The organism is Escherichia sp. MOD1-EC7011, assembly GCF_002965005.1.
In the GTDB taxonomy this organism is placed as follows: Bacteria; Pseudomonadota; Gammaproteobacteria; order Enterobacterales; family Enterobacteriaceae; genus Escherichia; species Escherichia ruysiae.
In genome coordinates, this window is record NZ_PTRD01000022.1 from 57672 (window position 1) to 115342 (window position 57671).

52 protein-coding genes (2 of these 52 cut by a window edge) are annotated in these 57671 nt (G+C 50.0%); 17 read left to right on the forward strand and 35 right to left on the reverse strand.

The features are described from left to right. From hycC to hycA, 3 genes are all read right to left on the reverse strand, one after another. Positions 1–901: the beginning of a formate hydrogenlyase subunit 3 gene (hycC, locus tag A7098_RS10825; RefSeq protein WP_105280779.1), read on the reverse strand. It extends 926 nt beyond the left edge of the window; the window shows 901 of its 1827 coding nt (coding positions 1–901); its start codon is at positions 899–901; the stop codon falls past the left edge of the window. Beyond that, positions 898–1509 carry a formate hydrogenlyase subunit HycB gene (gene hycB, locus A7098_RS10830; protein ID WP_105280780.1) on the reverse strand — a complete coding sequence of 204 codons (612 nt, stop codon included), beginning with the start codon at positions 1507–1509 and terminating at the stop codon, positions 898–900. The genes hycC and hycB overlap by 4 nt, the downstream gene beginning before the upstream one ends. Positions 1510–1633: 124 nt before the next feature. Next, positions 1634–2095, reverse strand: a complete 462-nt coding sequence (gene hycA, locus A7098_RS10835; RefSeq protein ID WP_000158052.1) for a formate hydrogenlyase regulator HycA — start codon at positions 2093–2095, stop codon at positions 1634–1636. Positions 2096–2307: 212 nt separating this feature from the next. Between hycA and hypA the strand changes: the two genes are divergently transcribed. The 6 genes from hypA to flhA all read left to right on the forward strand — a co-directional run bounded on the left by hypA (position 2308) and on the right by flhA (position 8077). Further along, the gene (gene hypA, locus A7098_RS10840) at positions 2308–2658 is read left to right on the forward strand and encodes a hydrogenase maturation nickel metallochaperone HypA (protein WP_001516945.1); all 351 of its coding nucleotides are present in this window, start codon (positions 2308–2310) and stop codon (positions 2656–2658) included. Positions 2659–2661: 3 nt separating this feature from the next. After that, positions 2662–3534, forward strand: coding sequence for a hydrogenase nickel incorporation protein HypB (gene hypB / locus A7098_RS10845; protein WP_105280781.1), 873 nt, complete (start codon positions 2662–2664; stop codon positions 3532–3534). Next, positions 3525–3797 (forward strand): hydrogenase 3 maturation protein HypC, encoded by a 273-nt coding sequence (gene hypC, locus A7098_RS10850; RefSeq protein ID WP_032226063.1) that lies wholly within the window; start codon positions 3525–3527, stop codon positions 3795–3797. The genes hypB and hypC overlap by 10 nt, the downstream gene beginning before the upstream one ends. Continuing rightward, positions 3797–4918: a hydrogenase formation protein HypD gene (gene hypD, locus A7098_RS10855; RefSeq protein ID WP_001212986.1), complete on the forward strand. Its 1122-nt coding sequence runs from the start codon at positions 3797–3799 to the stop codon at positions 4916–4918. Before hypC ends, hypD begins: the two co-directional genes overlap by 1 nt. After that, positions 4915–5925 (forward strand): hydrogenase maturation carbamoyl dehydratase HypE, encoded by a 1011-nt coding sequence (hypE, locus tag A7098_RS10860; RefSeq protein WP_001059917.1) that lies wholly within the window; start codon positions 4915–4917, stop codon positions 5923–5925. Before hypD ends, hypE begins: the two co-directional genes overlap by 4 nt. 73 nt (positions 5926–5998) lie before the next feature. After that, positions 5999–8077 carry a formate hydrogenlyase transcriptional activator FlhA gene (gene flhA, locus A7098_RS10865; RefSeq protein WP_105280782.1) on the forward strand — a complete coding sequence of 693 codons (2079 nt, stop codon included), beginning with the start codon at positions 5999–6001 and terminating at the stop codon, positions 8075–8077. A gap of 38 nt (positions 8078–8115) precedes the next feature. Here the strand turns inward: flhA and A7098_RS10870 are convergent, their stop codons facing one another. Then, entirely contained in the window at positions 8116–8469 is a 354-nt protein-coding gene (locus A7098_RS10870) for a nitrous oxide-stimulated promoter family protein (RefSeq protein WP_000015504.1), read from the reverse strand. Between the two features lie 923 nt (positions 8470–9392). On the opposite strand from A7098_RS10870, the gene A7098_RS10875 reads away from it, so the two are divergent. After that, positions 9393–10277 (forward strand): LysR family transcriptional regulator, encoded by an 885-nt coding sequence (locus tag A7098_RS10875; RefSeq protein ID WP_176251513.1) that lies wholly within the window; start codon positions 9393–9395, stop codon positions 10275–10277. 80 nt (positions 10278–10357) lie between these two features. Here the strand turns inward: A7098_RS10875 and A7098_RS10880 are convergent, their stop codons facing one another. Genes A7098_RS10880 through A7098_RS10890 form a run of 3 tightly spaced genes read right to left on the reverse strand, consistent with a single transcriptional unit; the run spans position 10358 to position 13535 of the window. Continuing rightward, positions 10358–11254, reverse strand: a complete 897-nt coding sequence (locus A7098_RS10880) for a hypothetical protein (RefSeq protein WP_105280784.1) — start codon at positions 11252–11254, stop codon at positions 10358–10360. Between the two features lie 12 nt (positions 11255–11266). Beyond that, positions 11267–12172, reverse strand: a complete 906-nt coding sequence (locus A7098_RS10885) for a DMT family transporter (RefSeq protein ID WP_105280785.1) — start codon at positions 12170–12172, stop codon at positions 11267–11269. 19 nt (positions 12173–12191) lie between these two features. Then, positions 12192–13535 (reverse strand): hypothetical protein, encoded by a 1344-nt coding sequence (locus tag A7098_RS10890; protein WP_105280786.1) that lies wholly within the window; start codon positions 13533–13535, stop codon positions 12192–12194. 831 nt (positions 13536–14366) lie between these two features. Between A7098_RS10890 and mutS the strand changes: the two genes are divergently transcribed. After that, positions 14367–16934: a DNA mismatch repair protein MutS gene (gene mutS / locus A7098_RS10895; RefSeq protein ID WP_105280809.1), complete on the forward strand. Its 2568-nt coding sequence runs from the start codon at positions 14367–14369 to the stop codon at positions 16932–16934. A 105-nt stretch (positions 16935–17039) separates the two neighbouring features. Continuing rightward, positions 17040–17696, forward strand: coding sequence for a protein-serine/threonine phosphatase (pphB, locus tag A7098_RS10900; protein ID WP_105280787.1), 657 nt, complete (start codon positions 17040–17042; stop codon positions 17694–17696). 202 nt (positions 17697–17898) lie between these two features. On the opposite strand, the gene rpoS is transcribed toward pphB, so the two are convergent. From rpoS to cysD, 12 genes are all read right to left on the reverse strand, one after another. Continuing rightward, entirely contained in the window at positions 17899–18891 is a 993-nt protein-coding gene (gene rpoS / locus A7098_RS10905; protein WP_000081550.1) for an RNA polymerase sigma factor RpoS, read from the reverse strand. A 62-nt stretch (positions 18892–18953) separates the two neighbouring features. Continuing rightward, the gene (nlpD, locus tag A7098_RS10910; RefSeq protein ID WP_309245650.1) at positions 18954–20048 is read right to left on the reverse strand and encodes a murein hydrolase activator NlpD; all 1095 of its coding nucleotides are present in this window, start codon (positions 20046–20048) and stop codon (positions 18954–18956) included. Positions 20049–20232: 184 nt separating this feature from the next. After that, positions 20233–20859: a protein-L-isoaspartate O-methyltransferase gene (gene pcm, locus A7098_RS10915; protein WP_000254703.1), complete on the reverse strand. Its 627-nt coding sequence runs from the start codon at positions 20857–20859 to the stop codon at positions 20233–20235. Beyond that, complete coding sequence (gene surE / locus A7098_RS10920; RefSeq protein WP_032226071.1) at positions 20853–21614, reverse strand: 5'/3'-nucleotidase SurE; 762 nt, start codon at positions 21612–21614, stop codon at positions 20853–20855. Before surE ends, pcm begins: the two co-directional genes overlap by 7 nt. Continuing rightward, positions 21595–22644: a tRNA pseudouridine(13) synthase TruD gene (gene truD, locus A7098_RS10925; RefSeq protein ID WP_000568937.1), complete on the reverse strand. Its 1050-nt coding sequence runs from the start codon at positions 22642–22644 to the stop codon at positions 21595–21597. Before truD ends, surE begins: the two co-directional genes overlap by 20 nt. Then, positions 22641–23120: a 2-C-methyl-D-erythritol 2,4-cyclodiphosphate synthase gene (gene ispF / locus A7098_RS10930; protein ID WP_001219242.1), complete on the reverse strand. Its 480-nt coding sequence runs from the start codon at positions 23118–23120 to the stop codon at positions 22641–22643. Before ispF ends, truD begins: the two co-directional genes overlap by 4 nt. Beyond that, positions 23120–23830, reverse strand: a complete 711-nt coding sequence (ispD, locus tag A7098_RS10935; protein ID WP_105280789.1) for a 2-C-methyl-D-erythritol 4-phosphate cytidylyltransferase — start codon at positions 23828–23830, stop codon at positions 23120–23122. The genes ispF and ispD overlap by 1 nt, the downstream gene beginning before the upstream one ends. An 18-nt stretch (positions 23831–23848) precedes the next feature. Further along, a complete protein-coding gene (ftsB, locus tag A7098_RS10940; RefSeq protein WP_000517479.1) occupies positions 23849–24160 on the reverse strand; it encodes a cell division protein FtsB in 312 nt (103 codons plus the stop codon). A gap of 193 nt (positions 24161–24353) precedes the next feature. After that, complete coding sequence (locus A7098_RS10945) at positions 24354–24677, reverse strand: DUF3561 family protein (RefSeq protein ID WP_001246115.1); 324 nt, start codon at positions 24675–24677, stop codon at positions 24354–24356. A 49-nt stretch (positions 24678–24726) separates the two neighbouring features. Then, entirely contained in the window at positions 24727–25332 is a 606-nt protein-coding gene (cysC, locus tag A7098_RS10950; protein ID WP_001173681.1) for an adenylyl-sulfate kinase, read from the reverse strand. Then, the gene (cysN, locus tag A7098_RS10955; protein WP_105280790.1) at positions 25332–26759 is read right to left on the reverse strand and encodes a sulfate adenylyltransferase subunit CysN; all 1428 of its coding nucleotides are present in this window, start codon (positions 26757–26759) and stop codon (positions 25332–25334) included. The genes cysC and cysN overlap by 1 nt, the downstream gene beginning before the upstream one ends. Position 26760: 1 nt before the next feature. Next, complete coding sequence (gene cysD / locus A7098_RS10960; protein WP_000372392.1) at positions 26761–27669, reverse strand: sulfate adenylyltransferase subunit CysD; 909 nt, start codon at positions 27667–27669, stop codon at positions 26761–26763. Positions 27670–27920: 251 nt separating this feature from the next. On the opposite strand from cysD, the gene iap reads away from it, so the two are divergent. After that, positions 27921–28958, forward strand: coding sequence for an alkaline phosphatase isozyme conversion aminopeptidase (gene iap, locus A7098_RS10965; protein ID WP_105280791.1), 1038 nt, complete (start codon positions 27921–27923; stop codon positions 28956–28958). Positions 28959–29082: 124 nt separating this feature from the next. Here iap and A7098_RS10970 read toward each other — a convergent pair whose 3' ends face one another. From A7098_RS10970 to cysJ, 4 genes are all read right to left on the reverse strand, one after another. Beyond that, a complete protein-coding gene (locus tag A7098_RS10970; RefSeq protein ID WP_000956460.1) occupies positions 29083–29235 on the reverse strand; it encodes a Hok/Gef family protein in 153 nt (50 codons plus the stop codon). A 264-nt stretch (positions 29236–29499) separates the two neighbouring features. Next, positions 29500–30234: a phosphoadenosine phosphosulfate reductase gene (gene cysH / locus A7098_RS10980; protein ID WP_105280793.1), complete on the reverse strand. Its 735-nt coding sequence runs from the start codon at positions 30232–30234 to the stop codon at positions 29500–29502. Positions 30235–30307: 73 nt separating this feature from the next. Next, a complete protein-coding gene (gene cysI, locus A7098_RS10985) occupies positions 30308–32020 on the reverse strand; it encodes an assimilatory sulfite reductase (NADPH) hemoprotein subunit (RefSeq protein ID WP_001290645.1) in 1713 nt (570 codons plus the stop codon). Continuing rightward, a complete protein-coding gene (gene cysJ, locus A7098_RS10990; RefSeq protein ID WP_000211335.1) occupies positions 32020–33819 on the reverse strand; it encodes an NADPH-dependent assimilatory sulfite reductase flavoprotein subunit in 1800 nt (599 codons plus the stop codon). Before cysJ ends, cysI begins: the two co-directional genes overlap by 1 nt. Positions 33820–34134: 315 nt before the next feature. Here cysJ and queD point away from each other — a divergent pair, with 315 nt between their 5' ends. From queD to A7098_RS11010, 4 genes are all read left to right on the forward strand, one after another. Next, positions 34135–34500, forward strand: coding sequence for a 6-carboxytetrahydropterin synthase QueD (queD, locus tag A7098_RS10995; protein ID WP_016159619.1), 366 nt, complete (start codon positions 34135–34137; stop codon positions 34498–34500). A 77-nt stretch (positions 34501–34577) separates the two neighbouring features. Next, the gene (locus tag A7098_RS11000; protein ID WP_105280794.1) at positions 34578–35849 is read left to right on the forward strand and encodes an FAD-dependent oxidoreductase; all 1272 of its coding nucleotides are present in this window, start codon (positions 34578–34580) and stop codon (positions 35847–35849) included. Next, positions 35840–36100: a ferredoxin family protein gene (locus A7098_RS11005; protein ID WP_000109515.1), complete on the forward strand. Its 261-nt coding sequence runs from the start codon at positions 35840–35842 to the stop codon at positions 36098–36100. The genes A7098_RS11000 and A7098_RS11005 overlap by 10 nt, the downstream gene beginning before the upstream one ends. Positions 36101–36116: 16 nt before the next feature. After that, a complete protein-coding gene (locus tag A7098_RS11010; protein WP_001130278.1) occupies positions 36117–36692 on the forward strand; it encodes a glycerol-3-phosphate responsive antiterminator in 576 nt (191 codons plus the stop codon). A gap of 124 nt (positions 36693–36816) precedes the next feature. Here the strand turns inward: A7098_RS11010 and A7098_RS11015 are convergent, their stop codons facing one another. The 5 genes from A7098_RS11015 to A7098_RS11035 form a co-directional block, all read right to left on the reverse strand. Beyond that, positions 36817–37677, reverse strand: coding sequence for an FAD-binding protein (locus A7098_RS11015; RefSeq protein ID WP_001017363.1), 861 nt, complete (start codon positions 37675–37677; stop codon positions 36817–36819). Next, the gene (locus A7098_RS11020; protein WP_085461095.1) at positions 37674–38453 is read right to left on the reverse strand and encodes an electron transfer flavoprotein subunit beta/FixA family protein; all 780 of its coding nucleotides are present in this window, start codon (positions 38451–38453) and stop codon (positions 37674–37676) included. Before A7098_RS11020 ends, A7098_RS11015 begins: the two co-directional genes overlap by 4 nt. Next, positions 38431–39768 carry an MFS transporter gene (locus tag A7098_RS11025; protein WP_001098115.1) on the reverse strand — a complete coding sequence of 446 codons (1338 nt, stop codon included), beginning with the start codon at positions 39766–39768 and terminating at the stop codon, positions 38431–38433. Before A7098_RS11025 ends, A7098_RS11020 begins: the two co-directional genes overlap by 23 nt. 93 nt (positions 39769–39861) lie before the next feature. Then, a complete protein-coding gene (locus A7098_RS11030; protein ID WP_105280795.1) occupies positions 39862–41316 on the reverse strand; it encodes an FAD-binding oxidoreductase in 1455 nt (484 codons plus the stop codon). A gap of 68 nt (positions 41317–41384) precedes the next feature. Beyond that, a complete protein-coding gene (locus tag A7098_RS11035) occupies positions 41385–42170 on the reverse strand; it encodes an SDR family oxidoreductase (RefSeq protein ID WP_105280796.1) in 786 nt (261 codons plus the stop codon). Between the two features lie 318 nt (positions 42171–42488). Here A7098_RS11035 and A7098_RS11040 point away from each other — a divergent pair, with 318 nt between their 5' ends. After that, the gene (locus A7098_RS11040) at positions 42489–43766 is read left to right on the forward strand and encodes an MFS transporter (protein ID WP_105280797.1); all 1278 of its coding nucleotides are present in this window, start codon (positions 42489–42491) and stop codon (positions 43764–43766) included. A 26-nt stretch (positions 43767–43792) separates the two neighbouring features. Then, positions 43793–45271 (forward strand): FGGY-family carbohydrate kinase, encoded by a 1479-nt coding sequence (locus A7098_RS11045; protein WP_105280798.1) that lies wholly within the window; start codon positions 43793–43795, stop codon positions 45269–45271. A gap of 414 nt (positions 45272–45685) precedes the next feature. Here A7098_RS11045 and queE read toward each other — a convergent pair whose 3' ends face one another. From queE to rlmD, 6 genes are all read right to left on the reverse strand, one after another. After that, positions 45686–46357, reverse strand: a complete 672-nt coding sequence (queE, locus tag A7098_RS11050) for a 7-carboxy-7-deazaguanine synthase QueE (RefSeq protein ID WP_001199980.1) — start codon at positions 46355–46357, stop codon at positions 45686–45688. Positions 46358–46490: 133 nt separating this feature from the next. Then, the gene (gene eno, locus A7098_RS11055) at positions 46491–47789 is read right to left on the reverse strand and encodes a phosphopyruvate hydratase (RefSeq protein ID WP_000036723.1); all 1299 of its coding nucleotides are present in this window, start codon (positions 47787–47789) and stop codon (positions 46491–46493) included. Positions 47790–47876: 87 nt separating this feature from the next. Further along, on the reverse strand, positions 47877–49514 hold the full coding sequence (pyrG, locus tag A7098_RS11060) for a glutamine hydrolyzing CTP synthase (RefSeq protein WP_000210857.1): 1638 nt from the start codon (positions 49512–49514) through the stop codon (positions 47877–47879). A 227-nt stretch (positions 49515–49741) separates the two neighbouring features. Further along, positions 49742–50533 (reverse strand): nucleoside triphosphate pyrophosphohydrolase, encoded by a 792-nt coding sequence (mazG, locus tag A7098_RS11065; protein ID WP_001071625.1) that lies wholly within the window; start codon positions 50531–50533, stop codon positions 49742–49744. A gap of 95 nt (positions 50534–50628) precedes the next feature. After that, positions 50629–52863: a GTP diphosphokinase gene (relA, locus tag A7098_RS11070; protein WP_105280799.1), complete on the reverse strand. Its 2235-nt coding sequence runs from the start codon at positions 52861–52863 to the stop codon at positions 50629–50631. A 47-nt stretch (positions 52864–52910) separates the two neighbouring features. After that, entirely contained in the window at positions 52911–54212 is a 1302-nt protein-coding gene (gene rlmD, locus A7098_RS11075) for a 23S rRNA (uracil(1939)-C(5))-methyltransferase RlmD (protein ID WP_105280800.1), read from the reverse strand. A gap of 56 nt (positions 54213–54268) precedes the next feature. Here rlmD and barA point away from each other — a divergent pair, with 56 nt between their 5' ends. Then, positions 54269–57025: a two-component sensor histidine kinase BarA gene (gene barA / locus A7098_RS11080; protein ID WP_000186436.1), complete on the forward strand. Its 2757-nt coding sequence runs from the start codon at positions 54269–54271 to the stop codon at positions 57023–57025. A gap of 230 nt (positions 57026–57255) precedes the next feature. Here barA and gudD read toward each other — a convergent pair whose 3' ends face one another. After that, positions 57256–57671, reverse strand: partial view of a glucarate dehydratase gene (gene gudD / locus A7098_RS11085; protein ID WP_105280801.1) — the 3' portion only. The gene runs 925 nt beyond the window's last position; 416 of the gene's 1341 nt are visible here — the last part of the coding sequence; its start codon lies beyond the right edge, outside the window; the stop codon is at positions 57256–57258.

Below are 57671 nucleotides of genomic sequence, written 5' to 3' on the forward strand. Positions count from 1 at the left end.
GCAGGATGATGCCGATATTTTCCAGTGTGTGGTAAGCCAGCAGACGCTGGATGTTGTGCTCCATCAGCGCATACAAACCACCGACGAACGCGGTGATCATGCCGAGCACCAGCAGCGCAATTCCCCACCACAGCGGCGCGTTACCGCCCAGCAGAGACAGGGTTAAAATGCCCAGCAGGCCGATTTTCATTACCACCGTGGAAAACAGCGCGGCAGCAGGCGCAGAAGCGTTAGCATGAGCCTGCGGCACCCAGCCGTGCAGCGGGATAATCCCGGCCAGCAGGCCAAAGCCAATCACGCCGAGCAGCCAGATATCGGAACCGAGCGGCAGCTGTTGCACGCGCATATCCAGCAGGCGCAGATCCAGCGTGCCGTAACGTTGCCAGACCAGCCAGCAGGCAATCGCCAGCAGCAGAGTGCCAAGACGCCCCAGCGCAAACCACAGTTTGCCCTCTTTGCTGTTGCTGGTGAGAAACACCGCGCACAGAGCCATGATTTCGGCCATTACCACGAACATGCCCAGGTTGCTGGCGATAACGGCGCACACGGCGGCAGCCATCAGCATATTGATCTGCAAGCCGTTGCATTTCACCTGCGCGTGGCGATGCCAGTCAATGTTGTAGAGGCTGACAAACAGGCCGCACAGGCCGAGGGTTATCAACCAAATCGCGTTAAGCGGAGAGATTTGCACATCGTAGCTTACCAGTGACAGCGTACCGCTCACGCCGACCGCCCCCGTCAGCACGGTGAAACCTGCTGCTGCTGTGTACACGCTACCAACCGCGCCGCCAATCCCGGCTATCCAGCCACTCAGCGCCTTATGAAAAGAAAAGAGAAATGCCAGAACAGCGGCGGCAACAAACCACGCCACGCCGCTGTTGATCAGGGAAATTGCGCTCATTTAGCCTCTCCACTTTGAGCCTGCTGAAACAAGGTGAGATCGCCAAAGTCCGTATTAAAAGTCAGCTCACGCTTACGTTTGCTGACGCGGGCGATATCGGTGTTATCCACCAGATGCAGGGCTTTGGTTGGGCACATCCGCACGCAAGCTGGACCTTGTTCATCAAAGCTACAAAGATCACATTTGACGGCGATCGCGCGAATGCCCGGCACCCAGTCAAGCAATGTGCTGACACGCACCGGAGCAGGCGGTGCCGGTGGCGCTTTCGGGGTATTGGCATTTGCCGGAATATCCAGCGGACGGCTGCCGGAAAATTCAATTGCGCCAAACGGGCAGGCGATGCCGCAAAGTTTGCAGCTTACGCACAGACTTTCATTCAACTGCACGGCACCATCAACGCGGGTGATGGCATTAACCGGGCAGACCACCGCACAGGGCGCATCTTCACAGTGGTGACAGAGCTGCGGTGCAGATTCTTTTTCATTTAGCATCACTCGCAGGCGCGGCATGGATTGCAGGCCGTGCTGGCGATGCGTCTCTGAACAGGCGGCCTCACAGGTGTGGCAGCCGATACAGAGCGTGGAGTCAGCAATTACAAAACGATTCACCAGGCATTCCTCAGGTGATTGTCATTTTTGACGAAAACATGCCGATGAAATGTCATTTTCGACACTCATCGACACGCCCATCCCCAAACAGGCATGACGCCTGCAAAACGGGCAAAGCCTCAGCTCATGCTGCCGAGCTTTGTCCCTCTACCAGTTGGCTTAAATTCACCGGGGTATTGTTTTCAATGGCGGTGTATAAGCTGTCGTAAACGCCGGCGATTTTTTCGAGATAGTGTTCCAGCACTTGTTCGCGATTACGGATGTTGACCTTGCCATCAATCATGCCGTCACTGCTCAACTGAGCCAGTGCAATCCGCTGTTTGTCTTCGCCATCTTTCGTTTCGACGTAATACTCGATGGTATGGCTGTTAAAGCCATCCGCCAGGGTGACGTAAATGCGAAAATGTTCAAAAAGAACGAAACAGAGTTCTTTATCTGGCGCGCAGCTCATCGCGTGATGCAAACGCGCTTTTGATAACGTGATCCCCTGAACCAGCGAATTGCAATAGATATGCCACTGGTCCTGTAGGCGACGATGCCGCTGTGCGATGTAATCGGCTTTCTCGCTTATTTCCCAAATAGTCATTGTCAGGTTACCCGTTTAACAGAGATGCCTGCCCTTAAGCATTTTTTGTGCCAATTTTTAATTCATTGTTATTTAGGTGATTTTTATGATTCCGCTGAATTTCGACGCCGTGTCGACGTGTCATTTCGACATCATCGACATTATTCACCGCAGGGATAGTCAACACTGGCACAATTATTGCTTATAGCTGGCAATAGTTAATGGGAGGCGATATGCACGAAATAACCCTCTGCCAACGGGCACTGGAATTGATTGAACAACAGGCCGCAAAGCACGGTGCAAAACGCGTAACTGGGGTCTGGCTCAAAATTGGCGCATTTTCTTGTGTCGAAACCAGCTCTCTTGCCTTTTGTTTTGATCTGGTTTGCCGTGGCAGCGTGGCGGAAGGTTGTAAACTGCACCTCGAAGAACAAGAGGCCGAATGCTGGTGTGAAACATGCCAACAGTATGTGACGCTACTGACCCAGCGCGTCCGCCGCTGCCCACAGTGTCATGGCGACATGCTGCGCATTGTGGCAGACGACGGTTTACAGATTCGGCGGATAGAAATAGACCAGGAGTGAGCGATGTGTACAACATGCGGTTGCGGTGAAGGCAACCTGTATATCGAGGGTGATGAACATAACCCTCATTCCGCGTTTCGTAGCGCGCCTTTTGCCCCGGCTGCACGCCCGAAGATGAAAATCACCGGCATTAAAGCGCCTGAATTTACCCCCAGCCAGACCGAAGAGGGCGACCTGCATTACGGTCATGGCGAAGCAGGCACACACGCGCCGGGCATGAGCCAGCGCCGGATGCTGGAAGTCGAAATTGACGTGCTGGACAAAAATAATCGCCTGGCTGAACGTAACCGCGCGCGTTTTGCTGCCCGTAATCAACTGGTGCTCAACCTGGTATCCAGCCCCGGTTCCGGTAAAACCACGCTGCTGACGGAAACCTTAATGCGCCTGAAAAACAGCGTTCCGTGCGCGGTGATTGAAGGCGACCAGCAAACCGTGAACGATGCCGCACGTATTCGCGCTACCGGCACGCCAGCGATTCAGGTGAACACCGGTAAAGGTTGCCATCTTGACGCACAGATGATCGCCGACGCCGCGCCGCGTCTGCCACTGGACGATAACGGTATTCTGTTTATCGAAAACGTCGGCAACCTCGTATGCCCGGCCAGCTTCGATCTGGGTGAAAAACATAAAGTTGCGGTGCTTTCCGTTACCGAAGGCGAAGACAAACCGCTGAAATATCCGCATATGTTTGCCGCCGCCTCGCTGATGCTGCTCAACAAAGTTGACCTGCTGCCGTATCTCAATTTCGACGTTGAGAAATGCATCGCCTGCGCCCGCGAAGTCAATCCAGAAATTGAAATCATCCTCATTTCCGCCACCAGCGGCGAAGGGATGGACCAGTGGCTGAACTGGCTGGAGACACAGCGATGTGCATAGGCGTTCCCGGCCAGATTCGCACCATTGACGGCAACCAGGCGAAAGTCGACGTCTGCGGCATTCAGCGCGATGTCGACTTAACGTTAGTCGGCAGCTGCGATGAAAACGGTCAGCCGCGCGTGGGTCAGTGGGTACTGGTTCACGTTGGCTTTGCCATGAGCGTAATTAATGAAGCCGAAGCGCGCGATACCCTCGACGCATTACGAAATATGTTTGACGTTGAGCCGGATGTCGGCGCGCTGTTGTATGGCGAGGAAAAATAATGCGTTTTGTTGATGAATATCGCGCGCCGGAACAGGTGATGCAGTTAATTGAGCATCTGCGCGAACGTGCTTCACATCTCTCTTACACTGCCGAACGCCCTCTGCGCATTATGGAAGTGTGTGGCGGTCATACCCACGCCATTTTTAAATTCGGCCTCGATCAGTTACTGCCAGAAAACGTTGAGTTTATCCACGGTCCGGGCTGCCCGGTGTGTGTACTGCCGATGGGCAGAATCGACACCTGCGTGGAGATTGCCAGCCATCCGGAAGTGATTTTCTGTACCTTTGGCGACGCCATGCGCGTACCTGGAAAACAGGGGTCACTGTTGCAGGCAAAAGCGCGCGGTGCCGATGTGCGCATCGTCTACTCGCCAATGGATGCATTGAAACTGGCGCAGGAGAACCCAACCCGCAAAGTGGTGTTCTTCGGCTTAGGGTTTGAAACCACCATGCCGACCACCGCCATCACTCTGCAACAGGCGAAAGCCCGCGATGTGCAGAACTTTTACTTCTTCTGCCAGCACATTACGCTTATCCCCACGCTGCGCAGTTTGCTGGAACAACCGGACAATGGCATTGATGCGTTCCTCGCGCCAGGCCACGTCAGTATGGTTATCGGCACCGATGCCTATAATTTTATCGCCAGCGATTTTAATCGTCCGCTGGTGGTCGCTGGTTTCGAACCACTTGATCTACTACAAGGCGTGGTGATGCTGGTAGAGCAGAAAATAGCGGCCCACAGCAAAGTAGAGAATCAGTACCGGCGAGTGGTGCCTGACGCAGGTAACCTGCTGGCGCAACAGGCGATAGCCGACGTGTTCTGTGTTAACGGCGATAGCGAATGGCGTGGCCTTGGGGTGATCGAATCTTCTGGCGTGCATCTAACGCCGGATTATCAGCGATTTGACGCTGAAGCGCATTTCCGCCCGGCACCGCAGCAGGTTTGCGATGATCCACGCGCGCGCTGTGGCGAAGTATTGACGGGCAAATGTAAGCCGCATCAATGCCCGCTTTTTGGTAACACCTGTAATCCTCAAACCGCATTCGGCGCGCTGATGGTCTCCTCTGAAGGAGCGTGCGCCGCGTGGTATCAGTATCGTCAGCAGGAGAGTGAAGCGTGAATAATATCCAACTCGCCCACGGCAGCGGCGGCCAGGCGATGCAGCAATTAATCAACAGCCTGTTTATGGAAGCCTTTGCGAATCCGTGGCTGGCAGAGCAGGAAGATCAGGCGCGTCTTGACCTGGCACAACTGGTGGCGGAAGGCGACCGTCTGGCCTTTTCCACCGACAGTTACGTCATTGACCCGCTGTTCTTTCCTGGTGGCAATATTGGCAAGCTGGCGATTTGCGGCACGGCGAATGACGTGGCGGTCAGCGGCGCAATTCCACGCTATCTCTCCTGTGGATTTATCCTTGAAGAAGGATTGCCGATGGAGACGCTGAAAGCCGTGGTCACCAGCATGGCTGAAACTGCCCGTGCGGCTGGCATTGCTATTGTCACCGGCGATACCAAAGTGGTGCAGCGTGGGGCGGCAGATAAACTGTTTATCAACACCGCAGGCATGGGCGCGATCCCGGCAAATATTCACTGGGGTGCACAAACCCTGACCGCCGGCGATGTATTGCTGGTTAGCGGTACGCTCGGCGACCACGGTGCGACTATCCTTAACTTGCGCGAACAACTGGGGCTGGATGGCGAACTGGTCAGCGATTGCGCGGTGCTGACGCCGCTGATTCAAACGCTGCGAGACATTCCCGGCGTGAAGGCGCTGCGCGATGCCACCCGTGGTGGGGTGAATGCGGTGGTTCATGAGTTTGCGGCAGCCTGCGGTTGCGGCATTGAACTTTCAGAAGCTGCGCTACCGGTTAAACCTGCCGTGCGCGGCGTTTGTGAGCTGCTGGGGCTGGACGCCCTCAACTTTGCCAACGAAGGTAAGCTGGTGATTGCCGTAGAGCGTAACGCGGCTGAGCAAGTGTTGGCGGCGCTGCATTCCCATCCACTAGGACAGGATGCGGCGTTAATTGGCGAAGTGGTGGAACGTAAAGGTGTTCGTCTCGCAGGGCTTTATGGCGTGAAACGAACTCTCGATCTACCTCACGCCGAACCGCTGCCTCGTATATGCTAACAAAAATCTAAAGCTCCTATAATTTGTCATTTACCTTTTGCACCGCTTAGCGGTGCTTTCCTGGAAGAACAACATGTCGTATACACCGATGAGTGATCTCGGGCAACAAGGGTTGTTCGACATCACTCGGACACTATTGCAGCAGCCCGATCTGGCCTCGCTGTGTGAGGCTCTTTCGCAACTGGTAAAGCGTTCTGCGCTCGCCGACAACGCGGCTATTGTGTTGTGGCAAGCGCAGACTCAACGTGCGACTTATTACGCGTCGCGTGACAAAGAACCCCCTATAAAATACGAAGACGAAACCGTTCTGGCACATGGGCCGGTGCGCAGCATTTTGTCACGTCCTGATACGCTGCATTGCAGCTACGAAGAATTTTGTGAAACCTGGCCACAACTGGCCACAAGCGGGCTATACCCTAAATTTGGTCACTATTGCCTGATGCCACAGGCAGCGGAAGGACATATTTTTGGCGGCTGTGAATTTATTCGTTATGACGATCGCCCGTGGAGCGAAAAAGAGTTCAATCGCCTGCAAACCTTTACGCAGATTGTTTCTGTTGTCACCGAGCAAATTCAGAGTCGCATCATCAACAATGTCGACTACGAACTGTTATGTCGGGAACGGGATAACTTCCGCATTCTGGTTGCCATCACCAATGCGGTACTCTCCCGCCTGGACATGGACGAACTGGTCAGCGAAGTGGCGAAAGAGATCCACTACTACTTCGACATTGACGATATCAGCATCGTCTTACGCAGCCACCGCAAAAACAAACTCAACGTCTACTCCACTCACTATCTCGATAAACAGCATCCCACTCACGAACAGAGTGAAGTTGATGAGGCCGGAACCCTCACCGAGCGCGTATTTAAAAGCAAAGAGATGCTGCTGATTAATCTCCACGAGCGGGATGATTTAGCCCCCTACGAACGCATGTTGTTCGATACCTGGGGCAACCAGATCCAGACGCTGTGCCTGCTGCCGTTGATGTCTGGCAATACCATGCTGGGCGTGCTGAAACTGGCACAGTGCGAAGAGAAAACATTTACCACCACCAACCTGAGTTTGCTGCGCCAGATTGCCGAACGAGTGGCAATCGCCGTCGATAATGCCCTCGCCTACCAGGAAATCCACCGTCTGAAAGAGCGGCTGGTTGATGAAAACCTTGCCCTGACGGAACAACTCAACAAAGTGGATAGTGAATTTGGCGAGATTATTGGTCGCAGCGAAGCCATGTACAGCGTGCTTAAACAAGTTGAAATGGTGGCGCAAAGCGACAGTACCGTTCTGATCCTCGGTGAAACTGGCACGGGTAAAGAGCTGATTGCCCGCGTAATCCATAATCTCAGTGGGCGTAATAATCGTCGCATGGTGAAAATGAACTGCGCCGCCATGCCTGCCGGATTACTGGAAAGCGATCTGTTTGGTCATGAACGTGGTGCCTTTACCGGTGCCAGCGCCCAGCGCATCGGTCGTTTTGAACTGGCGGATAAAAGCTCTCTGTTCCTCGATGAAGTGGGCGATATGCCACTGGAGTTACAGCCGAAGTTGCTGCGCGTATTGCAGGAGCAGGAGTTTGAACGCCTCGGCAGCAACAAAATCATTCAGACAGACGTGCGTTTAATCGCCGCAACTAACCGCGATCTGAAAAAAATGGTCGCCGACCGCGAGTTCCGTAGCGATCTCTATTACCGCCTGAACGTCTTCCCGATCCACCTGCCGCCGTTACGCGAGCGCCCGGAAGATATTCCGCTGCTGGCGAAAGCCTTTACCTTCAAAATTGCCCGCCGACTGGGGCGCAATATCGACAGCATTCCTGCCGAGACACTGCGCATATTGAGCAACATGGAATGGCCGGGTAACGTGCGCGAACTGGAAAATGTTATTGAGCGTGCGGTACTGCTGACTCGCGGTAATGTTCTACAACTCTCTTTACCCGATATCTCACTGCCAGAACCCGAAACGCCGCCTGCTGCAACGGTCGTCGCTCAGGAAGGCGAAGATGAATATCAACTGATTGTTCGCGTATTAAAAGAGACGAACGGCGTAGTCGCGGGTCCGAAAGGCGCTGCGCAACGTCTGGGGTTAAAACGCACCACCCTGCTGTCACGGATGAAGCGGCTGGGAATTGATAAAGCGGCGTTGGTTTAATCGTCTGGAGTGCCGGACAGGAAGATCTATCCGGCACGCTATTCACGTGGTTTCTTCGGGCGATATTTTTCCGGCAATTCCGGCACCGGACGCTTATCATCAATCAGATGACGCACGGTTAAGATCGGATGACGCCACAGCATTCGCGGCCCCGCCCAACGCATAATCTGTTTCATCTCCTCACGCTTTGCTGGCTGATAACAGTGAACCGGACACTGCTTACAGGCTGGTTTCTCTTCGCCGAACACACATTTATCCAGCCGCTTTTGCGCGTAAGCAAACAGCGCATCGTAATGCCCCGGCTCCGCTGACGCCTGCGGGCATTGCGCTTGATAAAGATCGATCATTCTTTTAATCGTCAGTTTTTCACGAGAGATACGCTTACCGGACATGCTGCCTCCACACTATTAAGGTGCATTTATATTACAACTTAAATGTAAAGGGGACTATGGCTCTGAAGGAGAAGGTTTCTTCAACCAGACAATGTTGCGCCCCTTCTCCACAGCCAACAAGCAAACGCTGCAAAGCAGCATTTTTCCCGGAACCGACATCAAGAACTCACCTTTCGTGTCTTCCCCTGAAATGATTAACTCCGGTATCATGTGCGCCTTATGTGATTACAACGAAAATAAAAACCATCACACTACATTTAACATCAGGGAACCGGATCTAACTCCATGAGTGTAATAGAAAATTTCGACGCCCATACTCCGATGATGCAGCGGCATGTTAATAAATAAAATTTAATTTTATATCATGTTCCTGGATGTAATGAAGCTACAAAGAATGAGAATAATTTTTGCGTTTAGAGCCTCAACTCCCCTCAAGGAGATCATTTTTTAAAATATATAAAATACCCATGCGATAATCACGATTCATTCTATCTGATATACAGATTATTAAAGAAATATCACCAGAGAACTAAATCTGCCCCCCAGCACAACAGCAGCTAGCGGTCTGCAGATCAATGGCATGTCTAAACAATTTGTGAAAAAGGCTATATCGGATTCATACCAAAGCCAAATTTAAGAGCAACATAGCTTAACCTTGCAGCAATGGATAACATTAACTGAAGCATACTAAATGCTGTCCGGCGGTGGCGGGGCAAAATCAATGGGAATACATTAAGCACCAACAGGAAGAGGATAAACCAAGGAGACAACTCTAGATTCTATTTACGGACTATAAGTAATCCATATCGACAAATATTCGATTGCGATGCATCTGTAAGAGTACTGCAGATAACAGAATCTTATAGACGCATATGAAAAACCGCCGGCAGCACTGGAAATCTATTTATATTGAGAGACTAAATGTGGAAATTTCTGAATTAAAGGCTTTTATGGCTACAGTTGATACCGGCAGTGTCACTCAAGCTGCACGATTTTTATACAGAACTCAGTCCAGTATTTCATTACGTCTGAAACAATTAGAAAGTAAGGTTGGAGTTTCACTCCTGGAACGACGGAACGACGGCGTATTCCCTACTTTACAAGGACGATTATTATATGACTATGCTCAGAAAATTTTGTCACTGATTGACGAACTTGAAGGTAAACTACATACAGATAATACTTATCGTGAAATTAAGCTAGGCAGTATTTCAAGCCTGTCGGCTGAACATTTACATGCCATTCTTGATAGGGCTAGTGATAAAAAAATAGATATTGATATAACACTAGGCAATTCTTTAGAATTAGCAGAAAGACTACAAAGCAGAGATCTGGACATTGTTATTACTGGAGCGGGCATAGTTGCAGAAAATAACTATCATGTCCATCTATTTTCTGACGATATGGTCATTATATCCTCTCGGGAAAGAAGGGATATAACACATCTATCTGAACTCAAAGATAGTGTCTTCCTGGTAAATAGTAAAAGGAGTGCATCATCCAGAAATCTTAATATCCTATTTTCTACCGCTGGATTTAAGCCTAAAAAGATTATAGAGTGTGGTTCCTATTCTGTTCTTTTTACCGGCGTGGCTAAAGACAAAGGTATTTCAATGGTCCCCAAAACTTTAGCCACATCACCTATGTATAGAGACTCTGTAAAAATTCACAACATTTCAGGAGGGTTTACACCATTTAATACCGTGTTATCTTATGCAAAAGACTCGCAACATCATTTCGTTCTATCATTGGTTAGTATTATCAAAGATTATTTCAGGGAGATAAAATACTCAAACGAGATCAAATAAAAATTTCCACAAGTGAATTAAATAATTAATTGTGGCGATATTTATTACCGCCACAAAATGCAAACCCTAATTTTGGGCATTTACGAGCAACATGAATATATAACAGCTTCTTCTTCATAAGAATTATGCAGAAGAAGCTCATCTTCTATAGTTTCAATTATGATAGTGTCTCCATGACGTAACTCAACCCCAGCTTTATCGGTACTAATTGATGCCCCCAGTAATAAATAATGAACAGAATAAACAGGAGATTTTAATAAGTCACTGCCAAATAAAATATCCATTAGTTGGCTTTGGGTATGTCTCATATTTTCGAATCCGAGTACACTTTCTTTCCGCCATATATCTGAACCTTCACGTACAACCTTACAGACCACTTTTGAATGTTCTGGTATTTTATCAGTTAATATTAACTCATGCCCGATTCCTGTGCTCATCAACTTCGATAGATTAGCTAAGTTGGGATGTATTTTCCTCATTCCAACATCAGAGAAGTCATTAGCTATTGTATATCCAACCACCTTTGGCCTTCCGTTGTTTGTTATTATAATGACTAATACATATTCGACCTCAATACCTCCTGAGAAAGACTGCATAGGAAGGATTATACGTTCACCTGTAGTTCGTAACGTAGTACCATTTCCTTTAAAAAACCAATCCAGCTCTCTATTTCCAGCAGGTAACCCATTCAACGTATTATGTGTCCGACCAAAAGAACTGACAAAAACATTTCTATCATCAGCTGGCTTCATCGGGATGTTATATATGTTAGTTTTTATGTTTTCTTGTTGTATACGTTTTATATCAGGTAATTTATCCATTAAGGAAGATATAGAAATATCTTGTTCAATACTTTTACAAAGAAGATCATAACTTGATGTATTCTTTATTAAATATACACATTCCTCACTGCAATGTTTTTTTTGGAGGATAACAGACCTATTCCCATTAATAGTGCAGTCGATAAGTGATTTCATATAAATCCCCTTTTATGAAATTTTACTCTGCGGCTTCTTTCCATGGCGAGAGCAAAGGAAAACGCCTATGCATATCGCCATAATACTTATCACATGATATTGTGCTAAATTTACTTTAAGAAATATGACACTTAGTACCCCTGCCGATAATGGGATTAAATGCGTAAAAATCTCTCCCCTGGTAGCACCAATTATTGATATACCTTTACTCCAAAATAGATATGACAGCCAGGATGGAAAAATAACCAGATATGCCATACCAATAACGTTATAAAAATCAGAATCGAACTTTATTAATGCACCATTGTGAATCAAGCTAATTAAACTAAACGGTATTAACACAATAGCACCAACCACCGCACACGCAGTTACAAATACATTTCCAGAAATTTCTTTCGGTTTCTTTCTAAGGAAAAAACAATAGATCGCCCAACTAACTGCGGAAATCATAGTCCAATAGTCACCGCGATTAATTTTTTCTAAAGATTGTAGATTTGTTATATCACCTTTTGTAACTAACCAAGCAACACCTAGCGTACTAATTATAACACCAGCAACATTTGATTTTGATATGTAATCCCTAAAAAATATCCAGTTAAATGCAAGAACCAATCCTGGAGTGGATGATAAGTATATAGCGGCATTTAATGAAGTTGTGTATTGCAATCCAATATATAATGCCACTGGGAACATTACTTGCCCTAATATAGCCAATAGTATAATGGATTTTTTATTGCGAATTATTAAATTATAATTTTTCTTAATTGCTATAAAATTAAATGCAACAAGGATTATACTGGTAAGTAGCCACCTTAATTCTGATAACAGAATAGGGTTCATATTAACCACCATAATCTTACCAACAACATAATTACCGCCCCAGAATATAGCCGCTAGAGATAACATTATATAAGGCATTATTTTTATCCTTTTTTCTCTAACATAACATATGATTTTTCACCATAAAAATTTCCCGATTAAAAACAAATTCCCCATATAAACATTCTGAAGTCAATGACTCACAAATTAATTTATATGCTTCTTGTTGCAAAATTATTTTAGCATCTGGCGCAGCCACTCGCATGATCTCATTCATTAACTTATCATTAATTTCTTTAGTAGAAAGGTGGCAAATTATAAGAGAATATCCCGTTTTTCTACGATAATGAGCACTGCCTCCAGTCAAGAAGGGTAATGAGAAGAGATTAAAATCCCCTCTAAATCGAACATTATAGCAATCATTATCCAAACACCATTGTAATACAGAAGGACAAATATTTCGTTCAGTTGAGATTATATCCAGCTTCTGTTTAGTAAAATCAGCAAGACCATTGGCATCAGGTGGATTAATAATTAAAACACCATCTTTATTATTTAGTTGTATTGTTTCATGTAACATGTGGCCTATGATATTACCTTCAACTTCATTCCGATAATAACGTAACCACTCTTCATCGACAGAAACCCAGTCATCAATCATCAATATTTCTTTGAATGATAGTTTTTTATGCTCCAGTAAATATGCTTTAAATGGCATATATTGCAAAACCTTCCCTCTGTCTCCAACAACTGAATAATCTCCTACCCATGTGTTTACAAACGTTCTCGTTGCAATAATGCTTGCTTTACCAATATAGTCTGCAGCCCATCCAACCATAGCCTCTCTACCAACCCATGCATAATCAGAGAGGGTTATAGCTGGTAGTGTTGTCATTGCAACAGTTCTGGCTCCTACAGATGGACGACCGTAGGGATCATGATTCTGCCGAAGAAGTTGGCTTCCTGGTGATAACCATACACCAATGCCAATAGTGATATCGCCGCCAGCATTAACTGATGCATTTCTACCAAAACGAACGTATTGACCTATCCTTATTTTAGGAATCTGCTCAGCCTTTAGTTCCATCTGATGGTCAGCATGTGGATGACTAAAATATGCGCCATTCTCAAAATGGGTAGTTGAAATGAGATGTTCCCCTCCATATTCTTTAACTAAAAACTGTGAACCACTGATGTCAATTGAAAAATGATCTTCTGGTAAATTATAGCGTTTTGAAAATTCTGCCAATTTTTCTTTAAAAAGCATTGCAAATTCTATTTCTTCTCGTTGAGTTGTTACCTTCTGTACTTCTTTGCGCAGATATTTCAGAACTCTAGTGTAATCGGAAATTGGTGAGGTACTGTTTTCAGAATTGATATTTTTTTCCAAGTCGCATAGGAACATTTCTGAATTGCTTATTTCGATTTCTTCTATTTCTGTGGGGGTGTTTTTACTTGTCATCAACTTACTCCGTTATCGTTAGTTGTTTCAACTTATATCCTTTTAATAAATATATTAAATGAATAGGAAGAGCGATATTAAATAATATCAATACCGATATTGACATTATCAATAGCGATTATCTTGAAAGTTCTAAAATAAAGTGTATATAGGAGTAAAATACACAGAGACTAAAACATTCATCAATAACAAATTGACTGTTTTACCTTTTCAGGCGTTTTTGGGCTTTATTTAGCATATCCAGTGTGTTGGGCTTTACCGGTTTCAATCTGCCTATAAGATGGCTTCCGTATTGCGCAAAACTTCACTGAGCGTTAGCTCAGAAGCCTCTGTTTTTCGCTTTACTGCATTCGGATTTCGTCTGATAAATTTCATAGTTTCAACAAATTTGCGAGCAGTCTCGCGCGCCCGTTCATTGCTGGCAAAATCTCAAACATTGCCAATCATAGATCTGATAACCTGTTTCGACGTCTTGCCCCCGTCGTTGATGATACAGGTCGTTTTGGGGTGACCTGATTTTGATACAAAAACCCACGGATGAATACCTGCGGTTGTCAGTGATAAGATACAGCTTTCGATCAGGATTAGGTAAGTAGACAACTCGCTCTTTCTGGTCGAGTTTTGATTTCACGTCGATAGATAACTTATTGATTATAATCGGCTGAAAAAGTGTCATTTATATAATATGTATACCAGCAAGTCAGAGTATGTGCCAACTACATACCAGTATGCTTCTGGTATACACAAATTTATCGATTTATATGGGTTTAAAGCGGTTTCACATGGGGCACATGGGTAGCCGCAAGACTTAAAAAAATGAGTAAAATCAATATGAAAGAGTCTATCGACAAGGATCTCTCAGACCATACGCCCATGATGCAGCAGTACCTCAAGCTGAAAGCCCAGCATCCTGAGATCCTGCTGTTCTACCGGATGGGTGACTTTTACGAGCTGTTTTATGACGACGCAAAACGAGCATCGCAGCTGCTGGATATTTCACTGACTAAACGCGGCGCATCTGCGGGCGAGCCGATCCCGATGGCGGGTATTCCCTACCATGCAGTGGAAAACTATCTCGCCAAACTGGTGAATCAAGGTGAGTCGGTTGCGATTTGTGAACAAATCGGCGATCCGGCTACCAGCAAAGGGCCGGTTGAGCGCAAAGTTGTCCGTATCGTCACGCCGGGCACGATCAGCGATGAAGCCCTGCTACAGGAGCGTCAGGACAATCTGCTGGCGGCTATCTGGCAGGACAGCAAAGGTTTCGGTTACGCGACGCTGGATATCAGCTCCGGTCGTTTTCGTCTGAGCGAACCGGCTGACCGCGAAACGATGGCAGCAGAGCTGCAACGCACCAATCCGGCTGAACTGTTGTATGCAGAAGATTTCGCCGAGATGTCGCTGATTGAAGGTCGTCGCGGCCTGCGCCGTCGTCCGCTGTGGGAGTTTGAAATCGACACCGCGCGCCAGCAGTTGAACCTGCAATTTGGCACCCGCGATCTGGTCGGTTTTGGCGTCGAGAACGCGCCTCGTGGGCTTTGTGCTGCCGGTTGTCTGTTACAGTATGCGAAAGATACCCAACGCACGACCCTGCCGCATATTCGCTCTATCACTATGGAACGTGAGCAGGACAGCATCATTATGGATGCTGCGACGCGTCGTAACCTGGAAATTACCCAGAATCTGGCGGGCGGCGCGGAAAATACATTGGCTTCCGTGCTCGATTGCACCGTCACGCCGATGGGTAGCCGTATGCTGAAACGCTGGCTGCATATGCCGGTGCGCGACACCCGTGTGTTGCTTGAGCGTCAGCAAACTATTGGCGCATTGCAGGATTTCACCGCCGAGTTACAGCCGGTACTCCGGCAGGTCGGCGATCTGGAGCGTATTCTGGCACGCCTGGCGTTGCGTACCGCTCGCCCGCGCGACCTTGCTCGTATGCGTCATGCCTTCCAGCAACTGCCAGAACTGCGTGCACAGCTAGAAAATGTCGATAGTGCACCAGTACAGGCGCTGCGTGAAAAAATGGGCGAATTTGCCGAACTGCGCGACCTGCTGGAGCGAGCAATCATCGACACGCCACCGGTGCTGGTGCGCGACGGTGGCGTCATCGCTCCAGGCTATAACGAAGAGCTGGATGAGTGGCGTGCGCTGGCTGACGGTGCGACCGATTATCTGGAGCGTCTGGAAATCCGCGAACGTGAACGTACCGGTCTGGACACGCTGAAAGTCGGCTTTAATGCGGTGCACGGCTACTACATTCAAATCAGCCGTGGGCAAAGTCATCTGGCGCCAATTAACTATATGCGCCGCCAGACACTGAAAAACGCCGAACGTTACATTATTCCGGAGCTGAAAGAGTACGAAGACAAGGTACTGACTTCAAAAGGTAAAGCACTGACGCTGGAAAAACAGCTTTATGAAGAGTTGTTCGACCTGCTACTGCCGCATCTGGAAGCGTTACAACAGAGTGCGAGTGCGCTGGCAGAACTGGACGTGCTGGTAAATCTGGCAGAACGCGCATATACCCTGAACTACACCTGCCCGACCTTTATCGATAAACCCGGCATTCGTATTACCGAAGGTCGCCATCCGGTGGTTGAACAGGTGCTGAATGAGCCGTTTATTGCTAACCCGCTGAACCTGTCACCGCAGCGACGGATGTTGATCATCACCGGTCCGAACATGGGCGGTAAAAGTACCTATATGCGCCAGACCGCGTTGATTGCGCTGATGGCGTATATTGGCAGTTACGTACCGGCACAAAAAGTCGAGATTGGACCGATCGATCGCATCTTCACCCGTGTTGGCGCAGCGGATGATCTGGCTTCCGGACGTTCAACCTTTATGGTGGAGATGACCGAAACCGCTAATATTCTGCATAACGCCACCGAGTATAGTCTGGTATTGATGGATGAGATTGGGCGCGGAACGTCGACTTACGATGGCCTGTCGCTGGCGTGGGCATGTGCCGAAAATCTGGCGAATAAAATTAAAGCGTTGACGCTGTTTGCTACCCATTACTTCGAGCTGACTCAACTGCCGGAGAAAATGGAAGGCGTCGCCAACGTGCATCTCGATGCGCTGGAGCACGGAGACACTATCGCCTTTATGCACAGCGTACAGGACGGCGCGGCGAGTAAGAGCTACGGTCTGGCGGTTGCTGCGCTGGCAGGTGTACCGAAAGAGGTGATCAAACGTGCGCGACAGAAACTGCGTGAGCTGGAAAGCATTTCGCCGAATGCTGCCGCTACACAGGTAGATGGTACGCAAATGTCACTACTTTCTGTGCCGGAAGAAACCTCGCCAGCGGTCGAAGCACTGGAAAATCTCGATCCAGATTCACTGACTCCGCGTCAGGCGCTGGAGTGGATTTATCGCTTGAAGAGTCTGGTGTAAAAATAATTCCCGATAGCCTTTTACTATCGGGAATATTAACGACAACTGACGAATCTAATAAAAATACCCTGTATAATAGTAGAGATTATTTTACAGGGTAAAATCATGCCATCAACACGCTATCAAAAAATTGATACTCATCACTATCGCCATATATGGGCTGTTGGTGATATTCATGGTGACTATCAATTATTACAATCCCGTTTGCATGAATTATCTTTTTGTCACGAAACAGACTTACTTATTTCCACAGGCGATAATATTGATCGTGGGTCGGAGAGTCTTAATGTGCTACACCTGTTAAATCAGCCCTGGTTTACCTCCGTGAAAGGTAACCATGAAGCGATGGCACTTGATGCATTCGCGACTGGTGATGGCAATATGTGGTTAGCCAGCGGCGGTGACTGGTTCTTTGATTTAAATGATTCAGAGAAAAAAGAAGCAATAGATCTGTTACTGAGATTTCATCATCTCCCGCATATTATCGAATTGAGTAACGATTTTATAAAATATGTCATCGCACATGCAGATTATCCGGGTAATGAATATCACTTTGGCAAAGAAATCGCGGAAAGCGAATTACTCTGGTCTGTTGATCGCGTGCAGAGGACGCTTAATGGCGAGTTACAAAAAATAAACGGTGCTGATTATTTTATATTTGGACATATGATGTTTGATAACATTCAGACATTCGCTAACCAGATTTATATTGATACCGGATCGCCGAAAAGCGGACGGTTATCGTTTTATAAAATTAAATAATTAATCCAGTCAGGATAAGGATCATCTCTGGTTCAGATCCGCTATTGCCAATATCGGTCATGAATTTCTTCATAAAGACATCGGGTTTCGCACACCAGTTTACTGTCAGGAGCTGGCGTCACCATCAACGCTATTCAGGACAAGTCATACAAAAGAAAAAGGCCAGCCTCACTTGAGACTGGCCTTTCTGACAGATGCTTGCTTATTCGCGGAACAGCGCCTCGATATTCAGCCCCTGAGTCTGCAAAATCTCACGCAGACGGCGCAGGCCTTCAACCTGAATCTGGCGAACACGTTCACGAGTGAGGCCAATTTCACGACCTACATCTTCCAGTGTTGCCGCTTCGTACCCCAGCAAACCGAATCGACGTGCCAGCACTTCACGCTGTTTGGCGTTCAGCTCGAACAGCCATTTGACGATGCTTTGTTTCATATCGTCATCTTGCGTGGTGTCTTCCGGACCGTTCTCTTTTTCATCGGCCAGAATGTCCAGCAACGCTTTTTCGGAATCACCGCCCAGAGGGGTGTCTACCGAGGTAATGCGCTCGTTAAGACGAAGCATACGGCTGACGTCATCAACTGGCTTATCCAGTTGCTCTGCGATCTCTTCCGCACTCGGTTCGTGGTCCAGTTTATGGGACAACTCACGTGCGGTTCGCAGGTAAACGTTCAGCTCCTTTACGATGTGAATCGGCAAACGAATAGTACGGGTTTGGTTCATAATCGCCCGTTCGATCGTCTGGCGAATCCACCAGGTTGCGTATGTTGAGAAGCGGAAACCACGTTCCGGGTCAAACTTCTCAACCGCGCGGATAAGCCCCAGGTTGCCCTCTTCGATAAGATCCAGCAAAGCCAGACCACGATTGCCATAACGGCGGGCAATTTTTACCACCAGACGTAAGTTACTCTCAATCATCCGGCGGCGGGAGGCAACATCTCCACGCAGTGCGCGACGCGCAAAATAAACTTCTTCTTCGGCCGTTAACAGTGGCGAATAACCAATCTCACCAAGGTAAAGCTGAGTCGCGTCCAACACACGCTGTGTGGCACCCTGCGATAACAGTTCCTCTTCGGCCAAATCGTTATCACTGGGTTCCTCTTCTACTAAGGCCTTTTCGTCAAAAACCTCAACTCCGTTCTCATCAAATTCCGCATCTTCATTTAAATCATGAACTTTCAGCGTATTCTGACTCATAAGGTGGCTCCTACCCGTGATCCCTTGACGGAACGCTCAAGCAACAGCCTGGTTCCGCCGAATTATCGCTGCGGTAAATAACGCAGCGGGTTTACGGATTTCCCCTTGTAACGAATTTCAAAATGCAAGCGTGTTGAACTGGTTCCGGTGCTACCCATGGTTGCTATTTTTTGCCCCACCTTCACTTCTTGTTGTTCCCGGACCAGCATTGTGTCGTTATGGGCGTAGGCACTCAGGTAATCATCATTATGTTTGATGATAATCAGATTACCGTAACCGCGCAGCGCATTACCGGCATAAACAACGCGGCCATCTGCGGTCGCGGTAATTGCCTGTCCTTTGCTACCGGCGATATCAATCCCCTTATTGCCCCCCTCAGAAGCGCCAAAGGTTTCAATCACTTTGCCCTCAGTTGGCCAGCGCCAGGTGGAGATAGGCGTGCTGGTTGATGTACTGCTGACAGTCGGCTCGGTTGTGCTTGCTGTTGGCACCGTTACAGGCGCTGTGACCGTGGTCGCAGTTGGCTTGTTGTTCGGCAACATTTTGTTAGCACTCTGTTCACCCGAAGACTCAGAATACGTAATTGTCGGTTGCGACGCAACAGCAACGGTGGAATTTTGTGCAGGCTTGATCACAACTCCTTGCTCTGCTGCATCCGCCTGGGTAATGGCATTTCCGCCAGTAATCGGCGTACCGGAGGCGTTGCCAACCTGCAAGGTCTGACCGACGTTCAACGCGTATGGTGCCTGAATATTATTGCGCTGAGCGAGGTCACGGAAATCGTTGCCGGTGATCCAGGCGATATAGAAAAGTGTGTCGCCTTTTTTCACGGTATAGGTACTGCCGCTATAACTGCCTTTCGGAATATTCCCGTACTGACGGTTGTAGACGATACGCCCATTTTCCATTTGCACCGGTTGCTGAGCGACAGGCTGTACCGGTTGGATTTGTGGTTGTTGCGTAGACTGAATTTGTGGCTGCTGTACCGGCTGAATTTGCGGTTGCTGCGCTGTAGATGTCGTTCCCATTTTCGGCGGTGGCGTAATCAACATACCTGAATTGGTATTTGCAGGCGCATTACCATTAACGGAACTGACCGGTGCCGGTGGATTCGATGTGTCAGAACAGCCAGCCAGCCATAGCGAAACCAGTGACAAAGCCGCAATACGGCGAACGGTGAATTTTGGGCTTCCCGCGCTCATTTATCCCCCAGGAAAAATTGATTAATAACCAGTGACATAATTACCGTGCAAGGCACCCTACTGAACACTGGAAAAGATGTTCACGATACGCTGACTTGCTGCAAAATAACCAGGAAAATTCCAGGTATTTCCTCGCAATTCAAGCCAGCTCCCCCTTCACTAAGGGGACAAAGCGCACGGCCTCTACGGTATCGATAATAAATTCGCCCCCACGACGACGCACCCGTTTCAAATACTGGTGCTCTTCCCCGACCGGCAAGACGAGAATCCCGCCTTCATCCAGTTGCGTCATTAGCGCAGTAGGAATTTCGGGCGGTGCCGCCGTTACAATGATAGCGTCAAACGGCGCACGTGCTTGCCAACCTTGCCATCCATCGCCGTGACGGGTTGAAACATTATGTAAATCAAGATTTTTCAGGCGACGACGCGCCTGCCACTGCAAGCCTTTAATCCGTTCGACCGAACATACATGCTGGACAAGATGCGCCAGGATTGCCGTTTGATATCCCGAACCAGTGCCGATTTCCAGCACCCGCGACTGCGGCGTCAGTTCAAGTAATTCGGTCATTCGCGCCACCATATATGGCTGCGAAATTGTCTGCCCCTGACCTATCGGCAACGCGATATTATCCCAGGCCTTTTGTTCAAACGCTTCATCAATGAATTTTTCACGCGGCACGGCGGCGAGTGCATTCAGCACCTGCTCATCCTGAATACCTTGCGCACGTAATTGATCCAGAAGTGCTTGTACGCGTCTGCTTACCATTGCGTGCCAACTCCCACGCTGTTTAACCAGTCTGAAACCACATCTTGCGCGCTATGCGCAGTTAAATCCACATGCAGCGGCGTGATGGAGACATAGCCCTCATCTACCGCAGCAAAATCGGTCCCCGGACCGGCATCACATTTACCGCCCGGTGGGCCAATCCAGTACAGCGTATTGCCGCGCGGATCTTGCTGCGGGATCACCTGATCTGCCGGATGTCGTGTACCGCAGCGAGTGACACGGATACCTTTAATCTGCTCCAGTGGTAAATCCGGTACGTTAATATTGAGAATACGCCCGGTACGCAGCGGCTCTTTACACAGTGCGCGCAAAATGGAACACGTTACCGCCGCAGCAGTGTCATAATGTTTATGTCCATCAAGCGAGACAGCCAGCGCCGGAAAACCTAAATGACGGCCTTCCATCGCGGCGGCTACCGTACCGGAATAGATAACATCATCCCCCAGATTGGGGCCGGCGTTAATGCCCGAAACCACAATATCCGGACGTGGACGCATTAGTGCGTTCACGCCAAGATAGACGCAGTCGGTCGGGGTTCCCATTTGCACAGCGATATCACCATTTTCAAAGGTAAACGTTCGCAGGGAGGATTCCAGCGTCAGGGAATTTGAAGCGCCGCTGCGGTTACGATCGGGGGCAACCACCTGAACATCAGCAAACTCACGCAAGGCTTTCGCCAGCGTTTGTATACCGGGTGCATGTACCCCGTCATCATTACTCAGCAATATGCGCATAATCACCTGTTGTGTTGATAAGTTCCCTGACAACGCTGGTCGCAAAACTTCCCGCCGGAAGCCAGAAACGGATTTCTACGGTGACGTCATCCCACCAGTTCCAGCTTAATTGTTGTGGATATAACAGCATCGCTCTGCGCGCGGCTTCAACTTTTTCGCGCAGCAGCAAAGCTTGTAATTCAGTTTCGTCGGCTATCGCCGCTTGTTCGAATGCCAGAGCCTCACGTTGGGTTCCCCACTCGCCGCTACCGGGCAAAGCTGCGGTAATCATCAGCTCTTTATCGTTGACGCGACGCTGTAATTCCGCCAGTTCTTCGTGAGTTGCAACAAACCAACTGCCGCGCCCGGCTAATTGTAGCGCATCGCCGTCAACAACTTGATTAACTTCTGCTTTTTTGAGGCGCTCAGCAACAATCTGATTAAACAACGCACTACGTGCTGCCGACAACCAAAAACTGCGTTTATTGCGATCGCGTACCGGAGTATTGGTTTGCGCCCAGCGCAGCGCGCCCTGCAAGTTACTACCGCCAATACCGAAACGCTGCGCGCCAAAGTAGTTCGGTACACCTTTTACGCAAATATCGATCAGACGTTGTTCAACGTCATCGCGATTGCTCACTTCGCGTAGTACCAGGGTAAAGGCGTTGCCTTTCAGTGCCCCTAAACGCAGTTTACGCTTGTGGCGCGCATACTCCAGCACCTGACAACCTTCCAGTTGAAACGCGCTCAGATCGGGCATCTCTTTGCCAGGAACGCGAGCGCATAACCACTGTTCCGTCACTGCATGTTTGTCTTTCTGCCCGGCGAAGCTGACTTCACGCGCATGAATTTTCAGGAATTTCGCCAACGCGTCAGCCACAAAACGGGTATTGCAGCCGTTTTTAAGAATGCGCACCAGAATATGCTCACCTTCACCATCAGGCTCAAAGCCTAAATCTTCCACCACCACAAAATCTTCCGGGTTGGCTTTCAGCAGCCCGGTGCCTTGCGGTTTACCGTGGAGGTAAGTGAGATTATCAAACTCAATCATTTTGTTGCCTTAATGAGTAGCGCCACCGCTTCACAGGCAATCCCTTCCCCACGGCCGGTAAATCCGAGTTTTTCCGTAGTAGTGGCTTTCACGTTAACATCATCCATATGGCAGCCGAGATCTTCGGCAATAAACACGCGCATTTGTGGGATGTGCGGCAGCATTTTCGGTGCCTGAGCGATGATAGTGACATCGACGTTGCCGAGGGTATACCCCTTCGCCTGAATGCGTCGCCAGGCTTCACGCAGTAGCTCGCGGCTGTCTGCTCCTTTAAATGCCGGATCGGTATCCGGAAACAGTTTGCCGATATCCCCCAGCGCCGCTGCACCAAGCAATGCATCGGTCAACGCATGGAGCGCCACGTCGCCATCAGAATGCGCCAGCAGCCCTTTTTCGTAAGGGATGCGCACACCACCAATGATAATTGGGCCTTCGCCGCCAAAGGCGTGTACGTCAAATCCGTGTCCAATTCGCATTATGTATTCTCCTGATGGATGGTTCGGGTGAGGTAAAATTCGGCAAGCGCCAAATCTTCCGGGCGCGTGACTTTAATGTTATCCGCACGGCCTTCGACCAGCTGCGGATGAAAACCGCAGTATTCCAGCGCCGAGGCTTCATCGGTAATGGTAGCGCCTTCATTTAATGCACGCGTCAGGCAGTCATATAACAGCTCACGAGGGAAAAATTGCGGCGTCAACGCGTGCCATAGGCCGTTGCGATCAACAGTATGAGCAATGGCATTTTTGCCCGGTTCGGCACGTTTCATGGTATCACGCACCGGCGCAGCGAGAATGCCCCCCGTGCGGCTGGTTTCGCTCAACGCCAACAGACGCGCAAGGTCATCCTGATGCAGACAAGGGCGAGCGGCGTCATGCACCAATACCCACTGCGTGTCGCCAGTGGCTTTCAGACCTGCCAGCACGGAATTAGCACGCTCTTCACCACCGTCAACAACGGTGATCTGCGGATGATTTGCCAGAGGAAGTTGTGCAAAACGACTATCGCCAGGGCTTATAGCAATGACGACACGTGTCACCCGGGGATGCGCCAGCAGCGCATGCACCGAGTGTTCAAGAATGGTTTGATTACCGATTGAGAGATATTGCTTAGGACATTCCGTTTGCATTCGGCGGCCAAATCCGGCCGCCGGAACCACGGCGCAAACATCCAAATGAGTGGTTGCCATGTTAATTCCTGGGCTGATTTATCGATTGTTTTGCCCCGCAGACTGTGCGCGTTTCGACGCGTCAGGCACCAGACGATAGAAAGTTTCGCCCGGCCTGGTCATGCTGAGTTCATTACGCGCTCGTTCTTCGAGCGCCTCCTGACCGCCATTGAGATCGTCAATTTCGGCAAAAAGCTGATCGTTTCGCGCTTTAAGTTTCGCGTTTGTAGCTTGCTGTGCCGCCACATCATTATTGACGCGGGTATAGTCATGTATACCGTTCTTACCGAACCACAGCGAATACTGTAGCCAGACCAGAATAGCCAGCAACAGCAGCGTTAGTTTACCCATCCTGCCCCCTGAAAAACGGCATCTTCATCCCATACATCCGAAGACGACTCTACATCCTCTGTTGGGGATACCGCGACAACGCGGGCAAATGTACCACATTTGTCCATTGTTACGTATACCCAGGGCGTGCGGAACATAATCTCATTATTGGTTACGGTTTGAATTATGAACAGAGTAGACGGGAAAGAACAAATTAGCCCAACAACCACATAAACAGTGCACCAAACATAATACCTACAGTCACCAGGGTAAAAACAATACTGTAGCGTAGCTTTCCGTCCATCAATGAATGCAGCGCAATACCCACCACCACCGCGACGGGCATCAGCGCCAGAAAGAAAGGCCAGGTATAGATAAAAAAGAACAGCGTGTTAGAGCCATAAATCAACATCGGTATCGCCAGCGCACACAGCCAGGAGACAAAACCGACCACGGCGCCTGGCAGCGACCATGTGGTTTCTTCATCCTCAGTAAGGCTTTCGCTATTTGTTAGTGTAATGTTATGGCTATTACGCATATCTGATCCTGTTACTTTGACGAACCGGGCATGGAAACCCGGTGGTGTCTCAGGATCTGATAATATCGTTCTGTCTCAGTAGATCTAATAATTGCTGAACCAAATTTGTTACTAATTGTTCACCATTGAGATGAATTTCTGCCGATTCAGGCGCTTCGTAAACCGAATCAATTCCGGTAAAGTTGCGCAGTTCACCGGCACGCGCTTTCTTATATAAGCCTTTTGGATCGCGAGCTTCGCAAATCGCCAGCGGCGTATCGACAAACACTTCGATAAATCGCCCTTCTCCTACACGTTCACGAACCATCTGGCGTTCGGCGCGGTGTGGTGAAATAAACGCAGTCAGCACCACCAGTCCGGCTTCAACCATTAAATTCGCCACTTCACCGACGCGGCGGATATTTTCTTTACGATCGGCATCGCTAAAACCGAGATCGCTGCATAAACCGTGGCGAACGTTGTCGCCGTCCAGCAAATACGTACTGACACCAAGTTTATGTAACGCCTCCTCCAGCGCCCCCGCGACCGTTGATTTACCGGAACCAGAGAGACCGGTGAACCACAGCACAACACCACGATGACCGTGGTGTTGCTCGCGTTGTTGCACAGTGACCGGATGGCTATGCCAGACGACGTTTTCGTCATGCAGCGCCATTATTTATCTCCCAGCAAATCGCGCGCGCCCCAGTGAGGGAAATGGCGGCGCACTAACGCATTCAGTTCCAGCTCGAACGCGCTAAATTCCGACGGCGCAACGGCGGCCTCGTTTTTCGGCTCATGCACCATACCGGCACCAACAGTCACGTTGCTCAGGCGATCGATAAAAATCAGCCCACCGGTAACAGGGTTTTGCTGATAGCGATCTAACACCAACGGCTCGTCAAAGGTGAGATCAACCTGACCAATGCCATTGAGCGGTAAATTTTCAACTTCATGTTGGTTAAGGTTATTAATATCAACCTGATAGCGAATGCCATCAACACGAGCACGCGTCTTCTTACCGGCAATTTTGATGTCGTAACTCTGCCCTGGGGAAAGCGGCTGTTCCGCCATCCATACCACATCCACCAACGCGCTCTGCACTGCCGGTAATGCTTCGTCTGCCGCCAGCAGCAGATCGCCACGGCTGATGTCGATCTCATCCGTCAGCACCAGAGTGATCGCCTCTCCGGCAAAGGCTTCTTCGCGATCGCCATCAAAAGTGACGATCCGCGCAATGTTTGACTCCACTCCCGAAGGCAACACTTTGACTCGTTGCCCGACTTCCACACGACCGGATGCCAGCGTTCCGGCGTAGCCACGAAAATCAAGATTCGGGCGGTTAACGTACTGCACCGGGAAGCGCATTGGCTGGACATCCACCACTCGCTGGATCTCTACGGTTTCGAGCATTTCGAGCAATGTCGAACCGCTGTACCACGGCATACTTTCACTTTGCGAAGCCACGTTATCGCCTTCCAGCGCGGAGAGTGGCACAAAGCGGATATCCAGATTGCCCGGTAATTGTTCCGCAAAAGTCAGGTAGTCTTCACGAATGCGGGTGAACGTCTCTTCGCTGTAATCCACCAGATCCATTTTGTTGATCGCCACGACCAGATGTTTGATCCCCAACAGCGTGGAGATAAAACTGTGGCGACGGGTTTGATCGAGCACGCCTTTTCGGGCGTCGATCAGCAAGATCGCCAGCTCACATGTCGATGCGCCGGTCGCCATATTGCGGGTGTACTGCTCGTGCCCTGGGGTGTCGGCGATAATAAATTTACGCTTCTCGGTGGAGAAATAGCGATATGCCACATCGATAGTGATGCCCTGTTCGCGCTCGGCTTGCAGACCATCCACCAGCAATGCCAGATCCAGTTTTTCGCCCTGAGTGCCGTGACGTTTACTGTCGTTATGCAGTGATGAGAGCTGATCTTCGTAGATTTGGCGGGTATCGTGCAGCAAACGACCAATCAGGGTACTTTTGCCGTCATCAACGCTGCCACAGGTCAGAAAACGCAGCAGGCTTTTATGTTGTTGCGCGATCATCCAGGCTTCGACGCCGCCTTCATTGGCGATTTGTTGTGCAAGTGCGGTGTTCATCTTAAAAATACCCCTGACGTTTTTTCAGCTCCATAGATCCTGCCTGGTCGCGGTCAATCACGCGGCCCTGACGTTCACTGGTGGTGGAAACCAGCATTTCTTCGATGATCTCCGGCAGTGTTTGCGCATTTGACTCCACCGCACCGGTCAGCGGCCAGCAGCCCAGCGTGCGGAAACGCACCATCCGTTTTTTAATCACTTCGCCGGGTTGCAGGTCGATACGGTTGTCATCAATCATCATCAACATACCGTCACGTTCCAGAACCGGACGCTCAGCAGCGAGATACAGCGGAACAATGTCGATATTTTCCAGCCAGATGTATTGCCAGATATCCTGCTCAGTCCAGTTAGAGAGCGGAAAGACGCGGATACTTTCGCCTTTGTTAATTTGTCCGTTGTAGTTATGCCACAGCTCCGGACGCTGATTTTTCGGATCCCAGCGATGAAAGCGGTCACGGAAAGAGTAGATACGCTCTTTAGCACGGGATTTTTCTTCGTCACGGCGTGCACCACCAAAGGCGGCATCAAAACCGTATTTGTTCAGCGCCTGTTTCAGGCCTTCAGTTTTCATGATGTCGGTATGTTTGGCGCTGCCGTGCACGAATGGATTAATCCCCATCGCCACGCCTTCTGGATTTTTATGTACCAACAGTTCGCAGCCATAGGCTTTAGCTGTGCGATCGCGGAACTCATACATCTCGCGGAATTTCCAGCCAGTATCAACATGCAGCAATGGGAAAGGCAGCGTACCTGGATAAAACGCCTTGCGCGCCAGATGCAGCATGACGCTGGAATCTTTACCGATAGAGTAGAGCATCACCGGATTTGAAAATTCTGCCGCCACCTCGCGAATAATGTGGATACTTTCCGCCTCCAGTTGCCGCAGGTGAGTAAGTCGTTTTTGATCCATAACCGTTCCTTTGCAATACCGCTATTTTCTTGCCATCAGATGTTTCGACTATAGGGAGCGTAAGAGAACGAATGAAATTACCAATTAGAATGAGTAGTTCCTTAACGGAATAACGATTTGGCAAAGCTAATATCAAAAAGTGCTTAAGGCTCCGGATTTCGGGCATTTAGGAAGATTTGAAATTGTTTTAGCGCAGCGGCAGTTTCATACTATGGCGGTAAAAAAATTTGCATGGTATTTAAGGACTCACTATGTTTTCCGCATTGCGCCACCGTACCGCTGCCCTGGCGCTCGGCGTATGCTTTATTCTCCCCGTACACGCCTCGTCACCTAAACCTGGCGATTTTGCTAATACCCAGGCACGACATATTGCCACTTTCTTTCCGGGACGCATGACCGGAACCCCCGCAGAAATGTTATCTGCCGATTATATTCAGCAACAGTTTCAGCAAATGGGTTATCGCAGTGATATTCGGACATTTAATAGCCGATATATTTATACCGCCCGCGATAATCGCAAAAACTGGCATAACGTGACGGGAAGTACGGTAATTGCCGCTCATGAAGGCAAAGCGCCGCAGCAGATCATTATTATGGCGCATCTGGATACCTACGCCCCGCAGAGCGATGCTGACGCCGATGCCAATCTCGGCGGGCTGACGTTACAAGGAATGGATGATAACGCCGCAGGTTTAGGTGTCATGCTGGCACTGGCAGAGCACCTGAAAAATACGCCTACCGAGTATGGTATTCGATTTGTGGCGACCAGTGGCGAAGAGGAAGGGAAATTAGGCGCTGAGAATTTACTCAAGCGGATGAGTGACACCGAAAAGAAAAATACGCTGCTGGTGATTAATCTCGATAACTTAATTGTTGGCGATAAATTGTATTTCAACAGCGGTGTAAAAACCCCTGAAGCAGTAAGGAAATTAACGCGCGACAGGGCACTGGCAATTGCGCGTAGTCACGGAATTGCCGCAACGACCAATCCGGGTTTGAATAAAAATTATCCGAAAGGCACTGGGTGTTGTAATGACGCCGAGGTTTTCGACAAAGCCGGTATTGCCGTACTTTCGGTAGAAGCAACAAACTGGAATCTGGGAAATAAAGATGGTTATCAGCAACGCGCAAAAACAGCCGCATTCCCTGAGGGAACTAGCTGGCATGATGTAAGACTGGATAATCAACAGCATATTGATAAGGCACTTCCTGGAAGAATAGAACGCCGCTGCCGTGATGTAATGCGGATAATGCTACCGCTAGTGAAAGAGCTGGCGAAGGCGTCTTGATGGGTTTTAATTGATTATTCCCGTGCCTGCAGGAAATCAACGCCACCTGAAACAGTGTAAAAAAAGGGTGCAGGAGACCAAACCATCACAATTCAATACGCGGGGTTTTACCCCCGCGTGATGGCTACTTCTTCGATTCGTAAGCGAGAACTGCCTTAAACTCCATACCACGTTCTCTGATACTCAACTCACACAACGAGTCGCCTACCATCAGCGTGAATCCCAATACTGTAAAACACAGCACTATGATTGCCACAAGGGCATATTTTGTCAGCATGTCTTGCCTCCCTGCAAAGAAGACACTAACATCCGAATTGCTTAGGTTCGAACGCTGGCCTCAGGTTGATAGAAATATCGCCTGGGGCTTTTGTCCATCTGGAACCTCGCGAATGCTTAACGCCAGACAGCCTCAAGCACCCGACACCATTCTATACCTGTTGATTCTCCCTGCGACGTTCACGTTTAAATGCCGGAATGCTGCTCGCAAAATAAAAACGCCCCCATCATTTCTGACAGAGGCGTTTAATTTATCCGGCAATATTTACCCTTCGTGTAACCCACATTCCCTTTTTAAGCCAAAGAAACGCGTTTCTTCTTCCGCCATGCCGGGTTCCCATTTACGGGTTGTATGAGTATCACCGACCGATAAATATCCTTCATCCCACAATGGGTGATATTTAAGACCGTGTTTTTGCAGGTACTGATAAATAGTTCGGTTATCCCAGTCGATAATCGGCAGGACTTTAAATACACCACGCTGGATAGCCAGCACTGGCAAATTAGCGCGACTGCCGGATTGTTCGCGGCGCAGGCCAGCAAACCAGGTTTGCGCGTTAAGTTCTTTCAGCGCCCGGTTCATGGGTTCGACTTTATTGATGTCATTGTACTTTTCAATGCCTTCAACGCCCTGCTCCCACAGTTTTCCGTAGCGTGCTTCCTGCCAGGCGGCGCTTTCGGTAGCTCGGTACACTTTCAGGTTGAGCTTGAGTTTGTCCGTTAACTCGTCAATAAAGCGGTAGGTTTCCGGGAACAAATAACCGGTATCGGTGAGGATCACTGGAATATCCGGGTGAATCTGATTCACCAGATGCAGGCTCACCGCCGCCTGAATGCCAAAGCTGGAAGAAAGTACATATTCACCGGGCAGATTATCCAGCGCCCAGGCAACGCGGCCTTCAGCGTCCAGTTTTTCCAGGTGAGCGTTAGTTTCTGCCAGTGCCAGAATGCTGTCTACCTTCGGCAGGTCATTCAGGGCGTTTAGATCGAGTCTGGACATAGATTCCTCACTGTTTGCCTTGCCTGATGCGACGCTCACGCGTCTTATCAGGCCTACAAGACCGGGCTGATGGTTAATCCCACAAATCGCGCGCCGGATCGAGCACCGGGCGAATGATGCCCGCACGCACCGTAAAGTCGCCGAAGCCTTCACCCGCTTCACGCTCTTTCGCCCAGCGCCCTATCAGTTCATCAAGCGACGCCAGGATTTCCGGCTCGGTGATGTTTTCTTTATACATCCGAGGGATACGTGTCCCAATGCGGTTGCCGCCAAGATGCAGGTTGTAGCGACCCGGCGCTTTACCCACCAGGCCCACTTCAGCCAGCATCGCGCGACCACAACCGTTCGGGCAGCCTGTTACACGCATCACGATATGCTCATCGCTGACACCATGTTTCGCCATTAAATTATCGATGTTGTCGATAAAAGACGGCAGGAAACGCTCCGCTTCCGCCATTGCCAGCGGGCAAGTCGGGAATGACACGCAGGCCATCGAGTTTTCACGCTGCGGCGTGACGACATTCATTAACCCGCTCTCTTTGGCGATCTTCTCGATCTTCGCTTTCTCGCTTTCCGGCACACCGGCGATGATCAGATTCTGGTTCGCCGTAATGCGGAAATCGCCTTTGTGGATCTTCGCGATCTCCAGCAGACCGGTTTTCAACGGACGCCCCGGATAATCGAGAATACGACCATTTTCGATAAACAGCGTCAGGTGCCAGTTATCATCAATGCCTTTAACCCAGCCGATGCGATCGCCGCGTCCGGTGAACTCATACGGACGGATCGGTTCGAACTTGATCCCCGCGCGACGTTCCACTTCCGCTTTAAACGTCTCAACACCCACACGTTCCAGCGTGTATTTGGTTTTGGCATTTTTACGATCGGTTCGATTACCCCAGTCACGCTGAGTCGTCACGACGGCTTCCGCCACCGCCAGGGTATGCTCCAGCGGCAGATAACCAAATTCGCTCGCGGTGCGGGCGTAGGTTTTTTTGTTACCGTGTTCGATAGACAGCCCACCGCCCACCAGCAAATTGAAGCCTACCAGCTTGCCGTTTTCTGCTATTGCCACAAAGTTCATGTCATTGGCATGCAGATCGATATCGTTCTGCGGCGGGATCACTACCGTGGTTTTGAATTTACGCGGCAAATAAGTCTGACCGAGGATCGGTTCTTCATCAGTGGTAGCGACTTTCTCCTGATCGAGCCAGATCTCCGCATATGCACGAGTACGTGGCAGCAGGTGCTCAGAAATTTTCTTCGCCCATTCATACGCTTCCGCGTGCAGCTGCGATTCAAACGGGTTCGAGGTGCAAAGCACGTTACGGTTCATGTCGTTGGCGGTTGCCAGCGCATCAAGCCCGACCGAGTGCAGCATCTGGTGTGCCGGCTTGACGTTCTTTTTTAGAATGCCGTGGAACTGGAACGTCTGGCGGTTGGTCAGACGAATGCTGCCGTAAATCGTGTTGTCTTCAGCAAATTTATCAATCGCCTGCCATTGTCTGGTGGTGATCACTCCACCAGGCAGACGGCAGCGCAGCATCATCGCGTGACGTGGTTCCAGCTTCTGCTCGGCACGCTCAGCGCGGATATCGCGGTCATCCTGCTGATACATACCGTGGAAACGGATCAGCAGAAAGTTGTCGCCTTTAAAGCCGCCGGTCAGGCCGTCGTTTAAATCTTCAGCAATCGTGCCGCGCAGATAGTTGCTCTCAAGCTTCATGCGCTCCGCGTCTGCCAGTTTACCTTCGACCACTAAAGGCCCTGGATGTTTTTCGCTCATTAGTAGACATCTCGCTGATAACGGCGCTCAACGCGCAGCTCACTTAAAAATTCATCCGCCGCTTCGGTGTCCATGCCACCAAATTCGGCAATCACTTCCAGAAGTGCCTGTTCAACGTCTTTCGCCATGCGATTGGCGTCGCCGCAGACATAAATGTGGGCACCGTCATTGATCCAGCGCCACAGCTCTGCGCCCTGTTCGCGCAGTTTGTCTTGTACGTAAATTTTTTCTTTTTGATCGCGCGACCAGGCGAGATCGATACGCGTCAGCACGCCTTCTTTGACGTAACGCTGCCATTCCACCTGATAGAGGAAATCTTCCGTAAAGTGCGGATTACCAAAGAACAGCCAGTTTTTACCCGGCGCTTCGTCGGCGGCACGCTGCTGCATAAAGGCGCGGAACGGCGCGATGCCCGTACCGGGGCCAATCATAATCACCGGCGTTTCCGGATTAGCAGGCAAACGGAAGTTGTCGTTATGTTCGATAAACACCCGAACTTCGCCCTCTTCTTCCACGCGATCGGCGAGGAAGCTGGAGGCACCACCCGCACGGGCGCGACCTTCCACATCATAACGCACAACGCCGACGGTGATGTGCACTTCGCTCTCGACTTCCGCCTGCGATGAGGCGATGGAATATAAGCGCGGCGTCAACGGGCGCAAAATACCGATGAATGCATCAGCGTCCAGTTGTGCCGGAGAGAAACGCAACATATCGACAATTGGCGTGGTTGCCGCGTAATGCTGCAACTTCGCTTTATCGCCCACCAGCGGCAGCAGCGTTTCACTGCGCGTTAAAGTGGCGTAGTTCTCAACAATATTCGCGGTGTTGACGGTCAGTTCAAAATGCCACTGTAAGGCTTCTGCCAGCGGTAGCGTTTTGCCATCAACAGTGACAGGCTCATCGCCTTTCAACCACAGCAGTTCAACAATCTCTTTTACCAGTGCCGGATCGTTCTGATACCAGACGCCCAGCGCGTCGCCCGGCTGATAGTGCAGGCCTGAATCACCTAAATCGATCTCGATATGGCGAACGTCTTTTTCAGAATTGCGTCCGGTAATTTTCTGGTTAACCGAAAGGCTCGCCACCAGCGGCGCTTCTTTGCTATACGGGCTGGTGTGAATTTCATTTACCGCGCCAGTAGCGACAGATTGCGAAGGTGCCGCAACAGGCGCGCGGGACTTCAGAACATCAACCACGCGGGCGCGCCATTCGCTGGCGGCTGCCTGATATTCGACATCAGCATCAACACGGTCGAGCAGGCGCTCACCGCCCAGTTCCGCCAGCTTGCTGTCAAAATCTTTACCGGACTGGCAGAAAAACTCATAAGAGGTGTCACCAAGGCTAAACACGGCAAAAGCGGTATTTTCCAGCTTCGGCGCTTTTTTGGAGAACAGGAACTTATGCAGCGCGACGGCTTCTTCCGGCGGTTCCCCTTCCCCTTGTGTTGAAGTCACCACAATGAGCAGTTTTTCACTGGCGATTTGTTTGAATTTATAGTCGCCTGCGTTCACCAACTTAACGTTCAGTTTTGCCGCTAATAAGTCGTCACGTAACGCTTCAGCGACCCGGCGAGCATTACCCGTTTGCGAAGCGGAGATGATGGTGATACCCGGCATTTCTGCGCCAGGCGCAGGTGTAGCTGCAAGTGTACCTGGCTGCTGGTTAAGTATTCCCCAGAAATAGCCGGATACCCACGCAAGCTGGGTAGGTGTCAAATCAGTAGTGGCTGCCTGGAGGCGAGCCAGTTGCTCCGGGTTCAGCGGAAGCAAAGCGGAAGGTGGGGCCTGTGTCGTCATTCGTCGTTATGTTCCAGTAAGCAAAGCTGTTTCTGCGCCCTGTCTGCGCCCATAAAACAAAAGAGAAGGTAAGGTTAACGGGGCGAACGGTGTGGATTAAAGACGGGATAGCGATAACTAATAACCAAATCGACTAACCTGTTTTAGCAATAGTCTTTAACAACAAAATAGATTTATTAACCCAATGAAAATTAAATAAATATCGACCATCATTAAGATAATTAGGCTATTTTGCGCAACAAACCCATTTTAGATAATGCGAAAAAACAGGCTTTCCGGTACTCTACGCCCGTTTTGTCGTCCTGTAGAGAAATTATGATGTCCACCACGTTATTTAAAGATTTCACCTTCGAAGCCGCTCACCGCTTGCCACACGTCCCACAAGGGCATAAATGTGGTCGCCTTCACGGGCACTCTTTTATGGTGCGCCTGGAAATTACCGGGGAAGTCGATCCGCATACGGGCTGGATTATCGATTTCGCTGAACTGAAAGCGGCATTTAAACCAACCTATGATCGCCTCGATCACTATTATCTCAATGATATTCCTGGCCTGGAAAACCCGACCAGCGAGGTTTTAGCAAAATGGATTTGGGATCAGGTTAAACCGGTTGTTCCGCTGTTAAGTGCGGTTATGGTGAAAGAAACCTGCACCGCAGGTTGCATCTATCGCGGCGAATGATAATAGTGTGTCTGCGGTCAATTTCCCTTAAGTAACGCTATGTTAGGGTGTTGCGCTCTGGATATATGGGGCACGACATGGAAGACGACTGCGACATTATTATTATCGGTGCCGGCATTGCGGGCACCGCTTGTGCGTTACGCTGCGCGCGAGCGGGCTTATCCGTTCTGTTACTGGAACGCGCTGAAATCCCTGGCAGCAAAAATCTTTCCGGCGGACGGCTATATACCCATGCACTCGCGGAACTCCTCCCCCAATTTAACCTGACCGCGCCCCTTGAGCGACGCATCACTCACGAAAGCCTTTCTCTGCTAACGCCGGATAGCGCAACGACATTTTCCAGCTTACAGCCTGGCGGTGAATCCTGGAGTGTCTTACGCGCTCGCTTCGATCCGTGGCTGGTTGCCGAAGCCGAAAAAGAAGGTGTCGAGTGCATCCCTGGCGCAACGGTGGATGCACTACATATAGAAAACGGCAGAGTATGTGGCGTTATTTGTGGTGACGATATTCTCCGCGCTCGTTATGTGGTGCTGGCGGAAGGTGCCAATAGCGTACTGGCAGAACGTCATGGGTTAGTTACCCGCCCTGCTAGCGAAGCGATGGCGTTGGGAATCAAAGAAGTTCTGTCGCTTGAAAGATCCATTATCGAAGAACGTTTTCATCTGGAGAATAACGAAGGTGCGGCGCTATTGTTTAGCGGCGAAATCTGTGATGACTTGCCCGGCGGCGCCTTTCTTTATACCAATCAACAAACGCTTTCAGTTGGGATTGTTTGCCCGCTCTCTTCCCTTGCACAAAGCTGTGTTCCAGCAAGCGAGCTGTTAGCTCGTTTTAAAACACATCCGGCAGTGCGCCCGCTTATCAAAAACACGGAATCGCTGGAGTATGGCGCGCATCTGGTGCCAGAAGGTGGCCTGCACAGTATGCCGGTGCAATACGCTGGTAACGGCTGGTTGCTGGTGGGCGATGCATTACGCAGTTGCGTCAATACTGGAATTTCAGTGCGCGGCATGGACATGGCGCTGACTGGTGCGCAGGCAGCAGCGCAAACGCTGATTAGCGCCTGCCAGCACCGCGAGCCGCAAAATCTTTTTCCGCTTTATCATCACAACGTAGAACGTAGCCTGCTGTGGGATGTTCTACAACGTTATCAGCATGTTCCGGCGCTTTTACACCGCCCTGGCTGGTATCGGAAATGGCCAGCGTTAATGCAGGATATTTCCCGTGATTTATGGGATCAGGGTGATAAACCTGTTCCACCGCTGCGCCAGTTATTCTGGCGTCATTTACGTCGTCACGGATTGTGGCATCTGGCAGGCGATGTTATCAGGAGTCTGCGATGTCTGTAGCCCGTAATCTCTGGCGCGCGGCTGATGCGCCGCATATTGTTCCGTCTGATTCCGTTGAGCGCCAGACGGCAGAACGGTTGATTAACGCCTGCCCGGCAGGTCTTTTTTCGCTCACGCCGGAAGGTGATTTGCGCGTTGATTATCGTAACTGCCTGGAGTGCGGCACCTGCCGTTTGCTGTGCAATGAAAAAACACTACAACAGTGGCGCTATCCGCCTTCCGGATTCGGCATCACCTACCGCTTTGGATAAATAATAAGGATAATTTATGCCCCTCTTACACCTGCTCCGCCAGAATCCGGTGATTGCTGCCGTTAAAGATAATGCCAGTCTGCAACTGGCCATTGATTCTGAATGCCAGTTTATTTCCGTGTTGTACGGCAATATCTGCACCATCAGTCAAATCGTCAAAAAGATTAAAAACGCCGGGAAATATGCCTTTATTCATGTCGATTTGCTGGAAGGAGCGTCAAATAAAGAGGTCGTCATTCAGTTTCTGAAACTGGTGACCGAGGCGGATGGAATTATCAGCACCAAAGCATCGATGCTAAAAGCGGCAAGAGCGGAAGGTTTTTTCTGTATTCATCGTCTGTTTATTGTTGATTCAATTTCGTTTCACAACATTGATAAGCAAGTTGCGCAATCGAATCCGGATTGTATTGAGATCCTGCCAGGCTGTATGCCCAAAGTGCTGGGCTGGGTGACGGAAAAAATCCGCCAACCGCTGATTGCTGGCGGGCTGGTGTGCGATGAAGAAGATGCGCGTAATGCGATTAACGCGGGTGTCGTGGCGCTTTCCACCACGAATACCGGGGTCTGGACGTTGGCGAAAAAATTGCTTTAACGGGATTATCGTAACGGAATTTGTGTGGTTTATAGGCCACATCCGGCATTCAGCGCCTGATGCGACGCTAACGCGTCTTATCAGGCCTACAAGTCCCTGCCCCAGAACCGCATCCGGCTGTACGTTATTGGCACTCTGCGCGAATATTTGTCACCAGCGCCTCCAGTACCGCTTTCCAGTCATCTACCACGCCAACATCTGCCTGTGAAAATACCGCCGCGCTGGCGTCATGATTCACTGCCACCACAAACTGGCTATTACGCACGCCTGCCATTAACGCTGCCGCGCCGGACGCCCCGGCAACAATGCAAATCTCTGGCGCCAGCAAATGCCCGGAAATTCCAATCACTTTTTCCGCATCAAAACCACCGTTCATCACTCGCGCCCGACTGTAGCCCACTTCGGCGCCCAGCTTTTCAGCCAGCATAGCGATTTCATGGCTATCAGCCTCGCCACCCTGCCCCACCACCAACACCCGTCTGGCTTCTACTAATGGGTCACGGGTAGTATTTTTCAGGTTTTCGATGCTAACAAACCAGTCTGGAAGTGCGCCGGGGACAATGTTTAGTTGCTGCATACCGGATGGCAGCATAGCGTTTTTCGCTGCTCCAGCCTGGCGCGCCAGAGAAAGACATAGCGGACGTTTTTCTGTTTGCAGCGTCGCCGTCAGCGCATTTCCCCAGTGGGATTTGCGCACGCTTACGGTTGGAATATCTAACGAAGTTACCTGGCAGATACTGGCACCATGTACACGCCAGGCCAGCCGGGTAGCCAGTTCATCGCCAAACGCGCCCGACGGAAAGAGAACAACTTCCGCAGGCGTTCGCTGCCACTGTTCCACCAGCGCATCCAGCACTTGTTCCGCCACTACGGGCTGAGGTTCAATTCGCCAGTGCGTCAGTGTACAACCGCTGAAATCCTGTTCTGCCAGCCAGCCTGCCATTGCGGAATGATCCTGATTGATTGTCACGATGGCGATATTCATGGCTGCATCCTCTGGCACAAATAATCCCGCCACAGTATTTGTGCTTTTTCTTTAGCTGTTTGCCCATTAACCAGCGTCGCACCGCGCCGTTGCTCCGGTCTTTCCAGTTGCAGGCACTGTATCGCTGGCGCTTCTGCGACAAGAGTTTCGCGGGTAATCTCCGCTTTCCCCGCCGCCATACGCTGGCGCATCCCCGGTACAGGCAAGGCCACTTCGCCACACTGACGCACGGCAATCACCGCAGGTAAGCGGACACGGCAACAACGCAGCCCGTTTTCAGTACGCTGTTCGAAAGTGATAAACGGCGCGTCGAGAGTAAAACGCTCCACCTGCGTGAAACAGGGCCAGGCCAGTATTTCCGCCAGCAAAAACGGCGTTTGCCCGTTCTGACCTTCGCTGCTTTGGCAGCCGGTAATAATCAAATCCATCGGATTCAGGCGCTGCCATTCGGCAATATGGCGAGCGACAAATTCCGGGGCAAAACGCAGTATTGCCGTCGTCTCCAGTAATACAGCTTCCTCAAACCCAAGAGCAGTGAGATAGCGCAGCCAGTGCAACGCCCGTTCATCGCCCATGCTCAACGCGGTTAAAGTCATCGGCGTGCCACTTTTTCTCTGCGCCAACAGTAGCGCGGCAGCGGCCTGTTCATCAGCGCCGAGTAAACTTCGCAGCAACGAAACATCCGGCCCACTATGCCCCTGAGCCGCCGCCTGCCACTCTTTTTCCGCTAACATTCCGGCATCCGGTTCAGCTTTAAACGCTAACAGAATGTTCATTTGCACCTCCAACATTTCCCGCCGCCACCAGCGGGAGTGCTTTGGTTTCTGGCGCCCAAAGCCAGGTCACGATAAAACCAATCAATAACACTGCCGCCAGGAGCAATAAGGTGACCTGCATTCCCCACTGCGCCAGAATCCACGGCAGCAGGCCGGTACTTACCGCCGCGCCAAGTCGGCTCATGGCGGTGGCAAAACCAACGCCCAACGAGCGAATGTCAGTAGGAAAACTTTCCGCAGGCAAAATGCCCACCAGGTTACTGACTGCCGAAATGGTGGTACTGAAGAGGACAAAAAGCAGCAACGTTAGCGAACTGCCAGAAGGCAAACAGGCCATCACCATCAACGTGACCGCCAGCAGCAGAAAACTGCCAAGTAAAAATTTTCGATGTGCCAGCAGGTGGGTCAGGAATAAACCTAATATCGCGCCAACAATTAACAACGCATTGAGCATCAAGCTGGCAGTCAGCGCATCTTCCAGACCAATAGTCTGGGCGATAGTCGGCAGCCAGGTGTAAATCACAAACCACGGGATCACGAGGCAGACAAAGAACACGCTGTTAAACACCGTGCGTCGCCAGTAGCGCGAAGAGAACAAAGTTCTGATGTGTTTATGGGTCGCCGTTGCGACTTCATCGCCCAGTAAAACATGGGAACCAAAATAGCGATGTACGATAGCGTGAGCTTCTGCAAAACGTCCCTGACGCAGCAACCAGCGCGGCGATTCCGGCGTTCCCCAGCGTAAAAGCGTAATCAGCAAGGCTGGCAACGCCGCAGAAGCCAGCAGCCAGCGCCAGGCTTCCGGGCTTTCGCTAATAAAGTGATGTCCGGCAAGACTTGCCAGCACGTAGCCCACCGTCCATACCACGCTGAACGCCCCCAGCAAAATACCGCGATGGCGGCGCGGAGAAAATTCTGCCAGCAACGTGTGGCCTACTGAATAGTCGCCTCCCAGACCAATGCCGATCAAAATGCGCAGCCCAATAAGATGCTCTGGCGTAGTGGCAAAATATTGTAAAAACGAAGCGAGCGTAATCAGCAAGAAGCTGAAAGTGAAGATTTTTTGCCGGCCAATATGGTCGGAGATCCAGCCCAGAACCAGGCTGCCGATAAACAGGCCAAGCAGCGCCGAGCCGCCGATCATTCCCGCCATAAACGGCGTCAGTTGCATGACAGGCGTAAGCTGAATAATGGCGTAACCAATGACGCCAAGAACATAACCGTCGGTCAGGTGCGCGCCGAAAGTGAGCGCAGCAATTCGACAGTGAAAACGGTTAAGTGGTAAATCATCCATTCGCACCGGTGAAGTGTTCATCTTTACCCCTTCATTGTCCGGTAATAAGAACGGCTTCCCGGTTGAGAAGCCGAAAAGGCAACGTCCCGTCATCGCGGGACGCTGCCTGGAATATTATTTTTCAATCGGATAGATAGTACCCGTGTTCATAATGCCGTTAGGATCGAACTGCTTTTTCAGTCTTTCCAGCAATGCCCACGCGCTGCCGTGTTCCAGCTTGCTCCAGTGAACGCGATGTTTACCGATACCGTGGTGGTGCACCATCGAACCACCGAGGCGAATGGTTTCTTCGCAGATAATTTTGTTGAGCGGATTATGGTACTTGTCGATTTCCTCTTCCGGCTTACAGTCAACAACGTTGTAGTCGTAAACGAAGTACATGTTGGTGCCGTTCTGGTAGCTGTGAGAGGAGTGACCGCCCAGCATGGTGATGTCGTCGGCGTGTGGGAACTCGGTACGAATACGGTTGATGACGCTTTCGTAAATTTCGTGAATGCAGCTCCAGCAGCCGGACACTTCGGTGGTAAAGCCCATGTTGCCGGTTTTGAGGATTTGCACACGTTCGGCAGCCACTTTATCCGGTCCCCAGTTCAGGTTGTTAAACCAGGTTTCGATCAGCTTGCTGTCCACACGCTGGCATTGCGGGTAGCGGGCAACGATTTCCGCAATCCCTTCTCCCGTCGCCTTCGCAATGCGAGGGTTACCTTCAGCCATAAAGATCAGCACACATTTTCCGTCAGCAAAATGGGTGAAGTGTTGGGTGCCGTCTTCAGCGTCATACAAACGAGCGATCGACGGACGATACCCTTCCACCATGATTTCACGCAGGATGTTGAAGCCAGTTTTCATGTCTTCCAGAATATAGCCGTAGAAGAGGTTGTTTTCCGGGGTGAATTTGAAGATTTTCACTGTCACTTCAGTGATATAGCACAGTGCGCCTTCGTTGCCGATGATGATGTGACGAATGTCCGGGCCAGCCGCGCGGCGTGGCACGTTTTTAATGCGTGTCACGGTGCCATCTGCCAGTACCGCTTCCAGACCAACGACCATATCCTCAATAGCGCCGTAGAGTGTGGAGAACTGTCCGATACTGCGAGTCGCCACCAGGCCGCCCATCTGCGCCAGCGGTTTTGACTGCGGTGAATGCCCCGTGGTGTAGCCTTTTTCACGCAACGCGTTTTCCAGCACTTCCAGCGGAACGCCACATTGCGCCGTCGCCTGCATATTCTCAATATCAATATTAATGATTTGATTCATGGCGGAGCCATCGAGCACCACCGAGTTTTCCACTACGGTTTCCAGTCCACCTTCGGTGGCGGAAGCGCCGGTACGCGGCACACCGTTAATTTTGTGCGCATTCATAAAATTCAGCACACGGGATACTTGTTCTGTGGAACCGAGTTTTACGACCGCTGCCGGAATAGGCAAAGTATAAATACCATGAATATCCGGAAATTTACGAAAACGGTCAATGCTATTTTTCTTTAATACAGTTTCATCGGTAATAACGCGATCTGCACCAACAATTTCCTTTAGCTGGTCGACAATCGCTACGCGAGATAAAGACATAATAATTCCTTCCTGATAATAAAAATGGAATAGTCATTAATAAAAAAAACAGAAACCACCGTTATGGATTAGCGCACTAAATAACCGCCATCAACAACCAGCAAATGACCATTAACATAGTTTGAAGCCGGACTTGCGAGGAATATTGCTGCCCCCATTAAATCCTGAGTATCACCCCAACGGTTTGCCGGAATATGGTCAAGAACACGCTGATTAGTTTCTGGATTACTGCGTGTCGCCAGCGTAATATCTGTTGCATAATAGCCAGGGGCAATACCATTTACCTGAATATTATATTGACCTAGTTCATCACAATAAGCTTTGGTGAATCCGGCAAGGGCGTGTTTAGTGGCAGAATATGCTGGAGACCATTGCCCGCCCAGGTAAGAAAACAATGAACAGATATTAATGATTTTACCGCTTTTTTGCGGGATCATAATTTTTGCCGCTTCGTAACTCAGCTCAAAAGCGGCTGTCAGGTTCACATCAATCATCGGGTCCCAGTCAGCACGACCGAAGTCCAGCACCTTATTCAGCTTACAAATACCTGCGTTATTGACCAGAATATCGACGGTGCCAAAACGCTCACAACAGGCGGAGATGACCTTCTGTGGCGCGCCTTCTGCGGTGATATCCACCTGCATAAAATCAACTTCAACGCCCTGTTTTTCAATCATTTCCTTTGTTTCGCCATTATCTTTGACGAAGCTTGGAATAAAGATATTTGCACCTGCTTTTGCCAGTGCCATCGCAAATGCCTGGCCTAATCCGCTATTCCCACCGGTAACAATTGCCGTTTTACCTTTCAGGGAGAAAAAATCCATTGAGAACGCATTGAGAGATTCGATTGACATAGTTAGCTCCAATTTCCGTAAGACAAAAAAAAAGAAAGGTAACTTCCCCCGCGAGAGGGAAGTTACCTTTCTCATTATCTCTGGTAACTGGGAATAATTTTTAGCATAAGGACATAATCGCTTATGTGATCATAATCACAGTGTGCTATTTGTATTGTCAAATGTTTTTAAAAAGTAGAATCGTGATTACTCTCACACAACACCTCTGCTTTCCATGTTATTTCTTATCGCAATTACTAGAGACCTGAGAAAAGTAATCCTCCTGAAAGGGCGGCTTACTTTTCTCTTTTTTTTGTCTATTACAAATGGGAATACGATATGCAACACAACTCATATCGCCGTTGGATAACCCTCGCGATAATCAGTTTTAGCGGCGGCGTTAGTTTCGATCTGGCTTATTTACGTTATATTTACCAAATTCCCATGGCGAAATTTATGGGATTCAGCAATACCGAGATAGGTTTAATAATGAGTACCTTTGGTATTGCGGCTATTATTCTTTATGCCCCCAGCGGCGTTATTGCCGATAAATTTTCACACCGCAAAATGATTACTTCCGCGATGATCATTACCGGATTATTAGGCCTGATAATGGCAACATATCCACCATTATGGGTAATGCTTTGTATCCAGGTCGCGTTTGCGATAACGACGATTTTAATGCTGTGGTCGGTATCGATAAAAGCCGCCTCATTGCTTGGCGATCATAGCGAGCAAGGGAAGATCATGGGCTGGATGGAAGGGCTGCGCGGCGTCGGCGTAATGTCGCTGGCGGTGTTTACCATGTGGGTCTTTTCCCGCTTCGCACCGGATGACAGTGCCAGCCTGAAAACGGTCATTATCATCTACAGTGTGGTTTACATTCTGCTGGGCATCTTGTGCTGGTTTTTTGTTAGTGATAACAATAGCCTGCGTAGTACCAATAACGAAGAAAAACAGTCATTCCAGCTTAGCGACATCCTGGCCGTTTTGCGCATCAGCACAACCTGGTATTGCAGCATGGTGATTTTTGGCGTCTTCACCATCTACGCCATTCTGAGTTACTCCACCAACTATCTGACCGAAATGTATGGCATGTCGCTGGTGGCGGCGAGCTACATGGGGATTGTGATCAATAAAATCTTCCGCGCGCTGTGCGGTCCGCTTGGCGGCATTATCACCACCTACAGCAACGTGAAATCTCCTACCCGCGTGATCCAAATCCTTTCCGTAATCGGTTTACTGGCGCTGACTGCCCTGCTCGTCACCAACTCTAACCCGCAATCGGTCGCGATGGGGATTGGCCTGATTTTACTGCTGGGATTCACCTGCTACGCCTCACGTGGGTTGTACTGGGCCTGCCCCGGCGAAGCGAGAACGCTGTCTTACATTATGGGCACCACGGTAGGAATTTGTTCAGTGATTGGATTCCTGCCGGATGTCTTCGTTTACCCAATTATCGGCCACTGGCAAGACACTCTGCCCGCAGCAGAAGCCTACCGCAACATGTGGCTGATGGGCATGGCGGCGCTTGGCATGGTGATCGTCTTTACCTTTTTGCTGTTCCAAAAAATTCGTACTGCTGATAGCGCCCCCGCAATGGCTAACAGCAAGTAAGCCAGAAAAATTACAGGAGAAAAATCATGTCGAAAAAATACATCATAGGGATTGATGGCGGAAGTCAGAGCACAAAAGTGGTGATGTACGATCTGGAAGGTAACGTGGTTTGCGAAGGCAAAGGCTTATTACAGCCGATGCACACGCCGGATGCCGATACCGCAGAACATCCTGACGATGATTTATGGGCATCATTATGTTTTGCCGGTCACGATTTGATGAGCCAGTTTGCCGGAAATAAAGAAGATATTGTTGGCATTGGTCTGGGATCAATCCGTTGCTGCCGTGCGTTATTGAAAGCCGATGGTACGCCAGCCGCGCCGTTGATTAGCTGGCAGGATGCACGCGTAACGCGTCCCTACGAACACACTAATCCTGACGTGGCGTATGTCACCTCTTTTTCGGGCTACCTGACGCACCGTTTAACGGGCGAGTTTAAAGACAATATCGCTAACTATTTTGGTCAGTGGCCAGTGGATTATAAAACCTGGGCATGGGGCGAAGATGCCGCAGTGATGGAGAAGTTTAATATCCCTCGCCAAATGCTGTTTGATGTGCAAATGCCGGGCACCGTGCTTGGGCATATCACACCACAAGCTGCACTGGCGACACATTTCCCGGCCGGGCTGCCGGTGGTGTGTACCACCAGTGATAAACCGGTAGAAGCACTAGGTGCCGGGTTACTGGACGATGAAACGGCAGTGATTTCATTAGGCACCTATATCGCGCTGATGATGAACGGCAAAGCACTGCCGAAAGATCCGGTAGCGTACTGGCCGATTATGTCTTCTATTCCGCAAACGTTGCTTTATGAAGGTTACGGTATTCGAAAAGGCATGTGGACGGTAAGCTGGCTACGCGACATGTTAGGCGAGTCGTTAATTCAGGATGCCAAAGCGCAGAATCTGTCGCCGGAAGATTTGCTCAACAAAAAGGCGTCTTGCGTACCACCGGGTTGTAACGGACTGATGACGGTGCTGGACTGGCTGACCAACCCGTGGGAACCGTATAAACGCGGGATTATGATCGGCTTTGATTCCAGCATGGACTACGCATGGATATATCGTTCGATTCTGGAAAGCGTGGCGCTGACGCTGAAGAATAATTACGACAATATGTGTAATGAAATGAATCACTTTGCCAAACATGTGATCATTACTGGCGGCGGTTCGAACAGCGATCTGTTTATGCAAATTTTTGCCGACGTGTTCAACCTTCCGGCACGGCGTAACGCCATTAACGGCTGTGCAAGTTTGGGAGCAGCAATCAATACGGCGGTAGGTCTGGGTCTGTATCCGGATTACGCAACGGCAGTCGACAAAATGGTTCGCGTGAAAGATATCTTTATGCCTGTTGAGTGCAATGCCAAACGCTACGACGCGATGAATAAAGGCATTTTCAAAGACCTAACCAAACACACAGATGTGATTTTGAAAAAATCGTATGAAGTGATGCATGGTGAGCTGGGGAGTGCGGATTCGATCCAGAGCTGGTCGAATGCGTAAGTAAGGAAGACCGGGCGGGAAACTGCCCGGGCTGAACCCTACTGAAAGGTTTATCCCCACTGACACGGGGAACTCTCTAAACATAACCTATTATTAATTAATGATTTTTTAAGCCAGTCACAATCTACCAACTTTACAGGATCACACAAACAACACATCTACTATGTTAAAGAGCACTTAATCCATTGACTGAAAAGGTAAATATTTAAAATAAATCTATAAAAACTAAAATCTGCCAAACTTCACCGCAATAATTTTCACACCAGCGAAAAATTAACGCCACAGAATTTGTAGAGAATGGCAATGATTAGTCCAGGATAAGCAAAATGGAGGTTTTTCAGAGGCGACAAAGAATATAAATGAGTGGAATTCTTTTACAGGTTCCACCCATTTATAACGCTTATAAATGTTTAGTCAGGCAATATTCAAATATTTATGCGTTTGCATCGACAAACGCCAGTTCCGCGCAATGCAGGTATCGATACATAAACGCGTGGCATCTTCTTTCTGACTAATCGGCTGAAGGGCAATGACTCGCGGTTTATCATCGGTCAGCGTCGCCAACAATTCATCCAGTGCTTCAATATCCCGTACGCGTCCAACCGGATGTTTAATTTCATTAGCTCGTTCCAGCGCCTGAGACAACACTTCATAGCCGCCGCGCATGTTCAGCTTTGGCGACACGGTAACCCAGGTATTCGGTGTGCAACGCACTTCATGAGTGCCGCTGGTTTCGATCTGGCAGCTAAAACCATTCTTTTCGAGCAGGTCAGTCAATGGCAGCAAATCATGAATGCAAGGTTCACCACCAGTAATCACCACGTGACGCGCGGTATACCCCTGACGACTAATGACCGCTAACAAATCTTCGCTGCTCGCAGCCCCCCACTTATCACTCTCTTTGGTTTTCGCCAAAATGCTAAAAAGAGAAACTTCCCGATCCTCAAGTTTTTCCCATGTGTGTTTGGTATCACACCAGGCACAGCCGACCGGGCATCCCTGTAAACGAATAAAAATGGCGGGGACGCCGGTAAAGTAACCCTCACCTTGCAGGGTCTGGAACATCTCGTTAATCGGGTACTGCATAGCATTCTCTGTAAAGTGGATAATTGTTAATTATTGCAGATTTCCCCCGCCCGGTCATGCGCAGCGGCTGTGCTATAAATGGACGTAAAAAAACCCGCCGAAGCGGGTTTTTTATTAAGATGCTAAGTCAGACTTATGCCTGGCCTTTGATCTCTTTACGACCGTTGTACGGTGCTTTTTCGCCCAGAGCTTCTTCAATACGAATCAGCTGGTTGTATTTAGCAACGCGGTCAGAACGGCTCATAGAACCAGTTTTGATCTGGCCTGCAGCAGTACCAACAGCCAGGTCAGCGATGGTAGCGTCTTCAGTTTCGCCAGAACGGTGAGAGATAACTGCAGTGTAGCCAGCATCTTTCGCCATCTTGATTGCAGCCAGAGTTTCGGTCAGAGAACCGATCTGGTTGAATTTGATCAGGATGGAGTTAGCGATACCTTTTTCGATACCTTCTTTCAGGATCTTGGTGTTGGTTACGAACAGGTCGTCACCAACCAGCTGGATTTTGTCGCCCAGAACTTTGGTCTGGTATGCGAAACCGTCCCAGTCAGATTCGTCCAGACCGTCTTCGATAGAAACGATCGGATACTGTTTGGTCAGTTCTTCCAGGAAGTGAGTGAATTCTTCAGAGGTGAACGCTTTGTTGCCTTCGCCAGCCAGAACGTATTTACCGTCTTTGTAGAATTCAGAAGCTGCGCAGTCCATCGCCAGAGTGATGTCTTTGCCCAGTTCATAACCAGCAGCTTTAACAGCTTCAGCGATAACAGCCAGAGCTTCAGCGTTGGAACCCAGGTTCGGCGCATAGCCACCTTCGTCACCAACTGCAGTGTTCATGCCTTTCGCTTTCAGAACTTTTGCCAGGTGATGGAAAACTTCAGAACCCATGCGGATGGCTTCTTTCACAGTTTTCGCGCCAACCGGCTGAATCATGAATTCCTGGATATCAACGTTGTTGTCAGCGTGCTCACCACCGTTGATGATGTTCATCATCGGAACCGGCATGGAGTATTTGCCCGGAGTACCGTTCAGTTCAGCGATGTGCTCGTACAGCGGCATACCTTTAGCAGCTGCAGCAGCTTTGGCGTTAGCCAGAGATACAGCCAGGATTGCGTTCGCGCCGAATTTGGATTTGTTTTCAGTGCCGTCCAGGTCGATCATGATCTTGTCAATGCCAGCCTGATCTTTAGCATCTTTGCCAATTAGCGCCTGAGCGATCGGGCCGTTTACCGCAGCAACAGCTTTGGTTACGCCTTTGCCCAGGAAACGGGATTTGTCGCCATCGCGCAGTTCCAGTGCTTCACGGGAACCAGTAGAAGCACCTGACGGAGCAGCTGCCATACCGACGAAACCACCCTCCAGGTGTACTTCGGCTTCAACAGTCGGGTTACCACGGGAGTCGATGATTTCACGACCGATGATTTTTACGATTTTGGACATTAGGGTTTCCTCAAGTCACTAGTTAAACTAAAACTCCAGACAAACAACGCGTACCCTGGGTACGCGTTGCCGTTCTAACTTTTTTACTTACTTCGCCTGACGTTTCTGGAACTCACTGGCGGCTTTCACAAAGCCTGCAAACAGCGGGTGACCATCACGTGGAGTAGAAGTAAACTCCGGATGGAACTGGCAAGCCACGAACCACGGGTGATTCGGAACTTCGATGATCTCGACCAACTGATCATCCCCGGAACGGCCCGCAACGCGCAGACCTGCATCTTCAATCTGTTTCAACAGCATGTTGTTGACTTCGTAACGGTGACGATGACGCTCAACAATTGTCGGCGCATTGTACAGCTGGCGAACCAGGCTATCGTCAACCAACTGGCACTGCTGTGCGCCGAGACGCATGGTGCCACCGAGATCGCTCTTCTCGCTACGAACTTCAACGTTGCCGTTTTCATCACGCCACTCGGTAATCAGCGCCACAACCGGGTACTTACAGTCTGGCACAAATTCCGTAGAGTTGGCGTTCTCCATGTTGGCAACATGTCGAGCGTAATCAATTAACGCCACCTGCATACCCAGGCAAATGCCCAGATAAGGAATATTGTTCTCACGCGCAAAGCGTGCGGTAGTAATCATGCCTTCTACGCCACGATAGCCGAAACCGCCAGGTACGAGGATCGCGTCCAGACCTTTAAGGATTTCAACACCGCGCGTTTCAACATCTTGTGAATCGATCAGTTTGATGTTGACGCTGACACGATTCTTCAGCCCACCGTGTTTCAGTGCTTCAATCACGGATTTGTAAGCGTCCGGCAGTTCGATGTACTTACCGACCATACCGATGGTGACTTCACTCACCGGATTCGCTTCTTCAAAGATAACCTGTTCCCATTCGGACAGATCCGCTTCCGGGCAGTTCAAGCTGAATCGTTTACAAATATAATCGTCCAGCCCCTGAGATTTCAACAGGCCCGGAATTTTATAGATGGAATCGACGTCTTTCAGAGAAATAACCGCTTTTTCCGGAACATTACAGAACAATGCAATCTTCGCACGTTCGTTTGCCGGTACGGCGCGATCTGAACGACAAATCAGGATGTCAGGCTGGATACCGATGGAGAGCAGCTCTTTTACAGAGTGCTGAGTCGGTTTGGTTTTCACTTCACCAGACGCTGCCATGTACGGCACCAGCGTCAGGTGCATAAACAGAGTATGTTCGCGGCCAATTTCAACAGCCAACTGGCGAATCGCTTCGAGGAACGGCAGAGATTCAATATCACCTACAGTACCGCCGATTTCGACCAGAACCACGTCGTGGCCTTCGCCACCGGCAAGAACGCGTTCTTTGATAGCGTTAGTAATGTGCGGGATAACCTGTACGGTTGCGCCGAGATAGTCGCCACGGCGTTCTTTACGCAGAACGTCAGAGTAGATACGACCCGTGGTGAAGTTGTTACGGCGGCTCATTTTGGTACGAATGAAACGCTCGTAGTGCCCCAGGTCCAGGTCGGTTTCAGCGCCGTCTTCAGTAACGAACACTTCCCCGTGTTGGATTGGGCTCATAGTACCTGGATCGACGTTGATGTACGGATCCAGTTTCATGATGGTCACATTGAGGCCACGGGCTTCAAGAATGGCTGCGAGGGAGGCTGCGGCAATGCCTTTACCCAGAGAGGATACGACCCCGCCGGTCACAAAAATATAGTTCGTTGTCATGCTGAACCTGAGAAGTTAGGTTGAAAAGACGATGGAATAACCAGGACGGGAAAGCAGTATACCCGAACATGACCTGTGCCACAAACTTTCATTATCCCTCCTCTTCGCCAGCGCACTATTGAAATCAGGAGTGAGAAAATAGCCCCTTTGGGGTAAATGTTTTTGACGCAAATCAATCGCTTGTCATTTAAAAAATGACACAAATCGCGCTTGACCGCGTAATTCCCTTAGAGATCAATTTCCTGCCGTTTTACCTGTTGCCAGACTTCTTCCATTGTTTCGAGGTCAACACCTGTCATTTCCAGTCCACGCGCGGCAACAATACGCTCCACTTCGCGAAAACGACGCTCGAATTTTTCGTTTGCTTTTTGCAATGCAATTTCCGCTTTTGTCCCTAAATGGCGAGCCAGGTTGACCGTAGCAAACAGCAGGTCACCCATTTCTTCCTCCAGTTTAGCCTGGTCGACAACAGCCTGCCGCGCCTCGTACATCACCTCGTCGATCTCTTCGTAGACTTTATCGACCACGGGGCCAAGTGTTGTCCAGTCGAAGCCAACGTTGGCGCAGCGTTTCTGGATTTTTTGCGCACGCATTAAGGCCGGTAAACTACGAGGAATATCGTCCAGCGCCGAATGCTGCGCTTTCTGTGCGCGTTCTTCAGTTTTTATTTGCTCCCAACGGGCAAGCACTTCACTGCTGTTTTCGGCAGAACTGTCGGCAAAAACATGCGGATGGCGACGCTCTAATTTATCGCTAATCGCAGCGCAAATATCATTAAAGTCAAAGCGCCCTTCTTCCTGGGCCATTTGCGCGTAAAACACCACCTGGAACAGCAGATCGCCAAGTTCACCGCGCAGATCGTCAAAATCTTCGCGGGCAATGGCATCCAGCACTTCGTAGGTTTCTTCAAGGGTATAAGGTGCAATAGAGGCGAATGTCTGCTCTTTATCCCACGGGCAGCCGTTATCCGGGTCGCGAAGACGCTGCATAATAGTGAGCAAACGGTCGATTTGATTCATTGGAATGTCCTGAAAATTGCGGGTCTGTCAGGTGTAATACCTTCGAGTAAAAGATATCGCTGGATACGGCTGACGCCATATCCAGCTATGTAAGATTAACTCCCGTGCAACCGACGCGCGTCGATAACGTCCGGCACCTGATTGAGCTTACCCAACACGCGCCCCAGCACCTGCAGGTTATAAATCTCAATGGTCATGTCGATGGTCGCCAGTTGCTGTTTGGTATCGCTACGGCTGGCCACGCCCAGTACGTTCACCTTCTCGTTGGCGAGAATGGTGGTGATATCACGCAACAGACCGCTACGATCGTTCGCCGTTACGCGAACCACCAGCGAATACCCAGCGGAGTAGCTTTCGCCCCATACCGCGTCAACAATGCGTTCCGGCGCATGAGAGCGCAGTTCCGCCAGTTGTTCGCAATCGGCGCGGTGTACTGAAATACCACGTCCCTGGGTAATAAAGCCGACAATCTCATCCCCAGGAATCGGCTGGCAGCAGCGTGCGATGTGGTGCATCAGGTTGCCGACACCTTCTACCACCACGCGACCGTTATCTTTACTGCGGTTTTGCGGCGTATAGCTTTTTTGCTGAAGCTGCTTCAGCGCGGCGGCGTCCTGCTCTTCGGCACTCGGCTTATTAAATTGCGATTGCAGGAAGTTCACCATCTGATTGAGACGGATATCCCCGCCGCCAATCGCCGCCAGCAACTCATCAACATCATTGAAGTTGTAACGCGGCAGCAGGTGTTTTTCTGCTTCTTTCAGGCTGATCCCCAGATGTTCCAGCTCGTCGTCAAGGATTTGCCGCCCAGCCAGAATATTTTTGTCACGATCCTGTTTACGGAACCAGGCGTGAATTTTCGAACGCCCACGGCTGGTTGTGACGTAACCGAGGTTTGGGTTTAACCAGTCACGGCTGGGGTTCGGCTGTTTCTGGGTGATAATTTCGATCTGGTCGCCCATCTGCAACTGGTAGGTGAACGGCACGATGCGCCCGCCAATTTTTGCCCCGATGCAGCGGTGTCCGACATCACTGTGGATGTGGTAAGCGAAGTCCAGCGGCGTTGATCCCGCAGGTAAATCAACCACATCACCTTTCGGCGTAAAGACGTACACCCGGTCGTCAAAGACCTGGCTGCGTACTTCGTCGAGCATTTCGCCGGAATCGGCCATCTCTTCCTGCCACGCAATCAGTTTACGCAGCCAGGCAATCCGGTCTTCATGTCCCGAACGTGCGCCGCCAGCAGCCGCGCCTTCTTTGTATTTCCAGTGCGCAGCAACGCCCAGTTCTGCATCTTCATGCATCTGTTTGGTGCGGATTTGGATCTCAACGGTTTTACCGCCCGGCCCCAGCACCACGGTGTGAATAGACTGATAACCGTTCGGTTTCGGGTTCGCGACGTAATCGTCGAACTCATCCGGCAGATGGCGATAGTGAGTGTGCACTATCCCCAACGCGGCGTAGCAGTCCTGTAAACGCTCGGCGACAATACGTACTGCACGCACATCAAACAGCTCATCAAAGGCGAGATTCTTTTTCTGCATTTTGCGCCAGATGCTGTAGATGTGTTTCGGACGACCATACACTTCAGCTTTAACGCCTTCAGCTTTCATCTCAGCGCGCAGATGACCGACAAACTCTTCGATGTAGTGTTCGCGGTCGAGGCGGCGTTCATGCAGCAGTTTTGCAATGCGTTTGTATTCGGTCGGGTGGAGATAACGGAAGCAGTAATCTTCCAGCTCCCATTTCAGTTGCCCGATCCCGAGACGGTTCGCCAGCGGCGCGTAGATATTGGTGCACTCTTTTGCCGCCAGTACGCGTTCATCTTCCGGCGCGTCTTTTACTTCGCGCAGATGAGCAATACGCTCTGCCAGTTTGATGACCACGCAGCGAAAATCATCGACCATCGCCAATAACATCCGGCGAACGTTATCGACCTGTTCAGAGGAAACAGAATCGGTGTGCGTCGCTTTCAGCTGGCGGATCGCCGCCATATCACGCACACCGTGAATGAGATTCACGACCGACTTACCGACGCTCTCACGCAGCACATCTTCGCTGACTACGTTGGCATCCGCCAGAGGGAACAGCAGCGCCGCCCGCAGCGTGTCAATGTCCATACTTAATGTCGAGAGGATCTCCACCATCTCAACACCACGCCACAATAGCAGACTGGCATCCGGATGCCCCTGCGTCTGCTGCAGACAATACGCCCAGGTTTCGGCTAAGCACTCACACGACTTCTGGCTGGTAATACCCAGACTTGCGATCCATTTTTGCGGATCAAATTCACCAGCCTTATTGATATGTGCACTTCTTACCGCAACCATCGTCCTCTCCTTTAGGGACCAGACCTGCCGAAATCAGCAAATCGTAACTATTTTACGCGCGAGAAAAGTACCATCGATTCCAGATGTCCCGTGTGTGGGAACATATCCAGCATCGCCAGCCGCGCAATGGTATATCCTGCTTTTAATAACGCTTCGCTATCCCGAGCCAGCGTTGCAGGGTTACAGGATACATAAACTATACGAATGGGTTCCAGTTTTATAATTTGTTGCATAACACCTGCGGCACCTGCTCGCGCTGGGTCCAGCAACACTTTATCGAAGCCGCTTTTCGCCCACGGCTGCTTTGTGACATCTTCTTCAAGATTTTCGTGATAAAACGTCACATTTTGTAAGCCATTAAGGCGCGCATTCTGCTGGCCTTTTTCCACCAGTGCCGGAACACCTTCTACGCCCACCACGTTTGCCGCACGAGTGGCTAACGGCAGCGTAAAATTGCCCATGCCGCAGAACAGATCCAGCACGCGCTCGTCAGGTTGCACATCCAGCCACTCCAGCGCGCGCGCCACCATTTTCTGATTCACGCCCGCGTTGACCTGAATAAAATCGCGCGGGCTAAAAGTTAAGCGCAACCCGTTTGAGTCATACCAGGGCATCTCACCAGAGACCGTTTCGAGTATCTCACTATCGGGGGCGAGATACAGATCCAGGCCTTCAGAATGCGAAAAGCGTTCCAGTTTTTCGCGATCAGCCGAACTTAGCGGTGCGGTATGGCGCAAAATTATCAGCGTGCCGCTGGTTGCCTGCACCAGTTCAACATGCCCAAGGTGGCGCATTCCCTGTAAGCTCGTCAGACATGCTCTGACTTTGGGCAGCAATGCTTCAAGTTGGGGCACTAAAACAGGGCATTGTTTAACATCGACAATGTCACTGGAACCCGCTTTGCGAAATCCCATCTGGAGTTGTTGTGTTTTAGGTTGATAGTTCAGACTTAAACGCGCACGACGCCGATAGCCCCAGGGGACGTCGGCGATCACTTCAGAGACGTCGTGTTTCATTAACCGGGCGAGCGCCGCACTTTTGCTTCGCTGCTGTAAATCCACGCTGGCGTGTTGTTGCTGACAGCCACCGCATACGCCAAAATGAGGGCAGCGTGGCGTTTCGCGTTCCGGACTGTCGCTTAACCGCCGTACGACTTTAGCGCGGGCATACTGTTTTTTATCTTCAGTAACAGTCACTTCCGCTTTTTCGTGCGGCAATAATCCGGGGATAAATAGCGTTTTGCCGTTATGTCGCGCCACGCCCTGACCAAAAGAGTCGAGGTCGTTGACTGAAACGGTTATGATCTGACGCGTCGTCGTGCGTCGTTTTGCAGAGTAGAATTGCGCCATTGGCGAGACTTTCTCAATTTAACAGTGTGACCTTAATTGTCCCATAACGGAACTCCATGACCAACTACAGCCTGCGCGCACGCATGATGATTCTGATCCTGGCACCGACCGTCCTTATTGGTTTATTGCTGAGTATCTTTTTCGTCGTACACCGCTATAACGACTTGCAGCGTCAACTGGAAGATGCCGGTGCCAGCATTATTGAGCCACTTGCCGTTTCTACCGAATATGGCATGAGCCTGCAAAATCGCGAATCTATCGGTCAGTTAATAAGCGTACTGCATCGTCGCCATTCCGATATTGTTCGCGCGATTTCGGTTTATGATGAAAATAACCGACTCTTTGTCACCTCCAATTTTCATCTTGATCCTTCATCAATGCAGCTCGGCAGCAACGTGCCGTTTCCTCGCCAGCTCACTGTCACACGTGACGGCGACATTATGATCCTGCGCACACCGATTATTTCTGAGAGTTATTCCCCCGACGAATCGCCCAGTAGTGATGCCAAAAATAGCCAGAATATGTTGGGATATATTGCGCTTGAGCTGGATCTTAAATCGGTTCGCTTGCAGCAATATAAAGAGATCTTTATTTCCAGTGTGATGATGCTGTTTTGTATCGGTATTGCGCTTATTTTTGGCTGGCGCTTAATGCGCGATGTAACCGGTCCAATTCGTAACATGGTGAATACCGTCGACCGCATCCGTCGTGGGCAACTCGACAGCCGGGTGGAAGGATTTATGCTCGGCGAGCTGGATATGCTGAAAAACGGTATCAACTCGATGGCAATGTCGCTGGCAGCTTATCACGAAGAGATGCAGCACAATATCGACCAGGCGACGTCCGATCTGCGGGAAACGCTGGAGCAAATGGAAATTCAGAACGTTGAGTTGGATTTGGCGAAAAAGCGCGCCCAAGAAGCGGCACGTATTAAATCCGAGTTTCTGGCAAATATGTCACATGAGCTGCGTACACCGCTGAATGGTGTTATTGGCTTTACCCGCCTGACGCTGAAAACAGAATTAACGCCAACACAGCGCGATCACCTGAATACCATTGAACGTTCGGCAAATAATTTGCTGGCAATTATTAATGATGTTCTCGACTTCTCGAAACTGGAAGCGGGCAAGCTGATTCTGGAAAGTATTCCGTTCCCATTGCGTAGCACGCTGGATGAAGTCGTTACCCTGCTGGCACATTCTTCTCACGATAAAGGGCTGGAATTAACGCTCAATATTAAAAGCGACGTGCCCGATAACGTTATTGGTGACCCACTGCGTTTACAACAAATCATCACTAACCTGGTGGGGAATGCGATTAAATTCACCGAGAATGGCAACATTGATATTCTGGTAGAAAAACGTGCGCTAAGTAATACTAAAGTGCAGATTGAAGTGCAGATTCGTGATACCGGTATTGGTATTCCTGAACGCGATCAATCGCGCTTATTCCAGGCCTTCCGACAGGCTGATGCCAGTATTTCCCGCCGTCATGGTGGCACCGGGCTGGGGCTGGTGATCACACAGAAACTGGTTAATGAAATGGGCGGCGATATTTCGTTCCATAGCCAGCCGAATCGCGGTTCTACCTTCTGGTTCCACATTAATCTCGATCTGAACCCGAATATTATTATCGAAGGGCCATCTACCCAGTGCCTCGCCGGTAAGCGTCTTGCCTATGTCGAACCGAACTCCGCAGCAGCACAATGTACGCTGGATATTTTAAGTGAAACGCCGCTGGAAGTGGTTTATAGCCCAACGTTCTCCGCGCTGCCTCCCGCACATTACGACATGATGTTGTTAGGGATTGCAGTGACCTTCCGCGAGCCGCTGACGATACAACATGAGCGGTTGGCGCAAGCGGTGTCAATGACCGATTTCCTGATGCTGGCGCTTCCTTGTCATGCACAGGTCAATGCCGAAAAACTCAAGCAAGATGGTATCGGCGCGTGTCTACTGAAACCGTTAACGCCTACGCGCCTGTTGCCAGCACTGACGGAATTTTGTCATCACAAACAAAACACACTTTTGCCTGTTACCGATGAAAGTAAGCTGGCAATGACAGTCATGGCGGTTGATGACAACCCCGCTAACCTGAAACTTATCGGCGCGTTGCTGGAAGATATGGTGCAACATGTGGAGCTTTGCGATAGCGGGCATCAGGCCGTTGAACGAGCAAAACAGATGCCGTTCGATTTGATCTTAATGGATATTCAAATGCCGGACATGGACGGCATTCGGGCGTGCGAACTCATCCACCAGCTCCCACATCAGCAGCAAACGCCGGTTATCGCGGTAACGGCACATGCGATGGCAGGGCAAAAAGAGAAACTGCTTGGCGCGGGGATGAGCGATTATCTGGCAAAACCGATTGAAGAAGAGCGATTGCATAATTTGCTGTTGCGCTACAAGCCTGGCAGCGGTATTTCCTCTCGCGTCGTAACACCAGAAGTGAACGAAATTGTGGTGAACCAGAATGCAACCCTCGACTGGCAACTGGCACTACGCCAGGCAGCAGGAAAAACCGATTTAGCGCGCGATATGCTGCAAATGTTGCTCGATTTCCTGCCAGAAGTTCGCAACAAAGTTGAGGAACAACTGGTTGGAGAAAACCCGGAAGGTCTGGTTGATTTAATTCATAAACTGCATGGCAGTTGCGGCTATAGCGGTGTGCCGCGTATGAAGAATCTCTGCCAGCTGATTGAACAACAGCTACGCAGCGGTACTAAAGAAGAAGATTTGGAGCCAGAGCTTCTGGAATTGCTGGACGAGATGGATAATGTGGCGCGAGAAGCCAGCAAAATTCTCGGATAATGGACGTCTTGTCGAGTAGCAATCGGCTTTTTATGACGCTGGTTTCAGATTGGTGACAAAGTGCCTGTGTTTATGCCGGATGCGGCGTTAACGCCTTATCCGGCCTACAAAACCAATTAAATTCAATGAATTAAAAAGTATGTTGGTCTGATACGTAGCGCAACAGGCAATTTTGCGTTTGGCATCAGTCTCAAACCGGCTCCTGACAGAGCCGGTTTTGGTTTTCTGTCTTAACGCACCATGCACGGACGCTTGTTATCGAACGTCCAGCCAGGAATCAGATACTGCATTCCCATTGCATCGTCACGCGCGCCAAGCCCGTGTTTCTGATACAGCTCGTGGGCTTTCATCACCTGATCCATATCGATTTCTACGCCCAATCCTGGTTTTTGCGGCACCTGTACCAGCCCGCCTTTGATCTCAAACGGTTCTTTGGTCAGACGCTGATTGCCTTCCTGCCAGATCCAGTGCGTATCAATAGCAGTAATTTTACCCGGTGCAGCAGCGGCTACATGGGTAAACATCGCCAAGGAAATATCGAAGTGGTTGTTAGAGTGTGAACCCCAGGTCAGGCCAAATTCATGGCACATTTGCGCCACACGTACCGAACCTTGCATCGTCCAGAAATGCGGATCCGCCAGCGGGA

Coding starts and splice junctions, on each gene's coding strand:
- hycA (WP_000158052.1), bottom strand. CDS start 2,095: ATGACTATTTGGGAAATAAGCGAGAAAGCCGATTACATCGCACAGCGG.
- hypA (WP_001516945.1), top strand. CDS start 2,308: ATGCACGAAATAACCCTCTGCCAACGGGCACTGGAATTGATTGAACAA.
- hypB (WP_105280781.1), top strand. CDS start 2,662: ATGTGTACAACATGCGGTTGCGGTGAAGGCAACCTGTATATCGAGGGT.
- hypC (WP_032226063.1), top strand. CDS start 3,525: ATGTGCATAGGCGTTCCCGGCCAGATTCGCACCATTGACGGCAACCAG.
- hypD (WP_001212986.1), top strand. CDS start 3,797: ATGCGTTTTGTTGATGAATATCGCGCGCCGGAACAGGTGATGCAGTTA.
- flhA (WP_105280782.1), top strand. CDS start 5,999: ATGTCGTATACACCGATGAGTGATCTCGGGCAACAAGGGTTGTTCGAC.
- A7098_RS10870 (WP_000015504.1), bottom strand. CDS start 8,469: ATGTCCGGTAAGCGTATCTCTCGTGAAAAACTGACGATTAAAAGAATG.
- A7098_RS10880 (WP_105280784.1), bottom strand. CDS start 11,254: ATGAAATCACTTATCGACTGCACTATTAATGGGAATAGGTCTGTTATC.
- A7098_RS10885 (WP_105280785.1), bottom strand. CDS start 12,172: ATGCCTTATATAATGTTATCTCTAGCGGCTATATTCTGGGGCGGTAAT.
- A7098_RS10890 (WP_105280786.1), bottom strand. CDS start 13,535: ATGACAAGTAAAAACACCCCCACAGAAATAGAAGAAATCGAAATAAGC.
- mutS (WP_105280809.1), top strand. CDS start 14,367: ATGAAAGAGTCTATCGACAAGGATCTCTCAGACCATACGCCCATGATG.
- pphB (WP_105280787.1), top strand. CDS start 17,040: ATGCCATCAACACGCTATCAAAAAATTGATACTCATCACTATCGCCAT.
- rpoS (WP_000081550.1), bottom strand. CDS start 18,891: ATGAGTCAGAATACGCTGAAAGTTCATGATTTAAATGAAGATGCGGAA.
- pcm (WP_000254703.1), bottom strand. CDS start 20,859: ATGGTAAGCAGACGCGTACAAGCACTTCTGGATCAATTACGTGCGCAA.
- surE (WP_032226071.1), bottom strand. CDS start 21,614: ATGCGCATATTGCTGAGTAATGATGACGGGGTACATGCACCCGGTATA.
- truD (WP_000568937.1), bottom strand. CDS start 22,644: ATGATTGAGTTTGATAATCTCACTTACCTCCACGGTAAACCGCAAGGC.
- ispF (WP_001219242.1), bottom strand. CDS start 23,120: ATGCGAATTGGACACGGATTTGACGTACACGCCTTTGGCGGCGAAGGC.
- ispD (WP_105280789.1), bottom strand. CDS start 23,830: ATGGCAACCACTCATTTGGATGTTTGCGCCGTGGTTCCGGCGGCCGGA.
- ftsB (WP_000517479.1), bottom strand. CDS start 24,160: ATGGGTAAACTAACGCTGCTGTTGCTGGCTATTCTGGTCTGGCTACAG.
- A7098_RS10945 (WP_001246115.1), bottom strand. CDS start 24,677: ATGCGTAATAGCCATAACATTACACTAACAAATAGCGAAAGCCTTACT.
- cysC (WP_001173681.1), bottom strand. CDS start 25,332: ATGGCGCTGCATGACGAAAACGTCGTCTGGCATAGCCATCCGGTCACT.
- cysN (WP_105280790.1), bottom strand. CDS start 26,759: ATGAACACCGCACTTGCACAACAAATCGCCAATGAAGGCGGCGTCGAA.
- cysD (WP_000372392.1), bottom strand. CDS start 27,669: ATGGATCAAAAACGACTTACTCACCTGCGGCAACTGGAGGCGGAAAGT.
- iap (WP_105280791.1), top strand. CDS start 27,921: ATGTTTTCCGCATTGCGCCACCGTACCGCTGCCCTGGCGCTCGGCGTA.
- A7098_RS10970 (WP_000956460.1), bottom strand. CDS start 29,235: ATGCTGACAAAATATGCCCTTGTGGCAATCATAGTGCTGTGTTTTACA.
- cysH (WP_105280793.1), bottom strand. CDS start 30,234: ATGTCCAGACTCGATCTAAACGCCCTGAATGACCTGCCGAAGGTAGAC.
- cysI (WP_001290645.1), bottom strand. CDS start 32,020: ATGAGCGAAAAACATCCAGGGCCTTTAGTGGTCGAAGGTAAACTGGCA.
- cysJ (WP_000211335.1), bottom strand. CDS start 33,819: ATGACGACACAGGCCCCACCTTCCGCTTTGCTTCCGCTGAACCCGGAG.
- queD (WP_016159619.1), top strand. CDS start 34,135: ATGATGTCCACCACGTTATTTAAAGATTTCACCTTCGAAGCCGCTCAC.
- A7098_RS11000 (WP_105280794.1), top strand. CDS start 34,578: ATGGAAGACGACTGCGACATTATTATTATCGGTGCCGGCATTGCGGGC.
- A7098_RS11005 (WP_000109515.1), top strand. CDS start 35,840: ATGTCTGTAGCCCGTAATCTCTGGCGCGCGGCTGATGCGCCGCATATT.
- A7098_RS11010 (WP_001130278.1), top strand. CDS start 36,117: ATGCCCCTCTTACACCTGCTCCGCCAGAATCCGGTGATTGCTGCCGTT.
- A7098_RS11015 (WP_001017363.1), bottom strand. CDS start 37,677: ATGAATATCGCCATCGTGACAATCAATCAGGATCATTCCGCAATGGCA.
- A7098_RS11020 (WP_085461095.1), bottom strand. CDS start 38,453: ATGAACATTCTGTTAGCGTTTAAAGCTGAACCGGATGCCGGAATGTTA.
- A7098_RS11025 (WP_001098115.1), bottom strand. CDS start 39,768: ATGAACACTTCACCGGTGCGAATGGATGATTTACCACTTAACCGTTTT.
- A7098_RS11030 (WP_105280795.1), bottom strand. CDS start 41,316: ATGTCTTTATCTCGCGTAGCGATTGTCGACCAGCTAAAGGAAATTGTT.
- A7098_RS11035 (WP_105280796.1), bottom strand. CDS start 42,170: ATGTCAATCGAATCTCTCAATGCGTTCTCAATGGATTTTTTCTCCCTG.
- A7098_RS11040 (WP_105280797.1), top strand. CDS start 42,489: ATGCAACACAACTCATATCGCCGTTGGATAACCCTCGCGATAATCAGT.
- A7098_RS11045 (WP_105280798.1), top strand. CDS start 43,793: ATGTCGAAAAAATACATCATAGGGATTGATGGCGGAAGTCAGAGCACA.
- queE (WP_001199980.1), bottom strand. CDS start 46,357: ATGCAGTACCCGATTAACGAGATGTTCCAGACCCTGCAAGGTGAGGGT.
- eno (WP_000036723.1), bottom strand. CDS start 47,789: ATGTCCAAAATCGTAAAAATCATCGGTCGTGAAATCATCGACTCCCGT.
- pyrG (WP_000210857.1), bottom strand. CDS start 49,514: ATGACAACGAACTATATTTTTGTGACCGGCGGGGTCGTATCCTCTCTG.
- mazG (WP_001071625.1), bottom strand. CDS start 50,533: ATGAATCAAATCGACCGTTTGCTCACTATTATGCAGCGTCTTCGCGAC.
- relA (WP_105280799.1), bottom strand. CDS start 52,863: ATGGTTGCGGTAAGAAGTGCACATATCAATAAGGCTGGTGAATTTGAT.
- rlmD (WP_105280800.1), bottom strand. CDS start 54,212: ATGGCGCAATTCTACTCTGCAAAACGACGCACGACGACGCGTCAGATC.
- barA (WP_000186436.1), top strand. CDS start 54,269: ATGACCAACTACAGCCTGCGCGCACGCATGATGATTCTGATCCTGGCA.